General features: G+C 44.7%; 55 protein-coding genes (1 of these 55 running past the window's edge). 19 read left to right on the top strand and 36 right to left on the bottom strand.

What is annotated here, in order from left to right; all coding sequences use genetic code 11:
- Window positions 1–1,494: the 5' portion of a GMC family oxidoreductase gene (locus ICN47_RS09530; RefSeq protein ID WP_216219706.1), read on the bottom strand. The gene continues 132 nt to the left of window position 1, outside the view; 1,494 of the gene's 1,626 nt are visible here — the first part of the coding sequence; the start codon lies at window positions 1,492–1,494; its stop codon lies beyond the left edge, outside the window.
- Window positions 1,495–1,591: 97 nt separating this feature from the next.
- Between ICN47_RS09530 and yjgA the strand changes: the two genes are divergently transcribed.
- Window positions 1,592–2,119 carry a ribosome biogenesis factor YjgA gene (gene yjgA / locus ICN47_RS09525; RefSeq protein WP_216219705.1) on the top strand — a complete coding sequence of 176 codons (528 nt, stop codon included), beginning with the start codon at window positions 1,592–1,594 and terminating at the stop codon, window positions 2,117–2,119.
- On the opposite strand, the gene ICN47_RS09520 is transcribed toward yjgA, so the two are convergent.
- From ICN47_RS09520 to pcaD, 7 genes are all read right to left on the bottom strand, one after another.
- Complete coding sequence (locus ICN47_RS09520) at window positions 2,116–3,189, bottom strand: acyltransferase (protein ID WP_216219704.1); 1,074 nt, start codon at window positions 3,187–3,189, stop codon at window positions 2,116–2,118. The genes yjgA and ICN47_RS09520 overlap by 4 nt on opposite strands.
- 28 nt (window positions 3,190–3,217) lie before the next feature.
- Window positions 3,218–3,811 (bottom strand): cytochrome c, encoded by a 594-nt coding sequence (locus ICN47_RS09515; RefSeq protein WP_216219703.1) that lies wholly within the window; start codon window positions 3,809–3,811, stop codon window positions 3,218–3,220.
- Window positions 3,808–5,040, bottom strand: a complete 1,233-nt coding sequence (locus ICN47_RS09510; RefSeq protein ID WP_255538988.1) for a sorbosone dehydrogenase family protein — start codon at window positions 5,038–5,040, stop codon at window positions 3,808–3,810. Before ICN47_RS09510 ends, ICN47_RS09515 begins: the two co-directional genes overlap by 4 nt.
- 172 nt (window positions 5,041–5,212) lie before the next feature.
- Window positions 5,213–7,375, bottom strand: a complete 2,163-nt coding sequence (locus ICN47_RS09505; RefSeq protein ID WP_216219702.1) for a TonB-dependent receptor — start codon at window positions 7,373–7,375, stop codon at window positions 5,213–5,215.
- Between the two features lie 22 nt (window positions 7,376–7,397).
- The gene (locus ICN47_RS09500; RefSeq protein ID WP_216219701.1) at window positions 7,398–7,583 is read right to left on the bottom strand and encodes a hypothetical protein; all 186 of its coding nucleotides are present in this window, start codon (window positions 7,581–7,583) and stop codon (window positions 7,398–7,400) included.
- A 36-nt stretch (window positions 7,584–7,619) separates the two neighbouring features.
- Window positions 7,620–8,198, bottom strand: coding sequence for an HdeD family acid-resistance protein (locus ICN47_RS09495; protein ID WP_216219700.1), 579 nt, complete (start codon window positions 8,196–8,198; stop codon window positions 7,620–7,622).
- 63 nt (window positions 8,199–8,261) lie between these two features.
- Entirely contained in the window at window positions 8,262–9,077 is an 816-nt protein-coding gene (gene pcaD, locus ICN47_RS09490; RefSeq protein ID WP_216219699.1) for a 3-oxoadipate enol-lactonase, read from the bottom strand.
- Window positions 9,078–9,179: 102 nt separating this feature from the next.
- On the opposite strand from pcaD, the gene ICN47_RS09485 reads away from it, so the two are divergent.
- From ICN47_RS09485 to ICN47_RS09470, 4 genes are read left to right on the top strand one after another with little or no spacing between them, the layout of a single operon-like run.
- A complete protein-coding gene (locus ICN47_RS09485) occupies window positions 9,180–10,187 on the top strand; it encodes a tripartite tricarboxylate transporter substrate binding protein (protein ID WP_216219698.1) in 1,008 nt (335 codons plus the stop codon).
- On the top strand, window positions 10,174–11,076 hold the full coding sequence (locus tag ICN47_RS09480) for an amidohydrolase (RefSeq protein WP_216219697.1): 903 nt from the start codon (window positions 10,174–10,176) through the stop codon (window positions 11,074–11,076). The genes ICN47_RS09485 and ICN47_RS09480 overlap by 14 nt, the downstream gene beginning before the upstream one ends.
- Window positions 11,077–11,106: 30 nt before the next feature.
- Complete coding sequence (locus ICN47_RS09475) at window positions 11,107–11,334, top strand: hypothetical protein (RefSeq protein ID WP_216219696.1); 228 nt, start codon at window positions 11,107–11,109, stop codon at window positions 11,332–11,334.
- Window positions 11,335–11,339: 5 nt separating this feature from the next.
- Window positions 11,340–11,711, top strand: a complete 372-nt coding sequence (locus ICN47_RS09470; RefSeq protein WP_216219695.1) for a hypothetical protein — start codon at window positions 11,340–11,342, stop codon at window positions 11,709–11,711.
- Here ICN47_RS09470 and ICN47_RS09465 read toward each other — a convergent pair.
- The 3 genes from ICN47_RS09465 to ICN47_RS09455 all read right to left on the bottom strand — a co-directional run bounded on the left by ICN47_RS09465 (window position 11,708) and on the right by ICN47_RS09455 (window position 13,703).
- Entirely contained in the window at window positions 11,708–12,010 is a 303-nt protein-coding gene (locus ICN47_RS09465) for a HigA family addiction module antitoxin (protein ID WP_216219775.1), read from the bottom strand. The two genes, ICN47_RS09470 and ICN47_RS09465, sit on opposite strands and share 4 nt — an antisense overlap.
- A gap of 9 nt (window positions 12,011–12,019) precedes the next feature.
- A complete protein-coding gene (locus tag ICN47_RS09460; RefSeq protein ID WP_216219694.1) occupies window positions 12,020–12,298 on the bottom strand; it encodes a type II toxin-antitoxin system RelE/ParE family toxin in 279 nt (92 codons plus the stop codon).
- A 133-nt stretch (window positions 12,299–12,431) separates the two neighbouring features.
- Window positions 12,432–13,703, bottom strand: a complete 1,272-nt coding sequence (locus tag ICN47_RS09455; RefSeq protein WP_216219693.1) for a serine hydrolase — start codon at window positions 13,701–13,703, stop codon at window positions 12,432–12,434.
- Window positions 13,704–13,876: 173 nt separating this feature from the next.
- Here ICN47_RS09455 and ICN47_RS09450 point away from each other — a divergent pair, with 173 nt between their 5' ends.
- The 3 genes from ICN47_RS09450 to cobA are packed head-to-tail and all read left to right on the top strand — an operon-like array spanning window position 13,877 to window position 16,954.
- On the top strand, window positions 13,877–15,583 hold the full coding sequence (locus ICN47_RS09450) for a nitrite/sulfite reductase (RefSeq protein WP_216219692.1): 1,707 nt from the start codon (window positions 13,877–13,879) through the stop codon (window positions 15,581–15,583).
- On the top strand, window positions 15,583–16,161 hold the full coding sequence (locus ICN47_RS09445; RefSeq protein ID WP_216219691.1) for a DUF934 domain-containing protein: 579 nt from the start codon (window positions 15,583–15,585) through the stop codon (window positions 16,159–16,161). The genes ICN47_RS09450 and ICN47_RS09445 overlap by 1 nt, the downstream gene beginning before the upstream one ends.
- A gap of 1 nt (window position 16,162) precedes the next feature.
- The gene (gene cobA, locus ICN47_RS09440; protein WP_370626307.1) at window positions 16,163–16,954 is read left to right on the top strand and encodes a uroporphyrinogen-III C-methyltransferase; all 792 of its coding nucleotides are present in this window, start codon (window positions 16,163–16,165) and stop codon (window positions 16,952–16,954) included.
- An 11-nt stretch (window positions 16,955–16,965) separates the two neighbouring features.
- On the opposite strand, the gene ICN47_RS09435 is transcribed toward cobA, so the two are convergent.
- The 3 genes from ICN47_RS09435 to ICN47_RS09425 all read right to left on the bottom strand — a co-directional run bounded on the left by ICN47_RS09435 (window position 16,966) and on the right by ICN47_RS09425 (window position 18,022).
- Window positions 16,966–17,301, bottom strand: a complete 336-nt coding sequence (locus tag ICN47_RS09435) for a HigA family addiction module antitoxin (RefSeq protein WP_216219689.1) — start codon at window positions 17,299–17,301, stop codon at window positions 16,966–16,968.
- Window positions 17,301–17,579 (bottom strand): type II toxin-antitoxin system RelE/ParE family toxin, encoded by a 279-nt coding sequence (locus tag ICN47_RS09430; RefSeq protein ID WP_216219688.1) that lies wholly within the window; start codon window positions 17,577–17,579, stop codon window positions 17,301–17,303. The genes ICN47_RS09435 and ICN47_RS09430 overlap by 1 nt, the downstream gene beginning before the upstream one ends.
- An 80-nt stretch (window positions 17,580–17,659) precedes the next feature.
- Window positions 17,660–18,022, bottom strand: coding sequence for a sirohydrochlorin chelatase (locus tag ICN47_RS09425; RefSeq protein WP_216219687.1), 363 nt, complete (start codon window positions 18,020–18,022; stop codon window positions 17,660–17,662).
- Window positions 18,023–18,104: 82 nt separating this feature from the next.
- On the opposite strand from ICN47_RS09425, the gene ICN47_RS09420 reads away from it, so the two are divergent.
- From ICN47_RS09420 to ICN47_RS09390, 7 genes are all read left to right on the top strand, one after another.
- Complete coding sequence (locus ICN47_RS09420) at window positions 18,105–19,124, top strand: calcium:proton antiporter (RefSeq protein ID WP_255538987.1); 1,020 nt, start codon at window positions 18,105–18,107, stop codon at window positions 19,122–19,124.
- Between the two features lie 160 nt (window positions 19,125–19,284).
- Entirely contained in the window at window positions 19,285–19,587 is a 303-nt protein-coding gene (locus ICN47_RS09415; RefSeq protein WP_216219685.1) for a hypothetical protein, read from the top strand.
- Window positions 19,587–22,142, top strand: a complete 2,556-nt coding sequence (locus ICN47_RS09410) for a glycosyltransferase family 1 protein (protein ID WP_216219684.1) — start codon at window positions 19,587–19,589, stop codon at window positions 22,140–22,142. Before ICN47_RS09415 ends, ICN47_RS09410 begins: the two co-directional genes overlap by 1 nt.
- 5 nt (window positions 22,143–22,147) lie before the next feature.
- A complete protein-coding gene (locus tag ICN47_RS09405) occupies window positions 22,148–22,987 on the top strand; it encodes an ABC transporter permease (RefSeq protein ID WP_216219683.1) in 840 nt (279 codons plus the stop codon).
- Window positions 22,987–24,204: an ABC transporter ATP-binding protein gene (locus tag ICN47_RS09400; protein WP_216219682.1), complete on the top strand. Its 1,218-nt coding sequence runs from the start codon at window positions 22,987–22,989 to the stop codon at window positions 24,202–24,204. The genes ICN47_RS09405 and ICN47_RS09400 overlap by 1 nt, the downstream gene beginning before the upstream one ends.
- A 40-nt stretch (window positions 24,205–24,244) precedes the next feature.
- Entirely contained in the window at window positions 24,245–25,102 is an 858-nt protein-coding gene (locus tag ICN47_RS09395; protein WP_216219681.1) for a class I SAM-dependent methyltransferase, read from the top strand.
- Window positions 25,103–25,153: 51 nt separating this feature from the next.
- The gene (locus ICN47_RS09390; RefSeq protein WP_216219680.1) at window positions 25,154–26,041 is read left to right on the top strand and encodes an alpha-1,3-mannosyltransferase family protein; all 888 of its coding nucleotides are present in this window, start codon (window positions 25,154–25,156) and stop codon (window positions 26,039–26,041) included.
- Window positions 26,042–26,052: 11 nt separating this feature from the next.
- On the opposite strand, the gene ICN47_RS09385 is transcribed toward ICN47_RS09390, so the two are convergent.
- The 16 genes from ICN47_RS09385 to ICN47_RS09310 form a co-directional block, all read right to left on the bottom strand.
- Window positions 26,053–27,474 (bottom strand): acyltransferase family protein, encoded by a 1,422-nt coding sequence (locus tag ICN47_RS09385; protein WP_216219679.1) that lies wholly within the window; start codon window positions 27,472–27,474, stop codon window positions 26,053–26,055.
- An 82-nt stretch (window positions 27,475–27,556) separates the two neighbouring features.
- Window positions 27,557–28,668 (bottom strand): IS3 family transposase gene (locus ICN47_RS09380; RefSeq protein ID WP_216219678.1). Its coding sequence is split into 2 segments (ribosomal slippage): window positions 27,557–28,407 and window positions 28,407–28,668, totalling 1,113 coding nucleotides; the frame shifts between segments, so codons are not numbered across the junction.
- 76 nt (window positions 28,669–28,744) lie between these two features.
- The gene (locus ICN47_RS09375) at window positions 28,745–29,140 is read right to left on the bottom strand and encodes an acyltransferase (protein ID WP_216219677.1); all 396 of its coding nucleotides are present in this window, start codon (window positions 29,138–29,140) and stop codon (window positions 28,745–28,747) included.
- A gap of 3 nt (window positions 29,141–29,143) precedes the next feature.
- Complete coding sequence (locus tag ICN47_RS09370; protein WP_216219676.1) at window positions 29,144–31,219, bottom strand: acyltransferase family protein; 2,076 nt, start codon at window positions 31,217–31,219, stop codon at window positions 29,144–29,146.
- Between the two features lie 12 nt (window positions 31,220–31,231).
- Window positions 31,232–32,401, bottom strand: a complete 1,170-nt coding sequence (locus tag ICN47_RS09365) for a hypothetical protein (RefSeq protein ID WP_216219675.1) — start codon at window positions 32,399–32,401, stop codon at window positions 31,232–31,234.
- A 44-nt stretch (window positions 32,402–32,445) separates the two neighbouring features.
- Window positions 32,446–33,669: a hypothetical protein gene (locus tag ICN47_RS09360; RefSeq protein ID WP_216219674.1), complete on the bottom strand. Its 1,224-nt coding sequence runs from the start codon at window positions 33,667–33,669 to the stop codon at window positions 32,446–32,448.
- A gap of 54 nt (window positions 33,670–33,723) precedes the next feature.
- The gene (locus ICN47_RS09355; protein WP_216219673.1) at window positions 33,724–35,565 is read right to left on the bottom strand and encodes a carbamoyltransferase; all 1,842 of its coding nucleotides are present in this window, start codon (window positions 35,563–35,565) and stop codon (window positions 33,724–33,726) included.
- A 28-nt stretch (window positions 35,566–35,593) separates the two neighbouring features.
- On the bottom strand, window positions 35,594–35,746 hold the full coding sequence (locus tag ICN47_RS09350) for a DUF5989 family protein (protein WP_216219672.1): 153 nt from the start codon (window positions 35,744–35,746) through the stop codon (window positions 35,594–35,596).
- A gap of 36 nt (window positions 35,747–35,782) precedes the next feature.
- Window positions 35,783–36,202 (bottom strand): SxtJ family membrane protein, encoded by a 420-nt coding sequence (locus tag ICN47_RS09345; protein ID WP_216219671.1) that lies wholly within the window; start codon window positions 36,200–36,202, stop codon window positions 35,783–35,785.
- Between the two features lie 102 nt (window positions 36,203–36,304).
- On the bottom strand, window positions 36,305–38,197 hold the full coding sequence (locus ICN47_RS09340) for a nucleoside-diphosphate sugar epimerase/dehydratase (RefSeq protein ID WP_216219670.1): 1,893 nt from the start codon (window positions 38,195–38,197) through the stop codon (window positions 36,305–36,307).
- A 46-nt stretch (window positions 38,198–38,243) separates the two neighbouring features.
- Window positions 38,244–38,804: a sugar transferase gene (locus ICN47_RS09335; protein WP_216219669.1), complete on the bottom strand. Its 561-nt coding sequence runs from the start codon at window positions 38,802–38,804 to the stop codon at window positions 38,244–38,246.
- Window positions 38,801–39,841, bottom strand: coding sequence for an SDR family oxidoreductase (locus ICN47_RS09330; protein ID WP_255538986.1), 1,041 nt, complete (start codon window positions 39,839–39,841; stop codon window positions 38,801–38,803). The genes ICN47_RS09335 and ICN47_RS09330 overlap by 4 nt, the downstream gene beginning before the upstream one ends.
- 28 nt (window positions 39,842–39,869) lie before the next feature.
- The gene (locus ICN47_RS09325; RefSeq protein WP_216219668.1) at window positions 39,870–41,804 is read right to left on the bottom strand and encodes an acyltransferase family protein; all 1,935 of its coding nucleotides are present in this window, start codon (window positions 41,802–41,804) and stop codon (window positions 39,870–39,872) included.
- Window positions 41,805–41,845: 41 nt separating this feature from the next.
- Window positions 41,846–42,592 carry an SDR family NAD(P)-dependent oxidoreductase gene (locus ICN47_RS09320; protein ID WP_216219667.1) on the bottom strand — a complete coding sequence of 249 codons (747 nt, stop codon included), beginning with the start codon at window positions 42,590–42,592 and terminating at the stop codon, window positions 41,846–41,848.
- A gap of 55 nt (window positions 42,593–42,647) precedes the next feature.
- Window positions 42,648–43,949, bottom strand: coding sequence for an FAD-binding oxidoreductase (locus ICN47_RS09315; protein WP_216219666.1), 1,302 nt, complete (start codon window positions 43,947–43,949; stop codon window positions 42,648–42,650).
- A complete protein-coding gene (locus tag ICN47_RS09310; RefSeq protein WP_216219665.1) occupies window positions 43,950–45,383 on the bottom strand; it encodes a UbiA family prenyltransferase in 1,434 nt (477 codons plus the stop codon). It abuts the gene before it with no gap.
- A gap of 160 nt (window positions 45,384–45,543) precedes the next feature.
- Between ICN47_RS09310 and ICN47_RS09305 the strand changes: the two genes are divergently transcribed.
- Window positions 45,544–46,497, top strand: coding sequence for a glycosyltransferase family 2 protein (locus ICN47_RS09305; RefSeq protein WP_370626315.1), 954 nt, complete (start codon window positions 45,544–45,546; stop codon window positions 46,495–46,497).
- Window positions 46,498–46,502: 5 nt separating this feature from the next.
- On the opposite strand, the gene ICN47_RS09300 is transcribed toward ICN47_RS09305, so the two are convergent.
- From ICN47_RS09300 to ICN47_RS09290, 3 genes are read right to left on the bottom strand one after another with little or no spacing between them, the layout of a single operon-like run.
- Window positions 46,503–47,312 (bottom strand): glycosyltransferase, encoded by an 810-nt coding sequence (locus ICN47_RS09300; protein WP_216219663.1) that lies wholly within the window; start codon window positions 47,310–47,312, stop codon window positions 46,503–46,505.
- 44 nt (window positions 47,313–47,356) lie between these two features.
- On the bottom strand, window positions 47,357–48,664 hold the full coding sequence (locus tag ICN47_RS09295; RefSeq protein WP_216219662.1) for a glycosyltransferase: 1,308 nt from the start codon (window positions 48,662–48,664) through the stop codon (window positions 47,357–47,359).
- A gap of 11 nt (window positions 48,665–48,675) precedes the next feature.
- Window positions 48,676–49,626 (bottom strand): glycosyltransferase family 2 protein, encoded by a 951-nt coding sequence (locus tag ICN47_RS09290; protein ID WP_216219661.1) that lies wholly within the window; start codon window positions 49,624–49,626, stop codon window positions 48,676–48,678.
- A gap of 181 nt (window positions 49,627–49,807) precedes the next feature.
- Between ICN47_RS09290 and ICN47_RS09285 the strand changes: the two genes are divergently transcribed.
- Window positions 49,808–51,604: an ABC transporter ATP-binding protein gene (locus ICN47_RS09285; protein WP_216219660.1), complete on the top strand. Its 1,797-nt coding sequence runs from the start codon at window positions 49,808–49,810 to the stop codon at window positions 51,602–51,604.
- Here the strand turns inward: ICN47_RS09285 and ICN47_RS09280 are convergent.
- A complete protein-coding gene (locus ICN47_RS09280) occupies window positions 51,597–52,583 on the bottom strand; it encodes a hypothetical protein (RefSeq protein ID WP_216219659.1) in 987 nt (328 codons plus the stop codon). The two genes, ICN47_RS09285 and ICN47_RS09280, sit on opposite strands and share 8 nt — an antisense overlap.
- A 23-nt stretch (window positions 52,584–52,606) precedes the next feature.
- Window positions 52,607–53,593 (bottom strand): UbiA prenyltransferase family protein, encoded by a 987-nt coding sequence (locus ICN47_RS09275; RefSeq protein WP_216219658.1) that lies wholly within the window; start codon window positions 53,591–53,593, stop codon window positions 52,607–52,609.
- 307 nt (window positions 53,594–53,900) lie between these two features.
- Here ICN47_RS09275 and ICN47_RS09270 point away from each other — a divergent pair, with 307 nt between their 5' ends.
- Window positions 53,901–55,706 (top strand): hypothetical protein, encoded by a 1,806-nt coding sequence (locus ICN47_RS09270; RefSeq protein WP_216219657.1) that lies wholly within the window; start codon window positions 53,901–53,903, stop codon window positions 55,704–55,706.
- Here the strand turns inward: ICN47_RS09270 and ICN47_RS09265 are convergent.
- A complete protein-coding gene (locus ICN47_RS09265; RefSeq protein WP_216219656.1) occupies window positions 55,693–57,306 on the bottom strand; it encodes a hypothetical protein in 1,614 nt (537 codons plus the stop codon). The genes ICN47_RS09270 and ICN47_RS09265 overlap by 14 nt on opposite strands.
- A gap of 125 nt (window positions 57,307–57,431) precedes the next feature.
- On the opposite strand from ICN47_RS09265, the gene ICN47_RS09260 reads away from it, so the two are divergent.
- A partial coding sequence (locus ICN47_RS09260) for a hypothetical protein (RefSeq protein ID WP_216219655.1) occupies window positions 57,432–57,671 on the top strand: 240 nt, incomplete at its 3' end.

Here is a 57,671-nt window from a genome sequence, read left to right as displayed (position 1 = left end):
CTGAGAATCAAGGACTGCCATAGGATCATCAGCGCGACCCATCTTACAAGTGCCTACTGGATGAAAAATCGTTGTGCCAATATCTCCCGCAGCTTTCACCAACTCTTCATCCGTTTGATATTGAATGCCTGGTTTGTATTCCTCAGGGGTGTATGGCTTTAACGCTGGGCTATGAGCGATACGCCGAGTGAGTCTCAATGACTCAGCCGCTACTTTTCGATCTTCCTCAGTCGATAAGTAATTCGGATGTATGAGTGGTGGCGCCTCGGGATCAACGGAGTTGATGTGCACACTACCGCGCGATGTGGGTCGCACATTACAGACACTCGCTGTAAAGGCATTAAAAGAATGCAAATCCTCGCCAAACTTTTCCAGCGACAAAGGTTGAACGTGATATTCCACATTCGCACTCTTTTGCTCAGGAGAACTATAAGCAAATGCGCCCAGCTGTGAAGGTGCCATAGACATCGGTCCAGAGCGCTTCAACAGATACTCCAAGCCAATCATCATCTTGCCCCATAGAGTATTGGCTTTAGTGTTTAAAGTTTTAATACCGCTGACTTTGTAAACCATCCGTAATTGCAAATGGTCTTGCAGATTCTCACCGACGCCCGGTAAATCTTGAATGACTGGAATTCCTAAGGCATTTAGACGTGCTGCGGTACCGACTCCCGAACGTTCCAAAATTTGTACGCTGCCAATTGCGCCAGCACATAACAAGACTTCGCCACCCTGCTTAATGGAACAGAGTGCTTCTTGCCGTTCGCCATCTTTGAGATATTCCACTCCATAACAATTTTTACTGTCGGCATCAATTTTGAGTTTATCGACTATGGCTTCAGTAATGATTGTGAGATTGCTACGCTTGGAAGCATCTTTTAAAAATGCTTTAGAGGTATTCAGGCGCCAACCAGCGCGTTGACTCACATCAAAGTAGCCAACGCCAAAATTATCCCCGCAATTGAAATCATCTGAAGCAGGAATTCCAGCTTCTACTGCAGCCTCTTTAAATTTATCCATGATGGGCCAACGAAGACGCTGCTTCGAAACCGTCCACTCACCACCTTTGCCATGCCACTCATTGGCATCGCTGTGATAATCCTCGAACTGTTTATAACGCGCAAGCGCATTCGCCCAAGACCAAGCATCATCCCCCGTCGCCTGTACCCAAGATTCGTAATCACCCGCTTGGCCACGCATATAAATCATGCCGTTGATCGACGAGCACCCACCTAGGACTCTGCCACGTGGATAAAGCAAAGAACGTCCATTCAGACCCGCTTCATTCACGGTCTTAAAGCGCCAATCTGCCCTGGGGTTATCAATGCAATACAAATAGCCCACCGGAATATGAATCCAGATGTAGTTATCGTTCTTTCCAGCCTCAATGAGCAATACCTTTTTCAGGGGGTTCTCAGACAAGCGCTTAGCCAGCATGCAGCCGGCACTGCCAGCCCCAATGATGATGTAGTCGTAAGTATTTGCAGAAGTCATGGTTTTTAAGTCAGATATAACTGATTTCGCCCTATTATTTACCAAAGTTCAAAATTGAGTATCCAAATGCATTTCAATACCCGTCTAAAATGACGCAATGCACATTAATGAGAAGAACCGGACGCCGAAGATAGCTGAGCCTGATGATGGTCCAAGCAAGTCTGAGCTAAAACGCCAAATGACTGAACGTCAGAAGCTGGCAGAAGTTCTCGCCGCCCTCAGTAATGATGCCCTCAAAACCATCCCTATGGATGAGGCAATCAAGATAGCGATTGCCGAGACAAATAAAATCAAAAGTTTCGAAGCCATTCGTCGTCATAAACAATATCTTGGAAAGCTCATGCGCTTTCTAGATGATGAAGAACTCGATGCGATTCAAAAGCGTTTGGATGCCATTCAAGGCGTGAGCAAAGCAGAAACCGCCAAGCTCCATTTTTTAGAGAGCTATCGTGATCGCTTAATTGCCAATGATGAGGCCTTCACAAAGATGATTGAGCAATATCCCGATATGGATATTCAGAATATGCGCACCTTAATTCGGAACGCGCGCAGAGAAAAAGAACTAAATAAACCACCCAAAGCCTATCGCGAGATTTTCCGCGTCCTCAAGGATATGGGTCTTTAGACTTTGAGTTTCAGCGATGGGACTTCAACCCATCGATATAGATAGTTTGCCGCTATCGTGCTGGACACCACAACTCCCAGCACTAATACTAGCGCCAATACGCCACTTTCATGGGCATGCATCCCTGTAGCAATATATAAAGTATTCGCTAATAAAATGAATGCGAAGTGAATCAGAAATGCGCTGTATGAGCGCGCGCTACCCCAGGAGATTGCTCTCAGAATAAATTCTGTATTTTTTCCAAGCGAGGGATAAGGCATATTTCCCCAAAGCAATAGCGCTATAGCCACAAACCAAGCAAGAAAGTTTCTTAACCAAATTTGCTGGAAAGAAGAGATGACGATGATGAGGCCAATCACTACGAGTGCAGTCTTCGCTAGACGATTAACGCCTTTATCTGCGAAGCGTTTCGCCAAATAGGCTAAGACACCGAGCCCATAAGACCCGATGAAGTAGATGAAGTAAGCCTCATATTCGCCCGAGCGATTAAAAAATAACAGTGAGCTCACCGCCAAAATGCTGATCACCCAAATAACTGCTTGATAACTGGGATAGGAAATCAACAAAATAGCCAAGATGGCATAGAGCTGCCAATCAATGGCGATATACCAAGCGCCTGCAGAAATGGAATCTAAGCCCAGAATGCCTTGAATAAAAAAGAGGTGCGCTAAAAATTGCCCTAAGGTTTCAGACTTGCCTACGAATTCATCATTCACCCAAAAGCGCGCGATATAGGCGCAAAGAATCGTCAATAGGAGCGCTGCTGCATAAGGACCGAATAAACGAAGATATCGATTCAGGATGACCTTCAGCAAACCTTGGGCACTAAATTTGACTGTGGCAAAACGACTCAGTGATTGCGCAGCTAAATACCCCGCCATGACCAAAAAGATTTGCACTGCATAGCGACCATACTCGAACAACCAAGTCATGATTCCAGGCAAAACACTGCGTGCGTCTTCTGCAATTTGACCGTAACTCGAGAGATGGTGAAGAATAATTAAAAGCGCCGCTAAGACCTTGAGTAAATCAATGAGAAAAAGCGGCTGCTGACGTGCTGATGTTTGCAATGAAGGGGCTACATATTAGGATTGACTATCAATTAAGAGAGGCGGCATATGCGGCTAAAGCCTCAATATCCTCATCACTTAATCCTCTTGCTGCACTTCCCATTGTGCCATCCATATCAATACGGCTACCCGAGCGAATGTTTTTAAGCTGGGTTACCAGATACTCCGGAGACTGACCTGCTAGGCGAGCAATATGTTTTTGCCCTTGAAGCTGCGCCCCATGACACGAATTGCAATATTGAGTACTGGAAATTTGCGCGCCCTTGGTAATCTTCTCGGGATTACCCGATTTTGCGGGAGGCGGTGGCAAAGCAGAGTAATAAGCGGCGATGTCACGCATATCTTGATCGCTCAAGGCCATAGAGATTCCTTCCATGCCCCCACCCTTACGTTGCTGTCCTCGGAATTGAATCAGCTGATAGGTAATAGACAAAGAAGGTTGTGTTGCCAGGTTTGGAATCTCTGCTGATGAAGAAATACCATTTTCACCATGACAAGCAAAGCACATTTGCGCCTTTGCTTTGCCAGCAACAGCATCAGGGGGCGCTGCAAATACAGCACCTAGATTAGTCGTAAAAAAGGCCACCACAAGGATGGCCTTAGTATTTCTGATCAATTTCATTTGCCGTAAGAAACGCGGAAGATAGCGCCAGTCTCGTCATCAGATACGAGCATAGAACCATCTTTCAACATTTGTACGTCAACTGGACGACCCCAGAACTTGTCACCATCTAACCAACCAGTAACGAATGGCTCAGATTTCACAACCTTGTTCTTGGAATCCAATACAACGCGAACTACTTGATAGCCAACGCGCTGAGTCTTATTCCATGAACCATGTTCCGCAATAAAGATATTGCCTTTGTACTCTGCTGGGAATTGTTTGCCGTTATAGAAACGCATACCCAATGCGGCAACGTGAGCACCTAAGTTGTAGACAGGTTTATCGAACTCATCGCAAGAACGACCTTTACCAAACTCTGGATCCAAGAAGTCGCCTTGATGGCAGAATGGATAGCCAAAGTTCATTCCCTTAGGACGAACCAAGCGATTCAATGTGTCATTTGGCTTATCTTCTGCAACCCAGTCACGACCATTATTGGTAAACCACAATTCTTTGCTACCAGGCTGGAAGTCCATACCTACGCTGTTACGTACGCCAGTGGCAACCGTTTCCAAAATATTAGTTTTGAGGTTTAAACGAACGATCGTTGCATGAGTAGCTGGTGGCACCACAATATTAGCTGGTGTACCGATCTGGAAATACAAATACTGGCCATCTGGGCTCAGCTTCATAAACTTCCAACCGTGTGGCTCATCTTTAGGCAAAGCATCAAACACTACAACTGGTGCAGGTGGGTTATCTAAGTTTTGCTCAATGTTGTCATAGCGAATAATGCGTGATAGCTCAGCTACATAGAGTGAGCCATTTGCAAACGCTACGCCATTTGGACGATGCAAGCCCTTAGCAATAGTTTTTACTTCACGCTTGCCATCTTTGGTAACTACTGCATAAACGTTACCTGTAAAGCGTGTACCCACAAATACTGTGCCATTAGCTGACTCAGTCATTGAGCGGCCATTTGGCATACCGGATGCCCACAATTCAACTTTGAAACCGGCAGGAACTTTGAGTTTGCTTACCGGAATCTCGTCTGCAGGCATCGCAGAAATACCAGGAGGGTTTGGAGACAAAGAAGGATTCATACCATCAGCGGTTCTGCCCTGCGCCCATGTAGGCGGAATAGCTGGAGCAGCAGCCGGGGCTGGCGCTGGTGCTTGTGCAGATGCGAGGGTGGCAATTGCCAAACCTGCAACCAGCATGAGTGAATGAATATTCTTAAGCTTCATTGGTAAATCTCCTTTTTATTTTTTAATTCTTATGCAAATGGGATGCATAGCGACGCACTTCTGACTGCTATATCTAAACTTTGTTAAATCCTAAAGCATTTTGAAACTATTTACTTACAAACAAAAAACTATTGCGCTGCACCAAATTTCTTAAGCAATGAAGTTGTCAGCCCTAGAAATTAATCCGCGCCCCTACTGTAAAGGCTTGCGGCATACCGGCCTGGTAAGCGCTTGCCTGTGAGGCGATATTGAAAGTCACGTACTGACGATTTAATAAGTTCACTACCGAAGCAAAAACAGAAGCTTGGGAATTCATTTGATAATTTGCCTTTAGACCAATCACCGCATAAGCAGGAACCGGGAGAGATCCGGTTGACATCCATGAGTTGCCAACGTAACGCACTGTAGTGGTAATGCTGGCTTGCGGCACGGGGTAATACGTCACACCAGCGTTTGCCATGTTCTTAGGAACGCCGCCTACTTGTGTATTAATAGGGTCACTCGTAGCACTCCAAGTCAGTACTGTACGGGTGTAGCTATAACCACCATCGAGCGCCCAATTGGGATTGACATCGTGATGGTATTGGACCTCAATACCGCGACTTAATAAATTCTGTTGATTGGTGTAGTAATTAACATTGGTGTAACCACTGCCGCCGACGTTTGCTACACATCCCGCAATTCCGGAAGCGCCACACAAGCTGTTGGCAAATGCTGCATTGGCACTGGTGATCTTGTAACTGGTGATGGCGTTGTTAATGTAGTTATTAAAAGCAGTGAACTGTGCAAAGCCACCCTTCCAACGATAGTCTGTACCCAACTCATAACCCGTCATTGTTTCTGGAGTCAAATTAGGATTTGCTAAGTACCAGCCGCCCACAGAAGAGCCATAGCTTCGCAAAGTGTTATTCATGCTGGGCGCATGAAACGCTTGATAGGCAGCGCCGCGCAAATCTAAATCCGCACTAGCTTTGTACAAAAGTCCAAGTGATGGACTCAATTGCGTTTTGCTCTTATTGGCAATCGCCTGATAGGTAGGCGCACTGCCAGTATTCTGGTTGTAGTAGGTAGGCGTTTGACTATTCCAAGCATCTACCCGCGCACCCAAGGTTGCCTCAAGGGGAATCGCATTGGCCTTGGACTTTAGTTGGCCGAGCAAGCCGTAAAAGTTTTGCTGACCTTGGGCGTAATTAATAGAAGTCACAGCACTACTAGGCGCTAAGTTATTGGTTTGGTTAGATGCTGAGATATTGCGAGCGTCAACACCCAAAATGTATTGGTCAATACCAGCAGTATTGAGATCATGGGTGTATTGCGCAGATGCACCCAGCGTTGAATAAGGATCGGTGTAGTTGGCATTGATGTATGGCTTATATGGAGCAGTCGTAAAGTTATTGGCTGTCTGCTTATAAAAATTGGTGTTTTGGTAATACACATTCACTTGCGCTTTTTTATCCACATCCAATTTTGTCGTGGTGCCACCGGCGACATCAGTTGTCTGAATCAAGTTTGTGGCGATCGCATAGTTATTACTGAGATCGGCCATCGTGCTGTAGCCCATCCTAAAGAAACCATTGGTATCGGGCGAAGCCTTAAAGTAATTCTGTAAGCGAACATTGGTGTTCTTAACGGTATCCGTACCCATGCCGTTTTTAATATTACTTGGCGATCCTGGAGATATCGTGGCGTAGTTCTGAAAACCTTCGCTCGCAAAGTAATCAGCCGAAAAGCGCATCTGCATATCATCAGAAACAATCAAATCCTTGGAAGCCGAAACATTACCAGTACCAAACGAGCCGTAGCTTGCCGTTACATCTTGGGAGCTATTTTTCGGAGTTCTGGTATTGACGTTAATGACGCCACCCATGCCATAGTTACCCCATAGACTAGAGACACCTCCGCGTACAAATTCAACTGACTCAATGGAAGACAAAGGCATCTGATTCCATTGCACCGTACCGTAAAAGGCGTCGTTTGCAGGCAAACCATCAATCAGAACTAAGGTGCGGCCGTAACCCAAGCCACGCACGTTAATACTTTGACCGGTTGGGTCCTTCTGGTAATAAGGCACATCGTTGAGAAAAACACCGGGAACGTTTTTGAGCACTTGATCAATTGTTTGATCAGGTGAGGACTCGATCACCTCTTTAGTCAAAATCGTGGTGTTTAAAGGAATCTGATCAAGCGGGGTATCTGAACGTGTCGCATTGACAATGACGTCGTTTAACTTCTGATCGTAATTTGGTGGGGGTGCAATTTGCGCCCATGAATTCATTGCCTGCGGAACGATTGCAAGCAAGCACACCTTAAGGCTCAAGCGAAAAAACGGACTCATGAGATCAACGTCGCAACTAAATCTATTTCGACTTAGGTTTGGCTTTTCCCATGAGTGATGCCAGCAAGGGATTAGCTTGCGCCATTTCCTTTTTCGTTAACACTTTGTCTTCGGCAGAGCCGGGTTTAGGAGCTTTGGCCGCATTCTTCATGCGACTAGCAACAGCCAATCCTTTATTTTTATAAAGGTCTGTTTTTTTCATAGTCATGGCTGTTGCTCTTTAAGGCGAATTACGTGGGATAAATTATTTTGCTAATGAACGAGCTGCTAAACCCAAGAAGAGCATTGACCAGCCCTGCAGCAGCAACTCCACAGCAATTAATAAACCAGGTAACCACAAGCTTGAAGATGGGTAGTTATTCATAATCATTAGACCCATCAGGATGGAAATAGCTGCTGAAAGCGCCAACCAAAACCATTCACCGAAAACGCGATGCTGAAATGCGGAAACCAAGCGTAAGAAGCCTGTCACAAAGAAAATAGCTGCCAGCCATAAAGTAATCACTTCAAGCGCTGGGATAGGAAACGCCCAGGTATATAAGCCTGCAGCAATATACAAGACTGCCAGGATGACTTGAACGCTCACACTCTTCCAGCCAATTGACTTCACTGCGTGTGCGCCTTGCAATACGCCACCCACAATTAAGAAGGCGCCCAAAACATTAATGGATACAAAAGAGAACAGTGTCTGACCTGCAACACCGATCATGCCAAGTACGATAAATAAAATTCCCAAACCAATTAATGCACCAGGCACTTTTGCTGCCGCGCCTAATACTGCTGTTCGCATTGCTTTTACTTGTTCGATTGTTGGGTCAGCCATGAAATTCTCCTATAAGGGTGCTGCAAAAAAATACTGCAAAAATTGCGAAATAAATTCTAGAAACTATAGAGTGTTATCAACCGAGTCAATAAACTCCCGAATGATTTTATTAAAGACCGCCGGCTGTTCGATATTCGATAAATGCGCAGCTTCTTCAATGAGTACCATTTTTGATCCATCAATCATACGATTAAGTACGATCGCTTGCTCTACTGTACAGGCTGGGTCTTGGCGACCAGTCAAGACTAGGGTTGGGGCCTTGATCTTGAGGAGCATAGTGGTTTGAGCCATATCTCGGACCGCACTCGCGCAGCCGATATAACCTTCAACTCCGGTACCCAAAATCATTTGGCGGACTTTTTCAATATCTTGCGGAGCACGTTCAATGAAGGGCGCAGTAAACCAGCGTTTGATAGTGCCGTCTACCAAACCGGGGATGCCATCTTTGCGCGCAATCTCAAAACGCTCTTCCCATAAATTACGTGGTGGCATTTCACTGGCGGTGTCGCATAAGGATAAGGAGTAAACGCGCTCAGGATAGCGGGCGCCCATTTGCTGGCCAATCATGCCGCCCATGGATAGGCCAATGAAATGCACTTTCTGAATATTCAGTGCATCTAATAAAGCCACGGCATCATCTGCCAATTGACTAATAGAATATGGGCCAGGAGTGGTTTGCGAGCCCCCGTGACCACGCTTGTCATAACGCAAGACGCGGTAGCGATCTGCTAAAGCTGGAATATTCCAATCCCACATTGAATAGTTGGACATCAAGCTATTGGCCATCAGAATCACGTGACCCTCTTCAGGACCATCAAAACGATAGGCCACTTCGAGTCCATTTACAGAAATTGTCTTTTGTTCTTGCTTCTGAGTCATTTGTCTCTGCTTTCTTTATATCTTTGTCTAATACTATTTATGTAATCTTGAGAGCATGTTAGATTATCCAATGAAACTATAAAAATTATTCAAGGAGACACGATGTACATAGCCCAGCGCCCAGGGGGTCACACCCATACCTTCCTCAGACTCAGCATAGGCTTAGGGCTTGCCATTGGCATCAGCCTGAGTTATGCCCAAGGCAAAGTTCAAAATTATCCCGATCACACCGTCAGAATGGTCGTTCCACTGACTACTGGATCCGGGGCTGACATCGCCGGACGCGTTGTTGCCAAGAGTCTTTCGGAGACCTGGAAACAATCCGTCATTATTGAGAACCGCCCAGGAGCCGGTGGATTAATTGGTACCGGCGTTGTGGTGAATGCTGAACCGGATGGCTATACCCTGCTCGTGCAATCCGCCTCATATGCTGCAAACCCAGCCATCTACAAAAAGCTGCCTTACGATCCACTCAAGAGCTTGATCAATGTCGCCATTTTGGGACAAACACCTTATGTGATGATCACTGCGGCTGATAGCCCCTATCAAACGATCCGCGACTTGGTGATTGCTGCCAAATCCAAGCCTGGTGAAATTACATTTGCTTCCGCAGGTGTCGGTAGCTCTACTCATCTAGCAGCGGAGTATTTCAATCAGTTGATGGGCGTCAAACTGATTCACGTTCCCTACAAGGGTTCACCTGAAGCAATTCAGGACACCATGTCTGGACGCACTGCGTTCTATATGGCGCCATTAGATACTGCAATTGGTCAACTCAAAGGCGGTAAATTACGCGCCCTTGGTGTTACCAGCAAAACACGGAATGCTGCCGTACCGGATATTCCTAGTATTGCTGAACAAGGCTATCCTAATTTTGAAATCGGTTTATGGTTTGGTGTTTGGGCACCTGCAGGAACACCAAGCGCAATCGTAAATAAGATTAATCAAAGCGTGAACCAATCCATGCAAGATCCCGAGGTGAAGGCAGCTTATGAAACCAAAGGCATCAAAGCAACACCAATGAGCACTGCGGAATTTAGTAAGTTTGTGCGTGAAGAGATGGCGAAGTATTTAAAGATTGCTAAAGAAGCAGCCATTGAGCCTCAATAATTCTTCAGCGCCTTTGTGCCAAGCCCCTGATGCGGAAATACGTTCACCCAAAATCGTATTTCTAAAGGGGGCGGTCGATTGTCATGCGCATGTCTGTGGGCCAGCCGACCTATTCCCTTATACAAATGAACGCATCTACACGCCACCCGATGCCACACTAGATAGTTACAACACCCTACTGCATATGTTGGGCGTTGATCGCGCCGTATTAGTGCAACCTAGCGTCTATGGCGCTGATAACCGCGCCATGCTGGCAGCCCTAAAACAGCATCCTGAAAAATTTCGGGGTGTAGCGGTAATTGCTGACAATGCGACTGATCAAGAGCTTGAAGCATTGCATCAGGCCGGTGTTCGTGGTGTACGTTGCAATATTGTGGATGTCGCTGATAAATCTGCTGGGCTGCCAATGGAATATCTCACCAACTTAGCCAAGCGCATTGCTCCATTTGGCTGGCACCTCGAGTTACTGATGCATGTGAATGAGTACCCCAATCTTGCTTTAGTCTTTGAAGACTTTCCAGTAGATTTAGTGTTTGGTCATTTTGGATATGCGCATGTAAAGCATGGCGTGAATGATCCTGGCTTTCAGGGCTTGCTAAATTTGATGCGTGAACAAAAAGCGTGGGTCAAAATGACGGGTCCTTATCGCATTTGCGATGGTAACTTGCCTTATGCTGATATGCGCCACATGAATGATGCCGTGATTGCGGCAAATCCAGCGCAATTGATCTGGGGTAGCGATTGGCCACACGTAATGGTCAAAAAGCAAATGCCCCATGATGCCGACCTTTGCGATCTTTTTGGCGCCTGGGTGAGTGATTTGGCCTTACGAAAATCGATCCTGGTGGATAACCCCTGTATCCTTTACGACTTTCCAGCACTATATTAAGCAGACTTTTGCATTAAGGAGCAGTAATTCATGAGCACTTCTTTAACGATCATTTTGGGCATTGTTGCCATCCTCCTGCCTTTAGTGGTGGGGCGTCTGTACTGGAAGAGATTTGACCATTACTTCGGAAGAGGTGATGAGGCTTACATGGATACTTTGGAATACTTCCTTAAGAAAATTGGCTCCACTGTATTGATCGCCTTCATCATTCTTTGGTTAGGCATGAGCTTAGTATTTAGCGGTAACGCTGGCTCTTAATGGCGATGAATGATCAACTGATCACTATCCTGCGTAAGGCAAAGTTAAACTTTGCCATCTTGGGAGGCATCCTACTGATAGCCGTTGTAGGTAAATTTGTAGACCCTGAGTTAACCAACCGAATATTTGTGACTGCTGATCAATTGGTTTCCGAGCTCTACCTGATCTTTGTTGCTATCACCTTAGGTGCCTTTATCCCCAACTTTAAGCTAGTTGCTTTTGGTGCGATTGGCGCCTTTATTGGGGCTGCCGTATTGATTCATTTGGGAATCTTTACTTACCTTACTACTGAATATCTTTTTGCGGTACTGATTGTTGTCTTGGGATTTGCATCGATTGCTAACCTATATCGACACTATCAAGAGTTTAGGCTTTAAGCTGCTATCTTAAAGACCCTGATCCTAGGTTCTATTTCCCTCTGAAGCGTTCGCTTTGCCATTCGCATATCGTACTCAGACTGGAGATTCATCCAAAAGCGTGGGTCCATTGCAAAAAATATTCCCAGCCGCAATGCCGTATCAGCAGTAATCGGTCGAGTTCCGTGCACAATTTCACTAATGCGACTTGGTGATACATCAATATCGGCAGCCAATTGACGTGCTGTTATTCCCATAGGCTTCATAAATTCCTCGAGCAATATTTCACCTGGATGAATTTCTTCTAATAATTTGGTCATCATATTTCCTTAGTGGTAATCCACAATTTCTACTTTGTGTGCGCCATCCTCTTTCCAAACAAAACATATTCGCCATTGGCCGTTAATACGAATACTGTGTTGGTCATTACGTCTACCCTGCAAACACTCCAACATGTTCCCAGGTGGAATGCGCAAATCTAATAAATTTGTAGCGGCATGAATTTGCAACAATTTACGGCGCGCTATTCTTTCAAAACTTCTAAACCTCCGTGAGGATTTGCTATTAAATAAATCTTCAGTTTCTTTACAGGAGAATGAATGAATCATGCCCTATAATATTCCGTATAGCAGAATCTGTCAAATAGAACATTTGTCACTTTCAACCCCATCTCTAAGCCACCAGCTCCAAATAAAAAGCCCCGAGTTCATCGGGGCTTTTTATTTGGAGCTTACTAACTTCTTATTTCTCAAGTGCCCCATAGATTACGGAGTTCAATTGTTCTCGATGAATTTTGCGAATGTCGCCAGGAGCAACCCCCATCATCACCACCACCATTTGCTCTTTTGGATCAGCCCAGAATACAGTGCCGTTAGCGCCATTCCAAGTGAAGTCGCCAACGTTGCCATTAATTGCTGAGAGACCACGCTCCATGCGTACCGCGACCCCCAAACCAAACCCATAACCTACACGTCCAGGCTCTGTTAGGCCAACATTGTTTTTGATATCTTTATTTAAATGGTTGGAGGCCATGAAGGTAACGGTCTGCGGACCCAGTACGCGCTTGCCGTCCAGGCTTCCCCCATTGAGCAGCATTTGACCAAAGCGGATGTAATCACCCGCTGTTGAGAATGCGCAGGAGCCACCACAATCAAACTTCACACCCTTGGTCAAAATATCGACCTTCTGTGGCTTGCCATTCATTGGATCTACCGGCAAAGGTTGCGCTAAGCGAGCGCGACTCTTTTCTGGAACGTTAAAAGTGGTATCCGGCATGCCCACTTTGTTCCATATGCGTTCGCGCAATACAGTATCAAGTGGCTTGCCCGCAATCTTTTCTTCAATCACACCGACAACATCAATACCAAAGCCATAATCCCAAACGGTACCTGGCTCATACAACAATGGTGTGCTGGCTAGCTTCTCTACAAATTCTTGCGCGTTATATTGCATCGCCGCTGGAGCAGATCCCGCTGGATACATCTTATGAACTGGTGTAGCACCACGTCCACCATACGTTAAGCCACTCGTGTGACGCAATAAATCTTGTACGGTGATCTGATTTTTTGCGGGAACTACATTGAGCTTTCCTTCAGCATCAACTTGCCCTACTTTCATTTCTTTAAATTGCGGCAACCAATTGGAGATTGGTGCATTCAGAGGCAGCTTACCTTCTTCATAAAACGTTAAGGCGCCTACTGAGGCCATCACCTTCGTCATTGAAGCCAAATTAAAGATCGCATCGGTCGTCATTGGTTTGTTATTGGCTTTGTCCAAATAACCATAGGACTTATAAATACTGAGCTTGCCATTCTTCGCAACAGCCAACACCGCGCCAGGCATGCGATTGTTGGCAATCTCATCGGCAAAAAAGGCATCAATACGCTTTAAGCCCTCTTGAGAAAATCCTTGCCCGGCATTCATCGGCAATGGGGTCTTAGGGGCATCTGCGGCATAAATGCTTGCACTGGCCAGTAATCCAGCAATTAGGCTGGCAGCCTGTAATTTTTTCATTTCGTCTCCGTTGTTTTATAGGTCTTTTATTGAGGAACTTTGTCCTTCTACGCATTGAAACAGAGTTTTCGGGGTTTAGCCTCAGGAGATGCTCTTATATACCAATATTGATATATAGGAAGCACTTTTAATTCTTTTGAGAAATAACCGGCAAATATGACAATAGCCCACTTATGTATAAATACGATGCCATTGACCAGACCCTTGTAGACCAACGGGTAGCCCAATTTAGAGACCAGGTTGAGAGACGCCTCAACGGCACTTTGGCCGAAGAAGAATTTCGCCCCTTGCGCCTCCAAAATGGTCTTTACCACCAACGTCACGCTTATATGCTGCGTGTTGCAATTCCATATGGATTATTTAGTGCCAAGCAATTACGTACCTTGGCATTGATCGCTGAAAAATACGATCGTGGCTACGGTCACTTCACTACTCGCCAGAACATCCAATACAACTGGGTCAATCTAGAAGAAACTCCCGATATCTTGGCTGAACTCGCCAAAGTAGAAATGCATGCCATTCAAACTTCGGGCAACTGTATTCGCAATATCACGAGCGATGCATTTGCAGGCGTAGCGGCTGATGAATATGTCGACACTCGCCCTATCTGTGAATTACTCCGTCAATGGTCAACTTTACATCCTGAGTTTGCCCATCTACCTCGCAAATTTAAGTTTGCCATTAATGGCGCTAAAGAAGATCGCACTGTCTTGCTCTGTCACGACGTAGGTATTGAGCTCCATAAAAATGCCGCAGGTGAATTGCTCGCCAATCTTTATGCTGGCGGCGGCATGGGTCGCACCCCTATTTTGGGATCCCTCATCAAACAAGATTTACCTTGGCAATTGCTGCCCAGTTACTTAACGGCGCTCTTGAGGGTCTACAACCGCTTTGGCCGTCGTGACAATCTCTATAAGGCTCGCATCAAGATCTTAGTGAAGGCTTTAGGTCCGGAAGAATTTGCCCGTCAAGTTGAAGGTGAATGGGTTCATATCGCCAATGGGGATGACAACTTCACTCAAGCTGAATGGGATCGCGTTGCTAAGCATTTCACTAAGCCTGCTTATAAAACATTGGTCAACTTCACTACTGAGCAATTGATTGCAAGCGTTCCCCAATCTGACCAAGTAGCTTTTGCACGCTGGCATGAACGTAATGTTAAAGCGCATCAAGTGCCTGGCTACGCTAGCGTTATTCTTTCTCTCAAGCATCATGGCATTGCCCCAGGCGATGCCACCACTGCGCAAATGCATGCGATTGCGGATTTATCTGAGCAATTTAGTTTTGGAGAGTTACGCGTCACGCATGAACAAAATTTAGTGCTTGCCGATGTAGAGCAAACGCAACTTTTTGCTCTGTGGGAAGAAGCCAAGAAGCAAAAAATTGCTCTGCCTAATATTGGTTTACTCACCGACATCATCGCTTGTCCTGGTGGTGACTTCTGCTCATTAGCGAATGCCAAGTCATTACCGATTGCAAAAGCCATTCAGGAGCGCTTTGATGACTTAGATTATTTATATGATCTCGGCGACATTAGCCTCAACATCTCTGGATGCATCAACTCCTGTGGTCATCATCACGTTGGCAATATTGGTGTGCTTGGAGTCGATAAAGACGGTGAAGAGTGGTACCAAATTACCCTGGGTGGCGAACAAGGGAACGATGCTGCCATTGGTAAGGTCATTGGTCCTTCTTTCTATGCCGATGAAATCCCCAATGTGATGACCAGCATTATTGATACCTATGTTGGCCAACGTAGCGAAGAAGAGTCCTTCATTGAGACTTACCGTCGCTTAGGAGTCGCACCGTTTAAGGAGGCTGCCTACAAGAATGCTCGAGCAAAAGCAGCTAAGCAGGATGCAGTAGGAGTAAACCCATAATGACAACTGTAATTAGCTCTCAATTTAATCCGCAAATCATTCGCTTTCCAAAGGACGGTAAACCTGCGCTTGCTGCTAATGAATGGCAAGTCTGGAATGGTGAACAGGATGAAGGTGGTATTCCCGATCTAGAGCATGGCGCCCATAAGGTCTTGGTGCCGTTTCATTGGTGGATTACGCATCATAAGAATGCCGACATCATTGAACGCGCCAACAAAGGTGAAATCGGTGTTTGGTTTGCTGCGGATGAAGATATTTTGAAACATGCCGATGTGATTGAAGCGGGCAAAAAGATATGGCCTCTAGTCGCAGCACATTTCCCAATCTTTAGAGATGGCAGAAGCTTTAGTACTGCTGCCCTATTGCGTGATCGCTTAGGTTGGCAAGGTGAGATTCGGGCGATTGGTGATGTCCTCATCGATCAACTATTGCAAGGTGCACGTGTTGGCTTTGATAGTTTTGAATTACGTCCAGATCAAAGTCTTGAAGTGGCCTTAAATCAATTCGATTTATTTACCGTCACCACTCAAAATAGCTGGCGTGGTAAACGTTCTTTATTGAATGCAGAGAGTGCTTAAGGTGAATCAATCTCATAACACCCTCGGTAAAGTCTACTTGGTTGGCGCTGGTCCAGGTGCCGCGGATCTCATTACCGTTCGTGGTGCCAAGTTACTCGCTCAAGCAGACATTGTTTTTCATGATGCTTTAGTCGAACCAGAAATGCTAGCACTTTGCCCGCGAGCCACTTTAGTGCCCGTAGGCAAGCGTTGTGGCAAGCTGTCTTCTGCGCAACACTTCATCAATAAACGATTAGTAGACGCTGCCCATAAATATCAAACCGTTGTTCGCCTCAAGGGTGGCGACCCAATGCTCTTTGGTCGCGCCGATGAAGAGTTAAGTACTCTCAAAGATGCTGGGGTTGAAGTGGAAGTCGTTCCTGGCATTACTGCAGCGCTCGCTGGTGCGGCAAGCATTGGGCAATCACTCACCTTGCGGGGTGTTTCACGAAGCGTGGCATTTATCACATTGGCACAAGCGACTGAAAATCCTGTATTTGGAGAGCCTCTTGCCAATCCATCGGCCGATACCTTGGTGTATTACATGGGTCGTAAAGATGCCGCGCGCATTGCACAACAACTCATTGAGCAAAGCCCAAATCATGGCGCCAATACGCCAGTACAAATTTTAGAATCAGTCAGTACGCCGCGCGAGCGTCAATGGAGCAGCACTCTATTTGAATTGGCCGCAGGTAAAGCTGATCAATGGTTTGATAGCAACTCGCCAGCACTCATCATGATTGGTGAAGCCTTGAGAGAGAACAAAGTTACTCAAAGCCAAAATATAGTTGAATCAAAAACTAAGGCCGCTTGATTCAACTATGCTCAAGCCGCTAGCGCTAAAGCAGGTAGTGGTGTTGGTGCACTCTCAGGATGATTCCTGAACTTTTGCTCCACCTCCCAGAGATCCAGAGCCTCTTGCATATGTAACCAACTCTCAGGCGTTCCTCCGACTACTCTTGCAAGTCTAACCGCCATCTCGGCACTTACCCCGCGCTTCTCATGCAATAAGTCCGAGACAGTCAGGCGACTTACCCCTAGATGACTTGCAAAAACAGCCTGGGTTATTCCCAATGCAGGTAGCACATCTTCTCGCAAAATAGCGCCTGGATGGGTTGGCTTGCGATTGATACTCCTTAAACTTTTGGCTAATTTTTTCATTAGTGATAGTCCTCTAAATCAACATTGATCGCATGCTTGCCTTCAAACTTAAAGGTTAAGCGCCAATTACCAGATACAAACACAGCGAAATAATTTCTTCTCTTACCCTTTAACTCGTGAAAGCGGTATCCCGGCAAATCCATATCCTTAGGCTCTACTGATGCGTCCAAGCGATCCAACAAGCGCTCTAAACGAGCTGCGTATTGGGCTGGTATTGCCTTGTAACTTCCTTTTGAAAAAAAGAGCTCTAAGCCACGATGATTAAAAGATTGAATCATTTATCCCCCATGGCACATTGTAATCTATCACATTACAATGTAAAGTATATCATTACATACAAGGGGGTTGATAGGCGGCACTAAATAGCGCGAGCCCCAAAATCGACAATGGCTTGCAAGACAGCCAAATCCTCTCCAACGGCAGGCGTAGCGCTTAGTGTGAGATTGGGGTATTGCTTTTGGCATGCCTCTAGCAGCACCGGAAAATCGTTGCGCAAATGACCGCCTTGCCCAAAAAAGACTGGGACCACAGTAATTTGAGTTGCTCCTTGGGCGCTTAAGTTACTTACAGCGTCTTCAAGTGAGGGCTGCATCATCTCTAAAAAGGCAAGTTGTACTGGCGTACCTTGATGCTGCTCTTGCCATAGCTTTGCCAGACGATCAAAGGGTTCACGCCAACGTGCATCACGTGCGCCATGTCCAAAAAGGATGATTGCTTTCATAATTTTGTCTTCGTTTTCAATTACTGTAAGCTTACTCTTATTCGTACTTAATTGATTAGCCCCAATTTCATAAATGCTCTCTATGACAAATCTTCTCAGTCAAACCTGGTTTATTTTCTTAATGGGTGCAACCCTCATCGGGGCAGTGCTCTCAGCCGTCCATCACGCTGAAGTGATTGCTCATAAAACAGGCGAGCCCTACGGCACCCTAGTGCTTTCTATTAGCGTCACCATCATCGAAGTTTCTTTAATTATCTCCATGATGCTCACTGGCCATGAAGGTTCAGAGTTTATTGCGCGTGATGCCGTCTTTGCCACCGTCATGATCGTCATTAACGGCGTGATTGGTTTGTGTATTTTTGTTGGCGGCCTTAAGCACCATGAGATGTCTTTTCGTAACGAAGGCACCAATTCTGCTCTAGCGGTGTTAACCGCTTTAGCGACATTTATTCTGGTCATGCCCATGGTGACCGTAAGCACGCCTGGTCCCGACTTTACCAAGAGCCAGCTCGCTTTTGCGGGTATTGCCTCTTTTGCACTTTACGTAGCATTTTTATTATTTCAAACCATCACACATCGTGATTATTATTTGCCAAAGGTGCATAGCAAGCGTGAAGATAGTAGCGAACATGCAGCCAAGCCTAGCAACTCCAAAACTGCTGTTAGCGCAGTGCTACTACTCCTGTCTTTAATTGCAGTGGTAGGTCTTGCTGAAGCACTCAGCCCAGCTATCGAGGCAGGCGTCAAAGCTGCAGGCGCACCAAAAACAGTAGTCGGTATTGCTATTGCAATGCTTGTTCTCTTGCCCGAAGGTTTTGCAGCAGTTCGTGCATCTAGAGCAAACAGACTTCAGAGCAGCTTAAACTTGGCTCTCGGCTCAGCACTCGCCAGTATTGGCTTAACGATCCCCACGGTTGCCGCAATTGCAATCTTCTTTGATCTCCAATTAAGTCTCGGAATTACCTCCCTCAACATGGTCCTGATGTACCTCTCCTTCTTTATTGGAGCTCTGACCTTGGCGATTGGGCGCACTACCCTGCTTCAAGGGGTGGTTCATCTCATCATCTTCTTTGAGTACCTCTTCTTGAGCTTGGTACCCTAAGAGCGAATACAAAGCCAATAAGGTAGTCCAGTGAGCCCTCAGGGGCTCTTTTTTATGATTTTTATGTCTACAAACCCAATATAATCAGGGTCTGTTGATTACTTGCTGCACCAAATTAAGAGTTTCTGGCATTAATAGAAATTCTGATTAGCCAAATGACATGAAAAAAGCCCTAAAACGCCATATCTTGAGCACCCTAAAGCATGGCTTGGCTTTTTTAGACAAAAATCCTGCAATACGCCGCCAGGTGTATTTTTTCATCTGCAAGTACGGCATGTATAACTTCTTGAAGAAGTTATATGCCAGTCGTCTGCAACAAGCTTCGGTGAATCAATTTTCACCACTCATGGTTGGACCAGTAGTGGTGCTCGATATCTCGCAAGAGCAACTCTCAACTCATGCTCAAGCTATTTATGGTCAGCTGAAGTCTGCTGCCCAGAACAATTCGTCGAAAGCAGCCTAATGCGGATTGTGATTGATTTACAAGGTGCACAAAGTAATAGTCGCTTCAGAGGGATCGGTCGTTACTCCACTTCTTTAGCACAAGCCATTATTCGCAATCGCGGTGAACATGAAGTCATTATTGTTTTGAATGGCCTCTTCCCTGATGCAACGCAATTTATCAAGAGTCAATTTGAAGGTTTATTGCCTCCTGAAAATATTAAGATTTGGTACGCACCTGGCCCGGTGATGGAATGTCAGGCCGGCACTGACTTACGACGTGAAGGCGCTGAATTGGTTCGTGAAGCCTTTATTGCTAGTTTGCAACCCGATGTTGTCCATATTAGCAGCCTGTTTGAAGGCTTTGGTGATAACACGGTTACTAGCGTTGGTAAGTTTGATACCAGCACACCAGTCAGCATTTCTTTTTACGATCTCATTCCTTTTCTAAATCCTAAAGAGTATTTAGAGGTAGATCGTTTCTACGCCACTTACTACCTGCGCAAGCTGGAATACCTTAAGCGCGCTTCATTGCTTTTAAGTATTTCGGAGTTCTCCAGATCTGAAGGTTTAGAGCATTTAGATTTTTCTCCAGAAGAGATTGTGAATATTTCTTCTGCGGCCGAACCCTTCTTTAGTGATGCAGCACCAGCAACGGATCCCGTTGCACTCAAAGAGAAGTTTGGCATTACGCGCCCATTTGTTTTATATACCGGTGGCGCAGATCCTCGCAAGAACCTCACACGTTTACTCGAGGCCTACGCGCAGATTCCAACGGAACTTCGCCTACAGCATCAGCTGGTTTTAGCGGGTCGTATCGATCGAGCAGAACATCTCGCACTCTTAAAAGGTATCAAAGCCTCGGGCATGAATGCCGACGAAGTAATTTTTACCGAATACATCAGTGATGATGAGCTGCAAACCTTGTATTACAGCTGCAAGCTCTTTGTCTTCCCATCATGGCATGAAGGCTTTGGCTTACCAGCGCTAGAGGCTATGAAATGCGGTGCCGCAGTCATCTCATCCAATACTTCCAGCTTGCCAGAAGTCGTCAACCTAGAAGAAGCATTGTTTGATCCACTGTCAACTGAGTCAATTAGCGCGAAGCTCACTGAGTTCTTATCAAATCCTGCCCTCATCGAGCGCATGAAAGTGCATGCCAAAGTACAGGCACCTTTGTTCTCTTGGGATGTGAGCGCACAAAAAGCCATTGCGGGCTTTGAAGCATTAATAGCGAAGCATCAAGCAGCAGGAATTCAAACAGCCAAATTGAGTAAAGCCGAGATTCTGAAAAAGCTGATTGCGGAATTAGGCAAATTGTCTTTTGATGGCAAGCATTACAAAGATGTCGACTTACTGCAGTTCTCTGCCTGCTTGGCACAGAACTTCCCAACTGAGCCACGCAAGCGTCAACTCTTTATTGATATCTCTGAGTTAGTAAAACGTGATGCTAAGACGGGTATTCAGCGCGTTGTACGTTCACTACTTACGGAGATGTTATTAAATCCTCCAGTAGGCTATGACGTTCATCCGATCTATGCCAACCAACTAACCCTTGGTTATCGCTATGCCAATCGCTTTAAAAAGAAATTCTTTGCGAGCGAAGATGATAAGCGTGCAATGGGTGAGAGCAATACCAATAATCTGGAAGACCCAGTAATTGAGACTCAAGCCGGCGATATCTTCTTGGGCATTGATTTGCAGGCAGATATTGTGCAAGCCCAGAAGCAATATCTATCAGCCATTAAGTTAAGCGGCACTAAGGTGTACTTTGTGGTCTATGACTTACTGCCCATTCTCTTCCCGAATGCTTTCCCGAGCGCTGCTGAATTTAATCATCGCCAGTGGTTACTCGAGATCAGCAAGTTCGACGGGATCATCTGCATTTCTAAAGCTGTTGCTGACGACTATCGCGAATGGGCTAAAACCAATATTCCTGATTTACCAAAGCAATTTGAAGTAGCCTGGTTCCATCTTGGCGCAGATATTGAAAATTCAGTGCCAACGACTGGTTTACCAGCAAACGCTAGTGAAGTGATTGCTCAGATCAGCGCGCAACCAAGCTTTGTAATGATTGGTACTTTGGAACCGCGCAAAGGTTACAGCCAAACCTTACCCGCCTTTGAAAAATTATGGGCTAAAGGTGCGCAAGTCAATTTGGTCATCATTGGCAAAAAAGGTTGGATGGTTGACGAATTGGTGAGCCATATCGAAAGTCATCCAGAGCTCAATAAGCGCCTCTTCTGGTTAGACAGCATTAGTGATGAGTATCTCGATCAAATCTACTCAGCCAGCACTTGCTTGATTGCCGCCTCAGATGGCGAAGGCTTTGGCTTACCCTTAATTGAGGCTGCCAGAAGACATGTCCCGATCATTGCTAGAGATATTCCGGTCTTTAAAGAAGTGGCTGGAGAGCATGCTTTCTACTACAGGGCTTCTAAGCCTGAAGAGATGACCCAGGCTATTGAAGCTTGGTTAGAACTCCATACCAAAGGTGCCCACCCCCGCTCAGACAAGATGCCTTGGCTGACCTGGAAGGAAAGTGCCCAGTCCGTTCTCAAAACCTTATTAAACTAGGGCTAATGCGCAATTCCAACTCCCGCTCCCCCGGCTTATTTGCCTCTATTGCCTCACTTTGGCAATACCGCGCATTTATCCTCGGCAGCACGAAGCGCGAATTCCAAACCAAGTATAAAAATTCCCTTTTAGGCTTTGCTTGGCCCATCATCAATCCCTTAGCGCTAATTTTGGTTTACACCTTAGTGTTCTCCAAAGTCATGGGGGCTCGATTGCCAGGCGCCGCTGGTGAAGGTAGCTCTGGTCTTTATTCTTACAGCATCTATTTATGCATTGGCGTGATTGTTTGGACACTTTTTTCAGAGTTGACCTCACGTGCCCAAGTAGTGTTCTTAGAAAACGCCAACCTTCTCAAGAAACTGAACTTTCCACGCCTATGCCTACCAGTCATTGTCATTCTTAATGCTGGACTGAACTTCATCATCATCTTTTCCCTATTCACCCTCTTCCTATTGGTGACAGATAACTTCCCTGGTTATTGCTTCTTTGCTGTTATCCCCCTGTTGGTGATCTTGGTTGCTTTCTCGATTGGCTTAGGAATGACGCTCGGCGTTCTCAATGTTTTCTTTAGAGATATTGGTTACTTTTACAGCGTTGCTTTGCAGTTTTGGTTTTGGCTCACACCCATCGTGTACTCGGTCAATATCCTGCCCGAGAAAATTCGTTTCTTGGTTTCATTTAATCCGCTCACCAATTTAATGGTGGCCTTTCAGGGTATTTTTGTTCATCATCAAATGCCTGATTGGTCTAGCTTGTGGTTTATCTGTGTCTTAGCGGTGCTGCTCAATATCAATGGCTTTCGCTTATTCCGTAAGCGTTCCGGTGAAATGGTGGACTTGCTCTAATGTCACAGATTATTGTTCGCAATCTCGGCAAAGCTTACAAGCGCTACCCTTCTAAGTGGTCGCGTCTCGCTGAATGGATTATTCCGTTTAGTAAAGAGCGTCATAGCCTGAACTGGGTATTACAGGATTTGAACTTCACTGTAAATCCTGGTGAGGCCGTCGGCATTATTGGTGTGAACGGTGCTGGTAAGAGCACGCTACTCAAGATGATCTCTGGAACTTCCAAGCCTACTACTGGCTCAGTAGAGATGAGTGGCAAAGTGGCTGCCCTACTTGAGCTTGGTATCGGCTTTCATCCTGACTTTACTGGTAGACAGAATGTCTATATGGCTGGACAATTACTTGGCTATAGCGTGGATCAAATCACTGCCATGATGCCGGCCATCGAAGAGTTTGCTGAGATTGGTGAATACATCGATCAGCCTGTGCGTTTCTATTCCAGCGGTATGCAAATGCGCTTGGCTTTTAGCGTGGCCACTGCAGAGCGCCCAGATGTCTTGATCGTGGACGAGGCTTTATCGGTTGGTGATACTTACTTCACCCATAAGTGCTTTGACCGTATTCGCGAATTCCGCAAGCATGGCACGACCCTATTAATTGTTTCCCATGACAAGATGGCTATTCAGTCAATTTGTGATCGCGCTATTTTGCTTAACCAAGGCAAAGTTGCCATTGAAGGTCAACCAGAAATGGTGATGGACTATTACAACGCCTTATTAGCCGACCGCGAGAACCAAAACGTTCGCCAAGAAATTACCCAATCCGGAAAAGTCAAAACAACTTCTGGCAGCGGTGAAGCCACTATTTTGGATGTGGCCTTACTCAATAACGAAGGTAAGCGCATTGAAGTGGTTCAAGTAGCCCAAGAAATTACACTATCCACCAAAGTACGCTGCAATCAAGCCATTGATGAGCTAGTGCTAGGCTATATGTTCAAAGATCGCTTGGGCTTGCCGGTTTATGGCACCAATACCTATCACCTCAATAAGACCCTGAAGAAGCTGGCTGCAGGCGCTGAAGTGGAATTTAACTTCCGCTTTATTGCTAATTTTGGGCCTGGAACCTACTCACTTGCATTATCTTTACATGCATCTGACAATCACATAGCGAGCAATTATGAGTGGCGTGACCATGCTCTCGTGTTTACGGTCCTTAATAGCAAAGAACATTTTGAAGGTGTAGCTTGGTTACCCCCAATAGTTGAGATTAAGCAGTAAGAACAAGCTGAAGTAAAAAAGATAAACCATTTAGAAACGCATGAGCTCAGATCAAAATAATTTCTACAAAGCATTTGAAGATCAGCATCGCGGCTCTCGCGAAGTCATTAAGTCTCGCCTGTCGGTTTATGTCCCATTTATTAAAAAGATTCAAGCAGCCCACCCCAATGCTACCGCCCTTGATTTAGGATGTGGTCGTGGAGAATGGCTTGAATTGCTGCAAGATAACCAACTGACCGCATCTGGCATTGATCTAGACGACGGCATGCTCTCCGCTTGCCGCAGCAGAGGCCTCAACGTACAAACGGGTGACGCCATTGCGCACCTCAAATCATTGCCAGCTGATAGTTTGAGCATTGTTTCGGGATTTCATATTGCTGAGCACCTATCTTTAGATGATTTGCAGACGCTCATTAAGGAAGCCTTAAGGACATTAAAGCCTGCTGGGCTGTTAATTCTGGAAGCGCCTAATACTGAGAACTTAGTTGTCGGTACCTCTAGCTTTTATTTAGACCCAACCCATCAGCGCCCACTGCCTTCGGCTTTACTTAGCTTTCTCGTGAGTTATTTGGGCTTTGCTAGATCTAAGGTTCTTGGTGTTCAAGAATCGATTCCTCTACGTGAAGAGCAAGGCCCTACTAGCTTGTTTGCCGTTCTCTCTGGTGTCAGCCCAGACTTTGCAGTGATTGCCCAAAAAGCTGGAGATGCATCCGCCATGGCAAGTTTTGATGTCGTATTTGCCAAAGAATATGGCCTGACTTTAGAGTTGCTGGCAAATCGCTATCAAGAACGCTTTGATGCCATCGAGCGCAAGACTCAACTACTCGAGGCACGCCTGAACCGCATCTGGAAATTACTCGAACCCTTTAAGTGGGCCAAGTCCCTTTTCAAAAAATAATCTGCAGCAACGTTATCTTGCACTATTACTTATTCATAAAGCCTAATATTCATGAGCACCAATTTGTCGCGCGGTTTAGTCACTAGCATTCCAGAGCGTTACGTTCAGTTTGCTCTATTTAATCTCAAGAAGATTTATAGCGACCTAGGCTGCCAGCTCCCGATTGAAATCTGGGAAGTAGGCAATGAGCTCAGTGCTGAGTCTAAGCAAAAGATTAGTGCTATTACTGACAAAATCATTTGGCGTAACGTTTCAGAGTTCACCCCCGATCTCGCTCACTGGAAGGGCTTTCAGGTAAAGGCGTTTATTGTTGCCAATAGCTCCTTCAACGAAGTGTTGCTATTTGATGCGGATGGCATCTTTCATCAAAATCCAGAGAATCTTTTTAGCGATGCCGGTTATCAAGAGACGGGCTTTTACCTCTTTAGAGATCTCAAGCGTTGGGTATTTGAATTTAATTGGTATGACAAACTCATGTACCAATTGGGTCTACGCAAGCCTTTCAAAGGCAATAAGTTCCGTAACTATGCTTTTTATCAGCAGCGCCAAAATTGGCTGCGTCGTTGTCTTAACAATCAAAAGCCTAGTAATTTCCCAATTGAGTGGGATTACATCTGGAAAGATGGTATTCCGACTGAACCAGTCATTGAGACTTATGTAGATAGTGGTGTAGTAGCGATTAATCGCAGCAAGCATCCACAAGCAATTAAGTGCCTGTATGAGCTAAATAACAATCACCCCGATACCTACAAATACGTATGGGGCGATAAAGAAACCTTCTGGATCTCTGCCCTCATGGCTAAGGAGCCATTTACCGTAAACCCACAATGGGCTTATGAAGAGGCCTCTGATAACAGCGAAGGTTGGAAGACCAAGAAGGATCTGATTTGCCAGGCCTGGAACGGCAAACTCTTCTTCACCCAAAAGGGTGTGGTCTAAGAAGCTGAGAGCTATTGCTGCTTTTGTAATTTTATTTTGTTAGCTAGCAGCACCGAACCGGCGGCAGTTAAATGTCCGTAATCCCAAATAATAGGCATTATGACACCATCATACTCAGCAGTTACTTTACAAACATTAGCCTGACAAAAGACTTTTAGTGTTGAAAAAAAATCAATCTTCTTTTGTTTAGCAAGGGCAGCCCATTTTTGATCCATTAGGGTTAAATGATCATATAAATATGTGGGCATGACTTCACCTAATTTTAAGTTTTTATGATTTAAGAACATATAGGTTGGAAGGCTAGGTAAAAATTGCGGGGTTCCACCCAAAATTGTAATTTTTGAAGATGGCGAAACTAGCCGTATAAAATCCACGGTCTTATTTAGACTTTCTAAAGGATGCTGAGCATCATAAATACCCCAATTAGCATATAAGAAAATATTTTTTGGCTTAAGATTTTTGATCTGAGAGCCAATATAGTTATTGATATCTCTACATAGAGGTCTAGAGGCAACGAACTCATCCATGAGAGGTGGACAGCCGGTAGATGTAAATTGCGTTACATTTTTATAGATATGCCTAAGGCCAAATGAGAGAGCGGCGGCGTGAGAATCACCCCAAATGAAAATAGAATCATCTGAATTATCTTCAATACAGCTCGCATTGAATAAATCAATGGAATCTCCAACATCTAAAAAACAACTTCCAACACGCCCAATTTTTTTACTCTCCTCTTGGTATTCGTTATAAGCCAATACAGCTTTTTGGCTTTTAGTTAAAAAACCACTTGTGAATTGCCCAATTAAACCAATAGAGATAAATAGGAGGCTACCAAAAACAGAGAATAAAAATATTTTATTCTGTGAAAATCGTCTTTTATCCCTAAATGGAATCTCAACAAATTTCCAGCTTAAATATGAAAGTACTGAGATTATTAACACCAAGAGTGCTAAGACCACTTGATCCGGCTCATGACCAGCCTTCACTCTAGCAAATGCAAACACTGGTTGATGCCACAAGTACAGGCTATAGCTAATTAAACCGATGCCAACGAATATTCGTTTAGATAACAGTTTTCCGACAATAGTTTTCTGGCTGGTATAGATAATCAGTAAAGCGCCAAGAACTGGAATCAGCGTATATAAACTTGGAAATGGAGTAAATTTATCAAAACCAAATATGGCATAGAAAATTAAAAGTAAGCCGATGAGGCTGCCAATCTCTCGAAAAATTCTTTGGTTTTTTTGATCACCAGATAGCTGTGAATAAAATGCCAGTATTGATCCTGCCAATAATTCCCATACTCGCGTAGGCAAAAGATAAAAATCAAATGCAGGCCTTATTTCAGATAAAAGTTGTGCCAAAAATAAACTAGCGCACCCAAGGAAGGCAAAAATAAATATAATTTTTTTCTCCCCAAAGGCATACCCCATGCGAGTAGGACCGGGAAAAGTAAATAAAATTGCTCCTCAACAGCCAAGCTCCAAGTATGGAGAAGAGGTGTAGTATCCCCCGTCAAGCCGACATTCCTAAAGTGTTGTTTTCTGCCTGTGCTCGATAGTCTCTAGGCGATATTCTGCCAAGAGAGCTGTGCGGTCTTTCTTCGTTGTAAATGGTGATCCAGTTTTCTGTAATTTCACGTACCTCCCTGAGGTTTTCAAATAAATACGCATTGAGTACTTCATGACGATAGGTTTTATTAAACCGCTCAATAAAGGCATTTTGTTGAGGCTTGCCCGGCTGGATAAATTTGAGTTCAATCCCTTTTTCTTCGCACCAGCCCATAAAGATGGCAGACCGCAGTTCACTCCCATTGTCCAGACGTATCGCCTGAGGTAAACCATGGATCTCTTCCAGATGCTCCAATGTTCTGACTACTCTGGCTGCTGGCAAACTAATATCAATTTCAATCGCCAAGATCTCACGGTTGGATTCGTCAATGACGTTCAGGGTCCTAAAAGGCCGGCCGTAATGCAAGGTGTCGTACATAAAATCTAAGGCCCACATCGAGTTAGCCTCGGTAGGGGCAACAAGTGGAACTCTGGGCATCTTGGGGATACGCTTTTTGGTTCTTCTGGGTAAGTTCAAACCCATCTCCTTATACACACGCCATACCCGCTTGTGATTCCACTCGTAACCCTGATTGCGCATCCAATCAAAACATAATCTAAATCCCCAGCGCCCATTCTTGGCAACCACTTGATTAAGTACTTCAATGACAGGCTCATCGGCTTTAGCCCTACTTGCCGGGCGCTCGTAATACGATGACCTGGCCAGCCCCAAATGAGCGCAAGCTCTTGTTATTGGCACTGCTTCTTCGCCAACCAGGTAATCGACTGCTTCTCTTTTACCGGTTGGCGCTAGAGCTTTTTTTCAATGAGGTTCTTTAGAGCTCGGTTATCGTGGGTCAGTTCAGCAACCATCGTTTTATATTCGGAGAGCTGCTGCTCTAGCTCCTTTACTCGTTTGAGCTCAGAAGCTTCAAGGCCGCCGTATTTGGATCGCCATTTGTAAAAGGTAGCGCCGCTAATGCCATGCGTGCGCAATATGTCTGCCATCGCAATACCGCCCTCGGCTTCTTTCAAAATCCCAACGATTTGGGTCTCTGTAAATCGTGACTTCTTCATATTGATTCTCCTGTTGTAAATACTGCCATAAACAACAGAAAACTCAACTTTTTAAATGTACGAATCTATGGGGATACTACAGAGGCCTAAGCTCTGCAGCAGTTTCAAAATAACCGGTTGAGATCCAGAAATAAATATTGGAAGCAAACGTAGATACCGCTACAAGACTTTGGGAAAAACCCTTTAATTCATGAGGCAGCATCCAAAACCATGCAAATGGCAAAAAAATCGCCATAACCAGAAATAGTGCTGGCAAAATCCTGCGCGCTCGCCGCTCATAAAATCCAGTGAGGGTAAATTTTCTATCGACCATTTCAGAAAGGAGAATTGAGGTAATCAGATAGCCACTTATGACAAAGAAGATATCTACACCGACATATCCGCCCCCAAAGAGCTGAATGCCCGCATGGAAAAGAATGACTGGTATGACTGCCAGAGCTCTTAAACCATCTATTTCGGGTCTATATTGCATAAATCATTTACTTTGATTTCTAAGCCACTCATTGAGCGGTCTACCAATTAAGCCCGCTGAGTAGTCAGAGATATGGTCTGAGTAGCTGTAAAGCAGACGACCATTCTTAGAGATTTCACAAAGTCCTTTTCCTTCATCACACAGGATTGGTGTGGTGTAAAAGATCTTCACAGTCCCAGGGTTATTTTTCTCCAGCTTAGCCAGTAGGCGTCGGTATTGCTCTGTACGCTGTTGATGCTGCTCTACCGTTAATACACAACGAGGGTTGAGCTTCTTGGGGAAGAAATAATTAATCGCCGAGATCGTGCTCTTTCTTTGCAAACAATCTTCTGGGAACGCTAAGGTTGGATTATCTTCAAGGATCACCACTTTCTTGCCGGCGGCCTTTAGTGGATTAATTGCGTTTTGAACCGCTTCATAGGCAACATCAAAATTAGGCGAAGACTCCATATCATCCAAGAACTTCTTCTCATTCAAGCCAAATAGGTTTCTACTAGCGCCGACAAATAAAACAGTCTCAATATTTTTATTTTGGGCCAGCGCATTCATGGCGTATTCGCTTGAAGGTGTGATTTTTTTATAAATCGGATTATTGGAAACCACGATCGATACACCACTCTTGCCATTCGGGCCACCAATAAAGAGCCACCGCCCACTCTCATTTGAGGTTCTAATCAAACCCCTAAAGATGGACTCAGCATGACTGTCGCCAACCAAGGCGTACTTCACTGGAGGACGGCTATCGCGTAAGCAGGTTCCGAACCAGGCTTTATCAATTGATGGGGAGTTCGCTAAACCGCAGTCTTCAATAAGATCCACTCCAGCAACGCCGTCATAACCTGACTCCGGATCAATATTGATCTTGTTCACCAAGCGGGAGTGACTACCGTTCTTGAAATTCGCCACATAGCCTGCGAGACCAATCAAGAACAGCCCTGCAACCAGCGCAATGGTGATGGCTCTCTTACTAACAAAATACTTACCAAAGAAAGCGGTATTGAATGTAATGCCGCTACCGAAACGAATAGGCTTTTCTACAAAGCGATACGTTAGCCAAGATAAAAGAATGGAGAGAACTACAACCCCAATCCGAATCTCTAACTCAGGAACACTGCTACTCAGAATGCGTGCAAAAGAGAGTAATGGCCAATGCCAGAGATAAAGTGGATAACTAATTAGGCCAAACCACACTAATACAGAACTACCTAACACTGCCTTATTGAACCAAGCACTTGGGCCAGCCTTGATCATCAGCGCAGCGCCTAAGGTTGGTAAGAGTGCCCACGCCCCCGGAAAGCCGCTGTCTTTGTTTATTAAAAGCAATCCAGTAATAAAGAGTACGCAACCTATCCATGACAGGGTATTTGCCTGCACAATGGTATTAATAGCTAATCGTGGATACCTTGCATGAAATACAGTGACATAAGCCAACAAAGAACCGATGAGCAATTCCCAAAAGCGGGTTAAGGGTGAATAGAAGGTAGCAACTGGATCAATGGCAATGCCATAAAGATTGAACGCAAATGAAGCTAGCCCAATTGCTAAAATGATCGGCAGGCAGCGCACCCGAAAGCGCCATGCAGCCCAAAGAATGGGCGGCCAAACGATATAGAACTGCTCTTCAATACCCAGGCTCCATAAGTGAAGCAAAGGTTTTGTATCGGCCAGGTTGTCAAAGTAACCGCTCTCGCTCCACAAAATTAAGTTGGCGATGAAGCCAGCACCACCAGCAATATGTTTACCTAACTGCTTGTACTCACCAACAAACAGAATGCACCAGCCCAAGACGAACGATGCCACCAATACGAGAATCAGTGCTGGGAAAATACGGCGGACACGGCGTGCATAAAAATCGACAAAACTAAAGTTGCCCTGCTCTAACTTCTCAAAAATGATGGTGGAGATTAAGAAGCCTGAAATGACGAAAAAGACATCCACCCCAATAAAGCCGCCAGAGATGAACTCAGGAAAGGCATGAAATAACACAACTGATAGCACTGCAAATGCTCTCAAGCCATCGATATCGGAACGATATTGATGATTAGGCAGTTCGGCAGTCTTGGGTATCGCGTTAGACATGAATGTACTTAATTACTTTAAATGCCAGGCTTGTAGGTAACCAATAGGATCCTGGGTCCACCAGAAGAAAACCTTGTTCTCGCCAACCGTATGGGGAATACGCCAATAGAAGGTATAAGGCACGGCTAAGCAAAGTACTAGCATGATGGTAATGAGAGATGGCTTACGAAGTGGCGCTCCAGTACCTTTCAGACTAAAGAAGGTAATAAAAAACAGTAGTCCAGAAATATGAATCCACCGGCCCAAATCAATCGCAATGCCATACAGCGGTACCGTCAGAATAAGAGGAATCGCCATTGCTAGGAACAGGTGATGCTTTGCGAGCCCCACAATCCATCGGCCATAGCAGTAGATGGGGATCATGGTGAGCAACAGTAGAGGCGTAAAGGACTTGATAAAGCCGATATGCGCCTTAGGATGCGTACCAGCCAGAAGGTGAATGGCATCGCATCCCAGGGATCCATTAACACTCCAGGGATTAAGGCTGCTGCAAATTGCATCAGCGATCTCTTTATTGCCTTTGAAAAAGAAATACAGCACTACCAAAACCAGTAATGAAACAAGGTACGGAATAAAGAATGTCAGAAAATCGCTTTTATTAAATCCACGCTTGAGATACAGCGGCAAATAAAAGAAAGGGAAGAAGAAAATCAAACCCTCATGGGTAAAGGCAATGGCTGCCATCACCATCAAGAGATAGTAAAAATCCCAGCGCTTGAATATCGATTTAGGTGGGGACTTGCTAAAGACTTGCAGTAATGCAAATAAGGCAAAGCTGGCGAAGATCAGAATTTCTTTTCTACCAGAGCCTTCTGGGTCATTGAGGTCAAACATCAAGGCCCAAGGAGAAATCAAGAACAAAATCTCGATTAAGCCAATACCCTTCACAATCGCCAGTAGCAGGATGGAGCCACACAGAATGCCGTAAGCCAGATATTTACTGGTTAGCACCGCTTCAATCGGGCTGTTACCAAACCAGCGATGGGTCTGCATAGCAATCTCACCAAAGAGACCTCTACGAACAAGGCCATTGGTGTAATTGATCAACCAATCACCTGTGATGTATCCATGATTTCTAAATTCAAACTGAATCTCATTAACGCGGATAAAGTAAAAATACAGAATTGCGCAGAGCAACGCCAAACTCAAGAGCCCTAAGGCGGAAAATTTACGTGAGCTCATGAATAGGCGGGCTGATTTACTTGGCTAATTTCTTGGATACTTGCTTACTGAGCAACGTTATTCATCAAGAGCTTGGCGCGTGCTAAGTTAGCAGCACCAGTTGGATGCTTATCAAGCTCATGAATGTAGTAATTGCGAGCAAGCAGCTCATTCTTATCAGCTAGAGTCATATCAATCACATTGATACCCATACCTTTAATGGCAGCGATGACTTTTGCATTGTTGTAAGTGCCAACAAACCACTGATCATCCGCTTTAATAAAGCCCACCACTAAGTCTTCACCACGTTTTTTAGATTCTGCGGCAATCGTCTTGAGAACACCGAGGTAGATTTCTAGTTGCTTATCTTGATCAGAAGTTACGAGGAGACTATCCTGGATCAAGTTAAATACCTTTGATGAGGTAATGAGTCCGCGCAGCGCTTTAGGAGAATGCTCCACCCAGCCAAAGGAACGACAGTAGCCATCACGCTTTACCAGGCCATCGGATTGCAATTGATACTTTGGTGAGCCTAGGCTAAAGAAGTCGGCACAGCCTACTCGGCTAGCATGCCAAGGCGCAGTCAGAACAAAATTGAGATTGGCTTTGGTATCGAGGTCGCTCTGTAACACTGCTAAGCCTTGATGAATGCCCCAACCATGAATGCCATAGTTCTTCACTTCTAATGGCGCCCACTTAGCGCCCTGCTTTTGACTGTTAACCAAATCACCAACGTAATAGGCCATGGTCTCGTTATCTGCAACGCCTTCACCAAAGGTGAATGAGTCACCGAGGAAGTTAATGCGATGGGGTTGTTTATCGCCATACTTTGGCGTCACCCTAAATCCATCAGGACCAATAGTAAATACCGTGTCATAAAGCACATCGCCATTAGAGGCAATCTTCTTCGCTGTAAAGACGCCAGGTTTTGGCTGGCTACCAAACTGCCCTAAATGCCAATATGCAGGGGTGTTGTAAGTCTGGGCACTATCAAAATAAGCAAAGATCGATTTATCTTTAGCAGTATTGATGCCGGAATCTGGTTTCTTGGCAATTAAGGCAGGTAAATAACCTAAGGCTGTTTCAGCAATAGCCAAAGTCACCACAATCGAAATGGTCATGATGACGGTATTACGTAGAAAGCTGGTTAATGCAGCAAGCGCCATCAGCACCACACTGAATGCCCACAAGAAACTAGCGACACTGCGCTGTGTGTAGGCATTAAAAAATAAATAAGCGGCCAAGGCCGCTAAGATTGCTGGGAATAGGAGTTTTTTCAGCGTCTTCATTGATATCCCGTATCGAATGGTTATTGGATTAAATTCGATTGAACTTTATCTAACTTAATCCAACTCATAAGCGTTTTTGTAATCGAGCTTAAGAGACTCGTCTTGATCTTCTTTGCGCATGATGGAGTTACCTACTACCAAGAATTCAATCTCGGTACCCATTAAGCAGCGGAACGCATCTTCTGGCGTGCAGACAATCGGCTCACCGCGTACGTTAAACGAAGTATTCACCACTACTGGGCAACCAGTAAGCTCTTTGAACTTACTCACCAAGGCATGGTATTTCGGATTGGTCTGCTTGTGAATGGTTTGTATGCGTGCTGAATAATCCACGTGCGTTACCGCAGGAATTTCAGAACGAGGCACATTGAGCTTTTCGATACCAAAGAGCTTCTGTTGCTCTTCAGTCATTGCCAGGCGCTTAGATTCGTTGACGTCAGCAACTAAGAGCATGTATGGACTGTCAGTATTGATATCAAACCACTCTGAGACATCTTCACGCAGAACGCTAGGTGCAAATGGTCTAAAGGACTCGCGATACTTAACCTTCAGGTTCAATAATTTTTGCGCTGATGGAGAACGAGCATCTGCCAAGATAGAGCGGCCACCCAATGAGCGCGGGCCAAACTCCATACGACCTTGATGCCAACCTACCGCTTTGCCATCTGCCAATGCTTGAGCAGTTAAAGCAATGATTTCTTCATCGGAGTGATTGGTGAACTTCGCACCAGCAGCAGTCAAACGTTGCTCAATATCTGGTTGAGCAAACTCAGGCCCCAAGTAAGAGCCCTTCATGCCATCTTGCAATGCTGGATCCACTTTTCGTGGCAAGCCCAACATCATGTAGTAAGCCGCTAATGCAGCACCAACCGCGCCACCAGCATCACCTGCAGCAGGCTGAATCCAAATATTGTCAAAAATGTTTTCACGTAATAGCTTGCCATTAGCAACACAGTTGAGCGCTACACCGCCAGCAAGACATAAATTGGTTTGACCAGTGGATTTACGAATACCACGCGCCAACTTGATCACTACCTCTTCAGTAACCGCCTGAATCGAAGCAGCCAAATCCATCTCACGTTGAGTCAGGATTGCTTCTTCTGCACGACGTGGGCCACCAAATAACTTATCAAACTTCTCATTGGTCATTGTCAGACCAGTACAGTAATTGAAATAACTCATGTCTAAAGCGAATGAGCCATCTTCTTTAATGTCGATGAGATTATCTTTAATGAGCTGCGCATACTTTGGCTCGCCATAAGGCGCCAAGCCCATGACCTTGTACTCACCAGAGTTCACTTTAAAGCCGGTGTAATAAGTAATGGCTGAGTAGAGTAGTCCTAATGAATGCGGGAAATGAATTTCTTTATGGACTTCAAGCTTATTGCCATGGCCAATTGCTAAGGAAGTCGTTGTCCACTCGCCTACGCCGTCCATCGTGAGAATGGCAGCATCTTCAAATGGCGATGGGAAGAATGCGCTAGCAGCGTGACTTAAGTGATGCTCAGAAAAGAGCAAACGTGCTTCCCAGTCAATATCCTTGCCCCACAAGTCTTTGAGGGCGCCAGTAATAACTGATTTCTGAAAAAGCTTATCGGTTAACCAAACTGGTAATGCTGTAGCAAAAGATTTAAAACCTACTGGGGCATATGCCAGATAAGTCTCTAGCAAACGCTCAAACTTTAAGAATGGCTTGTCGTAGAAAACAACATAATCGATATCGGCTGGAGTACAACCAACTTCAGTTAAGCAATAGTTAATCGCATTGCTTGGAAAAGCTTGATCATGCTTCTTACGAGTAAAGCGCTCTTCTTGAGCGGCTGCTACCACCTCGCCATCAACGACTAAGCAAGCGGCTGAGTCGTGGTAGTAAGCGGAGATTCCCAGTATCTTCATGCGCGTAGCAATTCTTCTGTCTTTGTTCTTAGAACAAGGTGTAAATGAATGGTGCTACCACTGAACTCTTAGCAGCCAACAACAACAAGCCACCCAAGACCACCATGACAACAATAATTGGCAGGAGCCATAACTTCTTACGAACTCTTAAAAATTTCCATAACTCTTTGATGAATGACATAGATAACCTCTGTAATTTCGATTTACTAAATATGGTTTAGAACTGATCTTTAAATGATTCGGAAGATGGTCCGGGTGGCGCACGATCAATCCAATGGGACTGAACATCTTGCTTACGCAACTTCAAAGGATCTCTACCTGCCAAGCGCATCACAATAGCGATCGGTGTAATCAGAATAAAAAACAAAATGCCTAGAACGATTGGGCTCACTACACGGCCCATCAATAAGCCCAATTGGTACCAAGCCTTGTTTAAAGGACGCAGCACAATCGGCATGAAAATGGTGAAAGCTAAGAAAGTAACTGCTAGAACCAAAAAGACCTGAATGGCTACTGGCTTACCGTTGTGATACCAGAGGTATCCAGCCAGGATGAGGAAGATTCCGGTAAAGACGAAACCAAAGGTCCGCTCGGAAGGCAGCTTTGAACCGTGTAGGGAATCTGATTGACTACTCATAGGCTTTAAATGGCAATTTCTATAAATTTGCTAAGACTTTGATTATAAAGTCAAAGTACGCCAGAAATGACAGCCTGAAGCAGGCCTATTGAATACCTAGGCCTAGGCAGCAGGCTTGTAGTTGCCCGAGGGCTGATAGCCGTTCACAAGGCGCTGCAACTGATCTACCAACACCTGAAAATCGCCCTTAGCCAGGCCCGCTTGTAACAAGGCTAATTCCGCCTCAAGGGCGCTCCAGGGCAAAAAGTCCTCCCTAGCCATCATGATTCTTGGATGCGGGGTAGAGGTTGGATTTTCGCCAATGAGGAGCTCTTCATAGAGCTTTTCACCCGGACGCAGGCCAGTAACCACGATTTCAATGTCACCAGCACCGGTCTCAGGGTTTTTGACACTTAAACCAGATAACTCGACCATGCGCTTAGCCAGGTCGTAAATTTTGACGGGTTGCCCCATATCCAGCACAAATACCTCACCACCCTTAGCCATCGCACCAGCCTGAATCACCAACTGCGCCGCCTCCGGAATGGTCATGAAATAGCGCGTCACTTCAGCATGGGTCAAAGTCACTGGACCACCCGCTTTAATTTGTTCGCGGAACAATGGCACTACTGAACCGCTGGAACCCAAAACATTACCAAATCGCACCATGGAAAAACAGGTGCTGGAATTTTCTTGATTGGCTAATGCTTGCAAAACTAATTCAGCAAAACGTTTTGTCGCGCCCATCACATTCGTTGGACGTACCGCTTTATCAGTACTGATTAAGACAAAGTTTGCAGTGCGATGTTTCTTGGCAGTTTGCGCCAAGTTCAAAGTGCCTAATACGTTGTTCTGCAATCCTTCAGAAGGATTGTGCTCAACTAACGGTACATGTTTGTAAGCCGCTGCGTGATAGACGGTATCAATTTTCCATTTGGTAAAGATTGTCTCTAAACGCTCAGCATCACGGACATTACCCAATAGTGGAATGAGTTCGGTCTTGAGTTGTGGATTGGCATTAAGCTGAGCACGCAACTCGGACTCAATGACATAGAGGCCATATTCACTATGGTCTAGTAAGAGCAACTGTTTTGGTCCTACTTGCAATATTTGTCTGCAGAGCTCCGAACCAATACTGCCGCCAGCCCCGCTAATCAGCACGGTCTTACCCAGAATGTTCTTCTCGATCAGTTCACGGTTAGGGGCAACGGGCTCACGCCCTAAGAGGTCATCTGGATCCAACTCTTTAATGTCTAAGACTGTGACATGGCCTTGTGCCAAATCCACTAAGTCAGGCAATGAACGTACGTGCACCTGGAGTTCACGCAAGTCGCTCAGAATGGCGTTACGTCTTGCGCGATCAATGGAGGGCATCGCCAACAAGATATCGGTGACGCCATGCGTATCAATTAAGCGTGTAATTTCTTTTGGTGGATACACCATCAAGCCGTTGATATTGCTACCTTGATATTGCGTACTGTCATCAATGTAACCGGCTAAGAAGTATTGTCCTGATTGACGTAACGCTGAAGCAATCTGCATCCCAGAATGACCGGCGCCATAAATTAATAATGTGCCAAGAACAGGGCGCCCATTGTTGCCATAGGATCTAAAGCCTAAAGCAAGACTTGCTGCAACTCGTGCAAGCGCCATCAAGATAAACATGATGATCGGTTGCACTAAACCAATACTGCGATAGATATAAGGTGAGGCCAACATAAAGATGGCAGTGAAATACAGCACACCATAAATACCAACCGCCTTACTCATTAAAGCTAAGGTGTGCGCTCCAGTAAAACGGAGCACGGTTTTATAAACACCGTATTGAAAGAAAACAGGAATCGATAAAGCAACAGCCAAGATGTAGGCCATCTTTTGCTCAGCAATCAGCGCATGCCATTCATCAAGGCGCAAAGAAAAGGCTAGCCATGTGGCCAGCAAAGCACACACCACATCGATCAGCATCGCTGCAAACTGCTTCACCCAACGGGGTAACTCTAATAATTCCTTTTTCATGACAGTCCTGTCAGTTTGCTGCCATTTTAGTGATTATTTTCTCAGCCTAGTGAGAAACGCCCTCACGCCTGAAAACCTTCAAGACCGTGAGGAACAGGATGTAAAAGTCAAAGCTGGTTGACTGCTTTTGCAGGTACTGGGCATCCAAATTGACCTTCTCAGTCAAATCGAGCTCATCCCGTCCGTTGACTTGGGCCCAACCGGTGATTCCGGGAACCAATACCTCCACCCCCCGCTCGGTCCTCATAGCAATCAGATCTTCTTGGTTATAGAGAGCTGGTCTTGGGCCAACAAAACTCATATCCCCGACGAGAACAGACCAGAGTTGTGGCAACTCATCCAGACTCGATTTACGTAAGAAGCCGCCAACAGGCGTCAGGTAGCTGCCAGCGCCAACCAAGAGATGGGTAGCCACATTAGGCGTATTCACTTGCATCGTTCTGAACTTTGGCATTCTGAAGATGCGGTTGTACTGCCCCACTCGATCAGACCAAAACACAATGGGGCCAGGTGAAGTCAATTTCACGATGATGGCAGTGATCAACATGGGGATCGCTAAAAATACTAGGGCGATCAACAAGAGAATGAGGTCAACAATGCGTTTCATGAGTTTTTCAAATACGATTGAGCAGCAATAGCAATACCTTCTTCCACAGATAATGGTGGCTGCCAATGCAGTAATTGTCGTGCTTTACTAGAGTCGATTTGCAAAGAACCAAGCAAGCGATCTGCAGCTGAAGAGGCGCCGAGCACTTCTGCTGCAACTCTGAGAATAAACGCCGGAGCTGGCAACAGCCAAATTGACTTACCCATGCCTTTAGCGATGAGTCTTAGCAATTGGGTTGTGGATACATCTTCACCATCAGAAAGCAAGAAGCGTTGATTGGCTGCCAAGGGATTTTTCATTACTTCAGCAATAAAGCTCACCAAGTTATCTAGTGCCAACATGCTGCGCTGGTTATGAGTGGCGCCCAATGGAAGCGGCATGCCTTTTGAAACCAGCCCCATGAGTTTTTGGAAGTTCGCCTTAACACCCGGACCATAAATGAGTGGTGGGCGAATAATCACAAATTCCATACCGGTCTGGGCGCAAACTTTTTCTAGGCCAAGCTCTGCTTCCCACTTGCTCACGCCATAAGGATCGATTGGTGCCGGTATTGAATCCTCTGAATAAGATTGACCAGAAGAAGTCTCTTCACCGTTAACCTTGATAGAACTCAAATAGATAAAACGCTTGACACCTGCTTTAGCAGCTTCTTGTGCAAGATGAATAGTAGCAAAAGTATTGGCATTGCGATATTCCTCAAGAGGATCCCGCGCTACATCATTCATGACATGTACGCGTGCGGCTAGATGAATGACTACATCTACCCCGTCTAGTGCATCCGTCCAATTGGTATGAGGATTGATGTCTCCTACTACCTCAATGGACCCTATAGGTAATACACCGGGAACTTCAAGCTCATCCGGACGATGACGAACTGCAAGGCGCAACTCCATCTCGGGAAATTGCGTACTCAAGAAGCTTGCTAATCGGCTACCCACAAAACCAGTAGCGCCCGTAATCAAAACACAGGGGTTTTGCAGGCGCTGATCTAGCTCTTGGGAAGAGTTAAGGCTTTGCTCGGTCAAATTGAGACTCAATGATTGGTGATGTACTCATTTTATGCCCTCATTTTCCAAGAATGACTTTGACTAGGCTATTTTTAGCCAAATAATCAGATGCCACTGGCGATAAATGATGGGAATCAAAGTAAGTCATTCCAGAAACGGGGTTGTTACCCAGATACACCAGGCAGCCATCAGCATTACAAAAGAGATCAATCAAATCTACATAAGCAATGCCAGTAGTTAGGGTTGCAAAGAGTTGTTTGGTGCCCTCGTTCATTAACAATGTTTCAGGAACTAGTTCACTCTTTGTGCGCTCTGGAATACCCACTACTTGTTTGCGCATCATGAGTGTAGGTAAGGCATCGGACCACTCAGGACTTTGACCCACGAAAACAATTCTTTGTACGCCTAACTTTTTCAAGGTGGCACTTAATGATTCCACCTCCGGTAACTTCCATGCCGTGCTTTGGGCAAGGACTACTGTTTTGGGATGAGTTTTCTTAATAGCCTCTAAAGCTACATAGTTAGATCGTTCGCAATAACTTGCATTGGAATCTTCTGCTTGCATTGGATTCGGCTTACAACCTACGCTGGCTACTTGAAGTAATTGCCAATCTGCTGGTAAATTTTTTCTGAGACCATAACCCAACATTTGTGCATGAGAGTCGCCCCATAAAAACACAGCTTGCTTTTTGGAATCTACCTCATAGCAAGACTTCGCAATATCAGCCTTAGGTTGATTGGTTTTTTTCTCAGGTTGAGAAAAATCACACGCAGCTGAGTTTTGCTGATAGTCATCCTCTAGGTTCTTACGCATTTGTGTCTGGAAGTCGCCACCTAGGTAGGCAGCGCTGGCAGTAAAGCGATACCCCATGCCACTTTGATTCTGAATTTCGCGGCCAAGGAAGATGATGCCGATCATGGCCGCAATGAGGAACCAAGTTTTTTGCTTTCCGTAGGCGCCAAAACGCAAAGGCTTTTCGATGAAGCGATAAGTCAGCCACGAAAGCATTACTGCTAAGGCTAGGGCCAATAGACGGAATTTCGCCTTGGCAAATAAATCAGGTTCAAGTATGCGTAGGTATACCAGTAAGACCCAGTGCCATAAATACAGCGGATAACTAATTTTTCCAAACCAAACCGCTACCTTATTAGACAAAACAGTGCGATTCAGAATCGCATTAGGACCGGCAGAAATTAATAAGACGGCTCCCAGTGTAGGCAGGATCGCCCAAAATCCTGGAAATACCTTTTGACTATTGATAAAGAAGAAACTCAGAAGCAAAAGAGTTGCCCCTGCAAATGAGCGAACATTCTCATTCACCAAACCAAGTGAAGTGTCCGAGGATGCAGTAGACGGATTTAAATGGACATAAGCAAGCACTGCGCCAATGAGAAGCTCCCAAAAGCGTACCTGGGGTAGATAAAATGCAATCGTGCTCTGAGCAACATACAGCTCATAAATATTCCATGCAAAAGAGGCTGCTAAGCAAATGATCGTTAGCTTCAGCAGGTTCAGACGCAGCTTCCACGCGCCCCACAGCAGCAAAGGCCAAAGGATGTAGAACTGCTCTTCCACCCCAAGCGACCAGAGATGTAAGAAGGGCTTGATCTCAGCGGAGGTATCGAAATAACCGCTTTCACTTGCCAGCATCCAGTTCTGGATAAAGGCAGCGCTTGAAATCATGTGCCTACCCAGATTAATGAACTCATCTGCGTAGAAGAAATACCAAGCCATCGCAAAACTGGCGATGAAGACGGTGATTAAAGCAGGGAATATCCTACGAATACGGCGGGAGTAAAAATCGAGAAGACTGAAACTCTGTTGCTGAAGGCTGCTCAACAATATCGATGAAATAAGATATCCAGAGATTACAAAAAAGATATCCACACCGACAAATCCACCTGGCAATACTGATGGCAGCGCATGGAACGCCAAGACCGCCAAAACAGCAACCGCGCGAAGACCATCTATATCCGGACGATACGTAGCCAATCTACAGCACCCCTGTTGAGCAGCCCATCTTTTTAGCTAGCCTAGATATTGAGCTTATTAAAAACAAAGCTTGGCAGATGCTGAATGATCAACATAATGATTTGCCATTTCTTTGGCGTGTAAATCACGCTCTTACCCTTAGCAATACCTTCCACGATCTCTTTTGCCACCAAATCCGCAGGCGCCATTTTCATACCTTTGGCACGCATCTTTTCGGTCATTGGTGTTGCGGTTGGGCCCGGCTTGATTAAAGTGATCTTGAGGCGGTTATTAGCGAAGCGATGCTGCATGCCTTGGGCATAGCGTGAGACTAAGCCCTTAGCGGCTCCGTAGATGTAATTGGATTTACGACCACGATCACCCGCAACAGAACCAATAATGGCGATATTGCCTTTACCTTGGTTTTGCATGACACCGGCAAAAGCCTCGGCAAACAAGCATGGTGAAACACCATTGATCTCTAAAGTTTCTTTACAAAGATTGAGATCTTGTTCGCAATCGGTCTGATCTGGCAAAGTGCCATGGGCAATCAGAACGTTATCAATGGTTCTGCTGTGATAAACCACCTCTACTAGATTATGAATGGCAGTAGCGTCATTAAAGTCAACAGCAATGGCTTCAATCTTGGAGTGAGGGCTGCGAACTTGCAGATCAGCGATCAATGGCTGTGCACGCGCAACATCCCGAACTACGAGCGTTAAATCCACCGCAGACTCTTTTACCCAAATGCGAGCGCATTCTTTTGCAATACCTGAAGTAGCTCCAACAATCACAATTCTTTTCATCATTTCTTTCTGTGTATCTTTATTTAATTAATTTTTTTATGCTTGGACTAAGTAAGCTCTAAGCTAGACCCAGGCGTGTAGATTGCAATGAGGCGAATTTTCCAATTGCATGATATTTGCTTCTCACAGCCTCAAACTCTTGCCAGCGAGGATAGCTTACTTTAAAGGTCTGCTCAGTCATGCGAGCATCTTTTGCCAAATACAAGCGACCGCCGTATTGCAAAACTAATTCATCTAAACGATCGAGCAATTTGAAAATACTTGGTGTGACCTTGAAATCCAATGCCAAGGTATATCCCTCAACAGGAAAGGACAGGTAATTTTCGTTTTGTTTTCCAAAGGCTTTGAGCACCGCCAAGAATGAGCCCTGCCCTGATTCAGTGATTTCTTCTAAGATGCGGCGCATTCCTTCGCGCCCAGTAGCCGTCGGAATAACAAACTGATATTGCAAGAACCCTGGTTTGCCGTACAAGCGATTCCAGTGCAGCATTTGATCCAAGGGATAGAAGTAAGTCTCAAATGATGTGCGGCGCGATTGCTCAGGTTGTAACACCTTGCCGTAGTAAAGCGTATTAAAGGCTTTAATCGAAAGCGGGTTTAGTAATTGAGTAGGGGCATCCATTGGGATAGTGATGGGTTTCTTGCTTGCCACTTTTAATCCACCATCAGTGGCATGCTCACCAATCATTAATAATGAGCGCCCTAAATCAGCGCCTTTTGCCAAGCAATCAATCCACGCAACCGAGTAAGTGCTTCCAATGTACTTTTCAAATCCGTCGAGTACTGCATCTAAATTGGGAGCCTTGATCGTCGTCTCCAGAATTTCACTAGAAGTAATCGGCTTGAGTCGAATACGGGCAGAGATAATGACGCCTGTTAATCCCATTCCCCCACAGGTCGCATGAAAGAGGTCTGGGTTTTGCATTGAGCTCGCTGTAACGATCTCACCATTACCTAGCGCAATATCAAAAGAGATGACGTGTTCGCAAAAGGTTCCATCAATGTGATGATTCTTGCCATGGACATCGCTAGCAATAGCGCCACCAACTGTTACGAACCGCGTGCCGGGAGTTACTGGCAGAAACCATCCCTGAGGCACAAAGACATTCAGAATTTCATAGAGAGAAACGCCAGCATCACAAGCAAGCACGCCAGTTTCAGAGTCAAATTCTTGGAAGTACTGCATTCCATTGGTTTCTAAAACCTGAGAGGCAAGGCTACTGTCGCCGTAACTGCGGCCTAAGCCACGAGGAATCAACCCACCAGTATTCGACAAAAAGGTAGAACACTCCGTTGCCGTTTGGGGCAGTACTACTACGGCGTCAATCTTGGGATAACGACCCCAGCCAGATATTTCCATTTAGATAGCAGCCAAAATAAAGATGAGGACAAAGCACAAAGCAACTAAATGACTGACGCGATCCTTGATGGCAAACATCACAGGGTCATCGTTCATGGCGCCACGGTGGGTAATCAACCAAGTGCGTGATACCCAATACAACATTAATGGGCACGCTAGCCAAATAATCTGGGGAGTGCGATACAGGACTGCGGTATAGCTATCTTGAATATATAAAGCCAAAACTAAGATAGATAAGTATCCTGAAACCACGCCCATCGCAGACACTGCTTCAAGATCATCTACTGCATATCCGCGGCCAGGCAATTTCCCTTCCTGGCCAGCATCCTTAACAGACTTGAGTTCGCTATAACGCTTCATGAACGCCAAGCTCAAGAAAATGAACATCGAGAAAGTCAGCAACCAAAATGACAATGGAATGCTCGTTGCTACAGCGCCCGCAACGATGCGAATCGTATACAAACCAGCGAGTACCAATACATCCAAAATAGCGAAGCGCTTTAATGAGAATGAATACGCCAACGTCACGGCAAAATAAACCAATAAGACACCAGTAAATGTAGCAGGTAGAGTTATCCAAGCTAATGCGAATGCGCTGATGGTCAAAACGGGCCAAAGCAACCAACCGGTCAGTAGACTTAGTCTGCCAGCAGCAAAGGGTCTCGCCTTTTTGCGTGCATGCTGGCGATCATTCTCAATATCGACTAGATCGTTTAATAAGTAAACGGATGAGGCGCACAGGCCAAAGGAGATGAATGCTAAAACAGCCTCAATAAGCGCTGGCGTATTACTAATTTGATGAGCACCCAAGAGTGGCACAAAGACTAAAAGATTTTTAATCCATTGATGTAAGCGCATCGCCTTCACTAAAGCTTTTAATCCACCCTCCTGCGATGTAAATACTTTGCATTTATTGCCAAGGCTGTCGACTTTAGATAACAGCGCGCTTGAGTTACTGACCACATGAGAATTTTTTGACTTTTCCCAAACAGCCAAGTCATCACCTTCATTCCCAACGTAATCAAATTGCTTTTCACCAAACTCCGCAATTAGGCGATCACGCTTGCGACTGGCCTTGAGATTCACATCACCTTCACTCGCAAACACGCCAGTAAATAATTTCAGATGAGAGGCTACGGCATCCGCAATCACTTTATTGCTAGCTGTAGCTAAATAAATTGGAGTGCCTTTGCTTGCTTCAGAACGAAGCCAAGTAACCACCTCTTCGTTATAGGGAAGATTGGCGGCATCAAAACGGTAGCGCTGAGCAAGCTGCTCTTTGAGGTAGGGACGGCCGCGCATCAACCATACGAATGGTTGCCAAAAACGCAGTGGGTTCTCGGTAATAAATTGATTGGCAGACTCAAACAACATGTCCGTTTTAATCAAGGTTCCATCTAAATCAACCACTATGGGATTAATTTGAGACACCATAAAAATGCTCTTTCGCCGTTTTGCTTACGATTTACTCTAAATAATCCGGATTTCCAGGTTAACTACCCCAGGGCCTCAGTCTTCTTTTGGCCTCATTATCCTCAATTCAAACTAATATAACGAATAAATTGGCTTAAAATGCCACTGATACCCTAATTAAATCAAAGACATGGCCCAACGCCCTTTAGTTTCCATAGTTACCCCCTTCTTCAACGAAGGGGGAGGCGTAAAGCACTTTTACCAAGTGATGGCCCAGACTATGGAAAAGTTGCCTGACTTTGATTTTGAGATCGTCTGCGTAGACGACGGCAGCCGAGATAACACCCTAGAGCAGCTGATTGCGATTTCAAAGACAGATCCTCGAGTCACGGTTTTAGAGTTCTCCCGTAATTTCGGCAAAGAACCAGCAATGACTGCAGGAATTGATGCCACTTCTGGTGACTGCGTCATTCCTATTGATGCTGACCTACAAGATCCCCCTGCCCTCATCGCCGAAATGCTCAAAAAATGGCAAGAAGGTGCTGAGGTAGTTTTGGCCAAACGTGTAGACCGCTCTACCGACTCTTATGCAAAGAGAACAACGGCCTTAATGTTCTATCGCTTACACAACACACTATCTGGTTTGCAAATCCCAGAAAACGTGGGTGACTTTCGCTTAATGGATAGAGTAGTTGTAGATGCACTCAAGCAATTGCCGGAGCGCCAGCGCTTTATGAAGGGTTTATTCGCCTGGGTAGGATTTAAGACTGCTACTGTTGAATACGTTCGAGATGCTCGATTGGTTGGCGATAGTAAATTCTCAGGATGGAAGCTTTGGAACTTTGCAATTGAAGGCATCACCAGCTTTAGCTTAGTACCGCTTAAGGTATGGACTTATGTGGGCGGAATTGGCGCGCTCTTTGCGTTTTGTTATGCAGTGCTTGTAATTATCAAAACCTTGGTATTTGGTATTGATGTTCCTGGCTACGCCTCGCTCTTAGTAGTTATTCTATTTTTTGGCAGCTTACAACTCATCTGCCTTGGCGTGCTTGGCGAATACATTGGACGTATTTATTTTGAATCCAAACAACGTCCACTCTATCTCATCAGAAAACGCTACTCCAGCAAAGCGTAATTTATTTAATCAACAATAATTGTTGAGTTTGCAGTGGTGTAAGCGGGTACCGTTGCATAGCGCACCCAAGAGCCTTTGAGGCTATAGATTCCAGATCCATTGAAATCAATTCCGGCTTGAGTCAGATTTTCATCTGCAGCTTCATTAAAGAACTCACGAATCGTTTTGGTAAACATGCCGGGGCCAGTCAAGCTCAGGATGGCATTCTTGGGAATGGCAAATGACTTCCCTTTGAAATAAGGGTAGTACTCGCAGATATTTTCAATCAGCTTTTGCAAGATGGGATGGCCTTTAGCAAAACCGATGCCCCACTGCAGAATATATTTCTCAGGATGGGTCATGCGCTCAATCGCCTTAATATTCGGGATCACAACACAATCATGTGCCTCATAAGAAATTAAGCCAGTAGAGTTCGCCGCACAGAGGGATGAAACCGATACAGAACAGCCCTTACTAATGTCAAAGTAAAAGCCGCCGCGTTCAAGCAAGATGCAATAGCGGAAGATGTCCGCAAACATCGGGCCAAACTTCGATTTTTGGAAGATCGGGTAAATCGGATGATTGCCCCATACCTCTTCCATATAAGCTTCTAATTTTTCTTTAGCGAATAATTCAAAACTGAGGTCAGGGTTGAGATCACGAAACTTTTCAATCTCGGCGAAATGGGTCTTGCCAAAATAATTGACTTCCCAAGTTTGGTAAACGACCGGGGGAATATTTTGTAAATGGGTTTGGGTAGTTGCTTTACGATCAGACAGAGTCTGCATCGGCTTTTCGCCGATCATCAATATTTGCTTCTTGATGGTTGATAGCATTCTCAAATTCCGTATTCGTTTTTATCGATTAACAATAAACCAAATTATGAACGCATTTTGATAGCGTATTGATATGCGGCAATATATTGCTTGGCAATCACGGGGTAGCTAAAGTGATCTACCGCATGCTGTCTAGCAGCAAGGCGTAAAGATGACTCATTGAGGCATCCTGCATTCTTTTCATCCCGCTGTGAGCGAATCAGCCACTCAATACCTGTTGCCAGGTCCTGGGGATCATAAGGTTTTGCTAGATATCCACAATTGAGGTGATCCACCACATCTAGTAAGCCAGTTGCGCCAAAAGCTGCCACCGGACACCCACAAGCCAAGGCCTCACTTGCGGTTTGGCCAAAGGTTTCTTGACGGGAAGGAACCACCATCACATCAGCAGCGCTATAGAGCAACTGCAAGGTATGGTCATTATTAATATGCCCCATGTAATGCGTTGGGATATTTAAATTAGATAGATCAGATCCACCCTTGGGAGCATCCTGACCAAAAACCACTATCTCTAATGAGCTCATGCCTTGAGAAGTCATGCTTTTTTGCAGCAAGGGCAATGCATCCAGAAACAAATCAAAGCCTTTGCGAGGATCGGAGGCACCGCCAGTGGCACCAAACAAGATCAATGGTACATTTTGCGGAAGGCCTAGCTCTTCTCTCGCAATTGACTGATCTATTGGGCGCCAAAATTCTGTATCAATCGGATTTGCAATGGCCATCACTGGCCAGTCTTTCATCAAAGCACTCTCGCTAATCTTTTCTGCCATCCAGCGGCTGGGCGTGGTGATCAAGATCGGTTTTTTCCAATGCTTTACTTTGCGCAACCAGGTCCAGCGATTGAGATCAAAACCCGTCTCACCTTCTGGTCGATTGTCTTTTGTATATCCATCATGTGCTCGAGCATCTTCACAATAATGCTCAGCACCAGCGATGCCCCACATGTCATGCAATGTCCACATAAGGGGCTTATTGATTTTGCCAATATCAGCAATGGAAATCATTTCGCCATTAACCCAATGCATATGCACGACGTCATTCTTCGAAGAATTTAATCGAGCAGCCCATCTCGTTGGCATCAATCCTATTGATTGATAGATAGCGGGATTACCTTTGAATGGTTTAATTAATAACTGACCCATGCCCGAGTAAAACTTAGCTAACAAACGCCCTAACTTATTTCTAGGGCCTTGCACTGTTGGATCCTGTAGTGTCTTTTGATTTACGCGAAGCGTTGATTCCACACCCAAGAGCCTAGCGGCGTTATGCACTCGATACGCCGCACGCGCGGCTCCACCCACAGTGTCGGAGTGATTCATAGCGAGCACACGTAGCTTTATTGGTAGGCTCATTTGCAGACTCTTTACTTTCCGACAATGCCATTAAAGATTTTGCGCAAGGGGCGCAACTGTCTGCGAACATAACCCATCAAAGTCACTCCATGAATGCGCTCAAACATCATGCGATCGATTTTCCAGTTTGGTACGAGTGCTTTAGGGTGAATTAAGGGCCATGTGAGATCTTGTGGCACAGACTCAACCAGACAATCTGGCTTATGCATCGATGTATGAGTTGCCTCAACACCATAGCCTAAGTTGTCTGTGAGATTTTGTGAGGGAATGATGCAGTACATGCCTGCTTGCCAACAAGTAAACAGCCACTGGTAGTCCCAAGTATCCATGCCATTTTGATAAACCCAATCAAGAGCATCACGCCAGTAACTGGATACTAATTGATCGCCATGGAAACATTTGGTGATCTTGTCACTTCTGGACCATTGTGGCCAGTTTTCCATACGCACATCGTAGTGCTGCCAAGCGCGGCGCCAAGTAGCCCAACCCCAGATTAATGGCACATGACTTACAAAGTAGCTTGAATCTAGCTTGATTCTTTTTGAAACGAGATTTGATCCGGTGATCATGCCAATCGTAGGATCGCTGCGATAGCGCTCAAGCATCTCATCACAAAAAGTAAAGAAGCTGGGCATAGGCAAGACATCATCCTCGAGGATGATGCCCTCTTCTTCATTTTGAAAAAACCAATCTATTCCGGAAGCAACACCCATCTTGCAACCTAGGTTGCTTTCTCGAAATAAAGTTTTGACTTCACACGGCCAATCCACACCTAAGGCAATCTTGCGAGCCTCTTCGCAGCGCTCTAGTTCGCCTGGACGATTAGATCTGGGGCCATCGGCTGAGATATATAACTTGGGAGGTTTGGCAGCACGAATTTTCTCGAATACCTTAATCGTCGTCTCTGGACGATTGAATATGAGGAATAAAACAGCGCTTTTCATGAATTTAGTGGCACTCATCAGCTTCAACAGGCCCATTAAGGATCCATTGAGTAGGTTGATTTGCAGAAATATGCTTTAAAATTAATGCCATAGCGCATTTTACCCCGAGCCTAATGAGGTCAAACGGGTGGCTTGCCTGAATAAAAAGCTCAAAAAAACAAAAATCAACTCAGACCAACTCAAAACCTCCATTCCTAGCGTGCCTTCCACAGAAAAACTCCCTCAACTCCTATTTAGGCTTTGGGAACACTTTAGCCCGCGTCGCAAAGGCCAATTTGCCTTATTGCTGGTCTTGATGGTTTTGGTGTCTTTTGCAGAAGTGTTGAGTTTGGGCGTCATTGTCCCTTTTCTTGCAGCGCTCACTAATCCAAAACAAATTTATGAGCTGCCTATTGCCCAACCATTTATTCAGTTGGCCGGCATTCAGTCAGAGGGCGAGCTATTACTACCCCTTACCCTTCTATTTGGTTTTACGGCCATCGTTGCTGGCGCCATGCGCTTGGTGTTGCTCAAAGTTAGTTTACGTTTGTCATTTGCGACTGGCGCCGATATTGGTTACAGCATTTACCGCAAAACACTATATCAACCTTATCTAACTCACCTCTCTCGAAATACTAGCGAGATCATTGATGGTGTGACCGGTAAGACTACGATAGTGACTGACGGCATCATCATGTCGGCGCTCTATGTTTTGAGCTCGATGATTATGTTGGTCTTGATGCTCGGCACTCTTTTGGTTATTGCGCCGATCCCTTCAGCGGCAGCATTTGGTGTATTTGGTTTGATGTATTTCGTAACCATGAAAGTGACACGCAGAAAACTGATGAACAACAGTAAAGACATCACCGTCGAATCAGCGCGCGTGATCAAGTCCTTGCAAGAGGGTTTAGGCGGTATTCGGGATATCTTGATTGATGGATCCCAAGATGCTTACTGTCAGGTCTATCAAAAGTCCGATTCTATTTTGCGTAAAGCTTATGCGACCAGCTCATTCATTAGCGTGAGTCCCCGCTTTGTGACTGAAGCACTAGGTATGCTGCTCATTGCACTGCTCTCCTTTGTGTTGACCAAGCAATCGAATGAGATTAACCAAGCCATTCCGATTGTGGGCGCACTTGCTTTAGCTTCACAACGTTTACTGCCAGTGATGCAGCTTGCTTACAGTGCTTGGACTGCTATTTTACGTAACCAGTTCTCACTCAAAGACACTTTGGATTTTCTGGATCAACCATTACCGGAATATGCGAATCAATTGCCTTCAGAGCCTATTCCCTTTAAGAATGAAATCAATCTTAAGGATGTGTCGTTTCAGTACAGAGAAAACTCACCACTCATTCTAGATAAACTCTCACTCACCATTCCTAAAGGTAGCCGAGTGGGTTTTATCGGAACTACTGGGGCCGGCAAGAGCACACTATTAGATATCTTGATGGGCCTACTCAGACCAAGCGCAGGCGCATTGGAAATTGATGATCAAATCATTACAGAAGCAAATCATCGCGCTTGGCAAATGCATATTGCTCACGTTCCACAAACAATTTATTTAGCTGACTCGACGATCGAAGAGAATATTGCGTTTGGCATCCCAAAACATGAGATTGATCACGAGAGAGTTAAGCGAGTCGCTGTGCAGGCACAGATCGCCAAGACAATTGAAGGGCTACCCCAAGGCTATGAAACCTTCGTTGGTGAACGCGGCACGCGTCTCTCCGGTGGCCAGCGCCAACGTATCGGTATTGCTAGAGCGCTCTACAAGAATGCAGATGTCTTGATTTTTGATGAGGCGACCAGCGCCTTAGACACAGAGACTGAAATTGCTGTAATGGAATCCATTCAAAACCTTGGCTCTAATTACACCGTACTGATGATTGCACACCGCTTAAGCACGCTCAAAGATTGCTCCATGCTGGTTAAGTTAGATCATGGCAAGATTGAGGCCATAGGTAGCTACGAAGAACTCGCCTTACCGATTATTGAATCTAAGCAAGCTACTTAACAGTCCTCCAAAAAGGCAGGCTATTTATAAAGCTCAGAAGTAAGTAGGCATATGGCGCTGCAATAACAACAGCAAATACTCGTAAGCCATCGACCGTCCAAAATAGGGCCACGTAGGCAATAGCTAAGGTAAGAATTGCCGTGAACACAAAAGCAAATTTCTTCTGCATCAGAAAATAAGCGGCGATCAAGAAATAAAGCGCTAAAAAAGGAATTCCAGGTGTCAGCCAGAACCCTGCCGTATTAGTTTCATAACGCTCTAGAAAGAATATATAGCCCTTACCAAGAGCCCAATCTAATCTACTAAGTAATTGATAGTGAAAGACGGCATACCAAGCAAGTAAAAGGGCTTTTCCAGCAAGAATGGCAGCAAGCGCTGCACCAACTAAATTCTTCTGAGAATAAAAGCTCGTATTTGTCGAAAAATACACTAAGCTAATCAAGCCAAGAACACTCAGAGCGGCCATAGAGAAATGCGAGAGCATTGCGAGAACTAGCAAGGTAAACATTGCTCCCAATCTCTTTTGAAAAACCGCTATTACTAATAAAAGAATTGTCAGAGGGTCAGGAAATCCCAGAATGTAGAACTGCAAGTACTGAAAAGATAACCCAAATAAAACAATGAATAGCAGGGTTTTATATAGGTTCTGAAAATATCGCTGAGCAAAAATAGCGGCGATAGGCAAGATGCATACAGTTAATATGCCGCAAAGCAACTTATAAGTAATCAGCGTTTGAGTTGCGCCCAGAATCTTAGCAAGCAGGGGGAGAAGAATAGATTCAGCGTAATAAGCGGACTGGGGCTGAAAAATGGCACGAGAAAACTCTAAGAACCAAACATAGGAATCTGTATTAAGATCCGAAGCCACCCAGGGATTGCGCATAACCAAAAATACGCTCAAACAAGAGCTCACAAACAGCAAAATCAAATAGGCGGGCACTGCCTGCCTATTTGATTTTGCTGTTGCACTAGAGGGCATGCTTACTCAATAGCCCTATTGAATCAATTAAGAACTGATTGCTGAAAGAACGCGGTAAAGGCTGGCAAGGACACATTCATAAGAAATACCATCAAGATGAGACATAAAAATGATGCCAACATGAGGGGGGTTTCTTTCCATAATTTCTCAGGAGCTTGGGCGCTACCATCTTCCTTAAAGGCCAGGTTAAGGTACATGGCCATGATGAAGGCAATCAATGGAAATGACAGAATTAACTCCAGGCGATAACGCATTACAAATGCTCCAAAGAACAACATGGAGGTAGATGCATAAAACATGATGGACACTAGTAAGTTTTGCTCGGTGTAGTAACCAAATGATTTACGGTATTGCTTGGCAGAGATATTTCTTGAAATATCCCGCATCTCAGCAAAACGCTTAATGGCCATTAAATATGCACCTATCATCCAGTAAGAAATGAGTAGCGAAACTGGAATCTGAAATGGTGGGGAAACGATATACCAACCAACCAATAAGCGAATCGGATTATTAATCGACTCAACCAGCACATCAATATAAGGCAGGTCCTTGGCGCGTACAGGTGGAATGTTGTAAATACAACCCATCACCCACAGCCAGAGCAAGACCCAAACCAATGCTTGAGAAACCAATGACGCCAAAGCTAAACCAATTAGCATCAATACTATCCACTGGACATATCCCCATTGAATATGAACACGACCTGCTGGAGTTGGACGAAGACGTTTAGTGGGATGCAGTGCATCAAATGGAGCATCTAGAATTTCATTAATCACGTAGTTGCTGGATGCCACCAATCCTGCAGCCAAAAACCCAATTACGACCGAGATGAATAAACCCGGATTAATGCTTTGGGGATAAATACTGACTGCAATTAAAAAGCCTGGAAGAACAAAGACATTTTTGATCCAGTGATCAAAGCGGCATATCTCAAGATGTCCTCGTAAGTAATCTGGTTTTGCTTGCTTATTTACCGACAAAATGATCCCCAATTTGAATTGATTAGCCATCTATTCAATAGCTATCGATATTGTAATAGCCTAAAATGCCAAAAATACAATCTATATGGATTTGAAGCCAAGCATGCCCATGCAGCCCCCCTGGAAAAAGACCCTCACTCTTGTTACCTGGCCACTTTTGTTGCTATTTATAGCGGGGGCTTATACACCCCTATTACTCAAGGGTGGGATTATTGCTGATGATTGGGGTGATATTGCTCAAAATCTCATTTGCAGTGGATTTTTTGAATGCTATAGATCATGGTTTCCACTATTTTCAAATCGCCCGTTAGCGCCATTACCAATTACAGCCACAACATTGTTATTTGGCTTAAATATAAGCCGGTACTTAATTTTTAATACGGCGATATATTTATTCGCAATCTTCACTACAGCAAGCGCTATCAGGCAATTATTAACCCCGTTTGCCAAAATTGTATTTATTGTTTTAGCTAGCACTCCTATTATCGCAATGCCCATTGTTATTTCACCAATCAATCAATCCACGGCAACTCTTGCATTTTTATTTTGGGCCCTATCGCTACTATTACTAAAATCTTATTACATCAGAAAAAGTCTACTTACTTATGTAGTCTCATACTTACTTCTTATTAGCAGCCTTCTTACCTATGAAGTGATGCTCCCCCTCTTGGTTCTAACTGCGGCACTCCCTTTTGCCCTCGATGCAAAAACACTGATTGAAAAGCCATTTCAATACCTTCTTAAATATATTGCTCCAATTATTCTCGTTTTAGGAGGCGCAGTACTCTGGCAAAAAGTATTAGCAGTATGGATATTTTCAACCGTGCATTCACGACTTGCATTTGATCCCAACAATATTGTCTACTTCTTTCTGAATTGGCTAAGTGTCTTTTATGGGGCCTTGCCTGAGCTGCTGATCAAATCATTGAAGAGAATTGATCTCTATGGGTATGCCATTTCAATAGTTTTAGCCTTGACCTTTTTTGTTTTCTGGGCAAGGCAAACAATATCCAACATAGATATTCGGCTTCCCCTAGGAGATAAATTAAGAACTTTTCTTATATTTCTACTTTGTTTTTTAGCATCGTCATCGATATTCATTCTTTCTGGAGCATATGCCGAGATTGGCGGAAATGATGCTCGCGCGCTATCATCTTCATGGATTTGCTGGGCGCTATTGATTGCCAGCATCATTAACTTTTTCTCTAAAAAAATATTGGCATTAGTATTTGCAATATTAATAGGCTGTCTTGCTTATATTTCTTTTGGAGTACAACGAGATAATTACATTAGATCCTGGCAGCTCCAAACATCAATCCTAGAAGATATTCTCGGGAAAATTAATTCAGCAGACATCCTTGCAGAAGCCACCATTATTGGCAATGTCCCAGGTTATTTACCCAATAACTTCAATAATGAAATTGTTTTTACTCAGCCATGGGACTTTGGAGCGGCTTTATCGCTCTATACCAATAAAAAAATTGCTGGCGGTGCCGTATTGGATACGAGAGCAAGTAATTTTAGTAAGCCGCTACAGCTATCTGATGGCATTCTTACAATTGATCGATGGTGGAAGACTGACACCGCCAATCTTTGGTTTTATGATTACGATCCCAATGCCAAGAATGGATCTCTTAAGAGAATTCCGGACATAGATTCCTTAAAGAAACTACTGGTTTCCCTTGGATATCTTGGTGAATTTGAGTCAAGATCGTATGTAACTACTAATTCATCCATCAATTTTGCAAACGACTGGCTAGATCGAAGTAAATACATTATTTCAGGCTGGGGTGAGCGCGAAACTTGGGGTGGGATATGGTCAACCCAAAATCGAGCAACCATAAAAATTCCGATGCCAGAGAATGGTGCAAAATCGATTACCTTCAGCATCAATGCATTTGTAAATGCAGCGCATCCAAAACAAGAGGTAATAGTATTTATTAATGGGCAACAGAAAGGAAAGGTCCTCTTGAATAAATTTGATGGGAATGAGCTCTACATTCCCCTTACAAGCGTTGACAATGCGCGTTTGCCAATAACTATTGATTTTGAATTCCCTGATGCAGTCAGCCCAAAATCTCTAAATCTTGGAAATGATGATCGCAAATTAGGTATTGGCTTAAAAAGTGCTACTTTTCAATAGCAATTGGATCGCAGAAAAATAGCTGACTCATCACCAACTTGGTGGGCGATAGGGGCATGCTAACTTGCTCCTCATGAATCAGCTTGCAGGAGGGCAATGGAAGTAAATCAATGCGGTCTCGAACAAGCCAAGAAAAGAAGAAAGGCTTTTTAAGGGATGTGAAATTTTCATAACCTTGAACACAGGGAAATTTGGATTGATCCAATCCTTTCCATAAATGGGCAGGAGTAACTACTGCGCATGCTTTCTCACTATTACCTTGCGCCTGCTGATTTAACCATGTCGTAGTACGATCAATGGAGAGTCCTAGATAGTCCTTCTCATACTTCGATCCAATGTCTAATTTTCGAGAAGCCTCATTCATATAGACATATGAATATGGATATAGAGCAAGGTTATCCACCAGAAAAAATACAGCTGTTGCAACTAAAGCAACAGTTAGGATCTTTTTTGATATGAAGTAAAAACCCGCGAAACCAAGAATATAAATTAATGGGAATATAAATAATATTTGCCGTAGCTCGTTATATAAACCAGCCTTAATTATGACTAAAGTTAGCAATATCAATACAACACTAGCAAATAAGGCAATAAAATTAATGAGCTGCAAGTTGATAGGGGAGTATTTTATTTTCTTCATTTCCCGATAGACAACCAATGGAATCAACAATAATCCCAACAGAGTTACTAAAGGCAACTTAACAAGCAACCATGCGGGAATATAAAAATAGGAGAGCTGCCTTGGAGCTAGGAATTTTCCTGCAGTTAAAGTATCGCCATCCCAAGGGTGTTGGCTCATATACTGTATTGCATTCACCACCTCTAATGGGTTATGCCAAAAGACTGGATATAAGATAAAAACCCCCATAGCCAAAGGCAAAGCGAAGGCTGCTAAGTAGCTGACACGGAGAGCAAGTTTTAATCTACATTTACCCAACAATAAATAAACAAAGAAGCAGGCTGCATATTCAATAAAAATTAATAGTCCTGAAATACGAATGGATAGGAGCCAGGCGGTTCCAACCCCTAATAAGAAAAAATGCATTAAAGCTTGGTTGCTACTAATCGTAAATTTTGCATACCAATGTTGCAATAAATTTAACAAGGTATTGGTGCACAAAAGCCAGGCAAATAAGAAAGGGATGTCCTTCACATTTACAAAGGCATGGCCAAGAAGATATGGCCATAGTAAATATGTCATCATGCCAATTAGAGACATGGAATGATTATTGATCAACTTCTCTAGAATTGATTTAATAACCAGCCCTGAAAGAATGAAGGTTGCAAATACAGAAAGATGGGTAAAGAGAATTTCTGATGGGTTAGCGCTAAAAGAAAAAATATGGCTATTTACCCACAATGCAATCATTGCGATTGCATTAGAAATTAAATGAAACCCAATTCCATAATAGCGATCACCATAGTGCAATAAAGATTGGTACTCAGTATGGCTGCCACCCCATAATCCCTTAACCGCGCCAATATTGATGAGTAAAGTCTGATACTCGGCAAGCTCATCCCAGGAAATGCCCGCATGAAGGCACCCCCAAACACCCAAGGGAATATATATTGCAAAAAATAATCTTTCAAAGGCTTTCACGGGAGCCAAAATTCCTAAAATAATCTAAGTTAAATATATGAGTTGTCTAATAGCCTGTATATTTACTTAACCCATGGCTTTAGAATACCAATTCTATGTCTTTAAACAGACTCCACCTAACATTAATGGATTCCAAAACTCTTAATTACAAAGTTTGGGTTGGGATATTCTTTGGAGTATTACTAGCGCTTGGGTTAATCAGCTTTAGAGATTATGGCGTATCAGCCGATGAAATGACTCAACGCTCCATCGGCCTCACCTCTCTTGCCTATTTAGCCAATCTCTTTAATATCCGCTTTTTATTGGGTGCTGCCCAGCCTTTGGCTGACCCAGCGAGCGTCTTTTTGACTCAGCGCGATCGGGAT

The sequence above is a fragment of the Polynucleobacter sp. AP-Latsch-80-C2 genome (assembly GCF_018882185.1).
GTDB lineage: Bacteria > Pseudomonadota > Gammaproteobacteria > Burkholderiales > Burkholderiaceae > Polynucleobacter.
This window is presented reverse-complemented; position numbering and strand designations above follow the sequence as displayed.

What these genes read in the sequence shown, in the direction of transcription:
- yjgA (WP_216219705.1), top strand. Translation starts at nt 1,592, where the DNA reads ATGCACATTAATGAGAAGAACCGGACGCCGAAGATAGCTGAGCCTGAT.
- ICN47_RS09515 (WP_216219703.1), bottom strand. Translation starts at nt 3,811, where the DNA reads ATGAAATTGATCAGAAATACTAAGGCCATCCTTGTGGTGGCCTTTTTT.
- ICN47_RS09510 (WP_255538988.1), bottom strand. Translation starts at nt 5,040, where the DNA reads ATGAAGCTTAAGAATATTCATTCACTCATGCTGGTTGCAGGTTTGGCA.
- ICN47_RS09505 (WP_216219702.1), bottom strand. Translation starts at nt 7,375, where the DNA reads ATGAGTCCGTTTTTTCGCTTGAGCCTTAAGGTGTGCTTGCTTGCAATC.
- ICN47_RS09500 (WP_216219701.1), bottom strand. Translation starts at nt 7,583, where the DNA reads ATGACTATGAAAAAAACAGACCTTTATAAAAATAAAGGATTGGCTGTT.
- ICN47_RS09495 (WP_216219700.1), bottom strand. Translation starts at nt 8,198, where the DNA reads ATGGCTGACCCAACAATCGAACAAGTAAAAGCAATGCGAACAGCAGTA.
- pcaD (WP_216219699.1), bottom strand. Translation starts at nt 9,077, where the DNA reads ATGACTCAGAAGCAAGAACAAAAGACAATTTCTGTAAATGGACTCGAA.
- ICN47_RS09485 (WP_216219698.1), top strand. Translation starts at nt 9,180, where the DNA reads ATGTACATAGCCCAGCGCCCAGGGGGTCACACCCATACCTTCCTCAGA.
- ICN47_RS09475 (WP_216219696.1), top strand. Translation starts at nt 11,107, where the DNA reads ATGAGCACTTCTTTAACGATCATTTTGGGCATTGTTGCCATCCTCCTG.
- ICN47_RS09470 (WP_216219695.1), top strand. Translation starts at nt 11,340, where the DNA reads ATGAATGATCAACTGATCACTATCCTGCGTAAGGCAAAGTTAAACTTT.
- ICN47_RS09465 (WP_216219775.1), bottom strand. Translation starts at nt 12,010, where the DNA reads ATGACCAAATTATTAGAAGAAATTCATCCAGGTGAAATATTGCTCGAG.
- ICN47_RS09460 (WP_216219694.1), bottom strand. Translation starts at nt 12,298, where the DNA reads ATGATTCATTCATTCTCCTGTAAAGAAACTGAAGATTTATTTAATAGC.
- ICN47_RS09455 (WP_216219693.1), bottom strand. Translation starts at nt 13,703, where the DNA reads ATGAAAAAATTACAGGCTGCCAGCCTAATTGCTGGATTACTGGCCAGT.
- ICN47_RS09450 (WP_216219692.1), top strand. Translation starts at nt 13,877, where the DNA reads ATGTATAAATACGATGCCATTGACCAGACCCTTGTAGACCAACGGGTA.
- ICN47_RS09445 (WP_216219691.1), top strand. Translation starts at nt 15,583, where the DNA reads ATGACAACTGTAATTAGCTCTCAATTTAATCCGCAAATCATTCGCTTT.
- ICN47_RS09435 (WP_216219689.1), bottom strand. Translation starts at nt 17,301, where the DNA reads ATGAAAAAATTAGCCAAAAGTTTAAGGAGTATCAATCGCAAGCCAACC.
- ICN47_RS09430 (WP_216219688.1), bottom strand. Translation starts at nt 17,579, where the DNA reads ATGATTCAATCTTTTAATCATCGTGGCTTAGAGCTCTTTTTTTCAAAA.
- ICN47_RS09425 (WP_216219687.1), bottom strand. Translation starts at nt 18,022, where the DNA reads ATGAAAGCAATCATCCTTTTTGGACATGGCGCACGTGATGCACGTTGG.
- ICN47_RS09420 (WP_255538987.1), top strand. Translation starts at nt 18,105, where the DNA reads ATGACAAATCTTCTCAGTCAAACCTGGTTTATTTTCTTAATGGGTGCA.
- ICN47_RS09415 (WP_216219685.1), top strand. Translation starts at nt 19,285, where the DNA reads ATGAAAAAAGCCCTAAAACGCCATATCTTGAGCACCCTAAAGCATGGC.
- ICN47_RS09410 (WP_216219684.1), top strand. Translation starts at nt 19,587, where the DNA reads ATGCGGATTGTGATTGATTTACAAGGTGCACAAAGTAATAGTCGCTTC.
- ICN47_RS09405 (WP_216219683.1), top strand. Translation starts at nt 22,148, where the DNA reads ATGCGCAATTCCAACTCCCGCTCCCCCGGCTTATTTGCCTCTATTGCC.
- ICN47_RS09400 (WP_216219682.1), top strand. Translation starts at nt 22,987, where the DNA reads ATGTCACAGATTATTGTTCGCAATCTCGGCAAAGCTTACAAGCGCTAC.
- ICN47_RS09395 (WP_216219681.1), top strand. Translation starts at nt 24,245, where the DNA reads ATGAGCTCAGATCAAAATAATTTCTACAAAGCATTTGAAGATCAGCAT.
- ICN47_RS09390 (WP_216219680.1), top strand. Translation starts at nt 25,154, where the DNA reads ATGAGCACCAATTTGTCGCGCGGTTTAGTCACTAGCATTCCAGAGCGT.
- ICN47_RS09385 (WP_216219679.1), bottom strand. Translation starts at nt 27,474, where the DNA reads ATGGGGTATGCCTTTGGGGAGAAAAAAATTATATTTATTTTTGCCTTC.
- ICN47_RS09375 (WP_216219677.1), bottom strand. Translation starts at nt 29,140, where the DNA reads ATGCAATATAGACCCGAAATAGATGGTTTAAGAGCTCTGGCAGTCATA.
- ICN47_RS09370 (WP_216219676.1), bottom strand. Translation starts at nt 31,219, where the DNA reads ATGTCTAACGCGATACCCAAGACTGCCGAACTGCCTAATCATCAATAT.
- ICN47_RS09365 (WP_216219675.1), bottom strand. Translation starts at nt 32,401, where the DNA reads ATGAGCTCACGTAAATTTTCCGCCTTAGGGCTCTTGAGTTTGGCGTTG.
- ICN47_RS09360 (WP_216219674.1), bottom strand. Translation starts at nt 33,669, where the DNA reads ATGAAGACGCTGAAAAAACTCCTATTCCCAGCAATCTTAGCGGCCTTG.
- ICN47_RS09355 (WP_216219673.1), bottom strand. Translation starts at nt 35,565, where the DNA reads ATGAAGATACTGGGAATCTCCGCTTACTACCACGACTCAGCCGCTTGC.
- ICN47_RS09350 (WP_216219672.1), bottom strand. Translation starts at nt 35,746, where the DNA reads ATGTCATTCATCAAAGAGTTATGGAAATTTTTAAGAGTTCGTAAGAAG.
- ICN47_RS09345 (WP_216219671.1), bottom strand. Translation starts at nt 36,202, where the DNA reads ATGAGTAGTCAATCAGATTCCCTACACGGTTCAAAGCTGCCTTCCGAG.
- ICN47_RS09340 (WP_216219670.1), bottom strand. Translation starts at nt 38,197, where the DNA reads ATGAAAAAGGAATTATTAGAGTTACCCCGTTGGGTGAAGCAGTTTGCA.
- ICN47_RS09335 (WP_216219669.1), bottom strand. Translation starts at nt 38,804, where the DNA reads ATGAAACGCATTGTTGACCTCATTCTCTTGTTGATCGCCCTAGTATTT.
- ICN47_RS09320 (WP_216219667.1), bottom strand. Translation starts at nt 42,592, where the DNA reads ATGATGAAAAGAATTGTGATTGTTGGAGCTACTTCAGGTATTGCAAAA.
- ICN47_RS09315 (WP_216219666.1), bottom strand. Translation starts at nt 43,949, where the DNA reads ATGGAAATATCTGGCTGGGGTCGTTATCCCAAGATTGACGCCGTAGTA.
- ICN47_RS09310 (WP_216219665.1), bottom strand. Translation starts at nt 45,383, where the DNA reads ATGGTGTCTCAAATTAATCCCATAGTGGTTGATTTAGATGGAACCTTG.
- ICN47_RS09300 (WP_216219663.1), bottom strand. Translation starts at nt 47,312, where the DNA reads ATGCTATCAACCATCAAGAAGCAAATATTGATGATCGGCGAAAAGCCG.
- ICN47_RS09295 (WP_216219662.1), bottom strand. Translation starts at nt 48,664, where the DNA reads ATGAGCCTACCAATAAAGCTACGTGTGCTCGCTATGAATCACTCCGAC.
- ICN47_RS09290 (WP_216219661.1), bottom strand. Translation starts at nt 49,626, where the DNA reads ATGAGTGCCACTAAATTCATGAAAAGCGCTGTTTTATTCCTCATATTC.
- ICN47_RS09280 (WP_216219659.1), bottom strand. Translation starts at nt 52,583, where the DNA reads ATGCCCTCTAGTGCAACAGCAAAATCAAATAGGCAGGCAGTGCCCGCC.
- ICN47_RS09275 (WP_216219658.1), bottom strand. Translation starts at nt 53,593, where the DNA reads ATGGCTAATCAATTCAAATTGGGGATCATTTTGTCGGTAAATAAGCAA.